The organism is Nonomuraea mesophila, assembly GCF_004352805.1.
GTDB lineage: Bacteria > Actinomycetota > Actinomycetes > Streptosporangiales > Streptosporangiaceae > Nonomuraea > Nonomuraea longispora.
In genome coordinates this window covers 1-42,138 of the sequence record NZ_SMLD01000075.1, presented here as the reverse complement: position 1 = coordinate 42,138, position 42,138 = coordinate 1, and the positions used below count along the sequence as shown (strand labels likewise).

28 protein-coding genes are annotated in these 42,138 nt (G+C 71.7%); 20 read left to right on the top strand and 8 right to left on the bottom strand.

Annotated elements, in window-relative coordinates:
- The first annotated feature begins 325 nt into the window (after window positions 1-325).
- The 8 genes from E1295_RS25985 to narI all read left to right on the top strand — a co-directional run bounded on the left by E1295_RS25985 (window position 326) and on the right by narI (window position 11,787).
- Entirely contained in the window at window positions 326-958 is a 633-nt protein-coding gene (locus E1295_RS25985; protein ID WP_161714418.1) for a TetR/AcrR family transcriptional regulator, read from the top strand.
- A 97-nt stretch (window positions 959-1,055) separates the two neighbouring features.
- Complete coding sequence (locus tag E1295_RS25980) at window positions 1,056-1,541, top strand: DUF3224 domain-containing protein (protein WP_220448891.1); 486 nt, start codon at window positions 1,056-1,058, stop codon at window positions 1,539-1,541.
- A 336-nt stretch (window positions 1,542-1,877) separates the two neighbouring features.
- Window positions 1,878-3,119, top strand: a complete 1,242-nt coding sequence (locus tag E1295_RS25975; RefSeq protein WP_246080355.1) for a cytochrome P450 family protein — start codon at window positions 1,878-1,880, stop codon at window positions 3,117-3,119.
- A gap of 424 nt (window positions 3,120-3,543) precedes the next feature.
- Window positions 3,544-5,004, top strand: a complete 1,461-nt coding sequence (locus E1295_RS25970) for an aldehyde dehydrogenase family protein (RefSeq protein WP_132633565.1) — start codon at window positions 3,544-3,546, stop codon at window positions 5,002-5,004.
- 138 nt (window positions 5,005-5,142) lie between these two features.
- Window positions 5,143-8,817, top strand: coding sequence for a nitrate reductase subunit alpha (locus E1295_RS25965; protein WP_132633563.1), 3,675 nt, complete (start codon window positions 5,143-5,145; stop codon window positions 8,815-8,817).
- Complete coding sequence (gene narH, locus E1295_RS25960) at window positions 8,817-10,463, top strand: nitrate reductase subunit beta (RefSeq protein ID WP_132633561.1); 1,647 nt, start codon at window positions 8,817-8,819, stop codon at window positions 10,461-10,463. The genes E1295_RS25965 and narH overlap by 1 nt, the downstream gene beginning before the upstream one ends.
- Window positions 10,460-11,077 carry a nitrate reductase molybdenum cofactor assembly chaperone gene (narJ, locus tag E1295_RS25955; protein ID WP_132633559.1) on the top strand — a complete coding sequence of 206 codons (618 nt, stop codon included), beginning with the start codon at window positions 10,460-10,462 and terminating at the stop codon, window positions 11,075-11,077. Before narH ends, narJ begins: the two co-directional genes overlap by 4 nt.
- Window positions 11,074-11,787, top strand: a complete 714-nt coding sequence (gene narI, locus E1295_RS25950; protein ID WP_132633557.1) for a respiratory nitrate reductase subunit gamma — start codon at window positions 11,074-11,076, stop codon at window positions 11,785-11,787. Before narJ ends, narI begins: the two co-directional genes overlap by 4 nt.
- A gap of 22 nt (window positions 11,788-11,809) precedes the next feature.
- Here narI and E1295_RS25945 read toward each other — a convergent pair whose 3' ends face one another.
- From E1295_RS25945 to E1295_RS25925, 5 genes are read right to left on the bottom strand one after another with little or no spacing between them, the layout of a single operon-like run.
- Window positions 11,810-12,682 (bottom strand): polysaccharide deacetylase family protein, encoded by an 873-nt coding sequence (locus E1295_RS25945; RefSeq protein ID WP_132633555.1) that lies wholly within the window; start codon window positions 12,680-12,682, stop codon window positions 11,810-11,812.
- A complete protein-coding gene (locus E1295_RS25940) occupies window positions 12,660-13,361 on the bottom strand; it encodes a fumarylacetoacetate hydrolase family protein (protein WP_132633553.1) in 702 nt (233 codons plus the stop codon). The genes E1295_RS25945 and E1295_RS25940 overlap by 23 nt, the downstream gene beginning before the upstream one ends.
- The gene (locus tag E1295_RS25935; protein ID WP_132633551.1) at window positions 13,361-14,599 is read right to left on the bottom strand and encodes an MFS transporter; all 1,239 of its coding nucleotides are present in this window, start codon (window positions 14,597-14,599) and stop codon (window positions 13,361-13,363) included. The genes E1295_RS25940 and E1295_RS25935 overlap by 1 nt, the downstream gene beginning before the upstream one ends.
- Complete coding sequence (locus E1295_RS25930) at window positions 14,596-15,972, bottom strand: amidohydrolase family protein (protein ID WP_132633549.1); 1,377 nt, start codon at window positions 15,970-15,972, stop codon at window positions 14,596-14,598. The genes E1295_RS25935 and E1295_RS25930 overlap by 4 nt, the downstream gene beginning before the upstream one ends.
- Window positions 15,973-15,974: 2 nt before the next feature.
- Complete coding sequence (locus E1295_RS25925; protein ID WP_166427415.1) at window positions 15,975-16,724, bottom strand: sulfite exporter TauE/SafE family protein; 750 nt, start codon at window positions 16,722-16,724, stop codon at window positions 15,975-15,977.
- A gap of 108 nt (window positions 16,725-16,832) precedes the next feature.
- Here E1295_RS25925 and E1295_RS25920 point away from each other — a divergent pair, with 108 nt between their 5' ends.
- The 12 genes from E1295_RS25920 (at window position 16,833) to E1295_RS25865 (ending at window position 38,072) form a co-directional block, all read left to right on the top strand.
- A complete protein-coding gene (locus E1295_RS25920; RefSeq protein ID WP_166427414.1) occupies window positions 16,833-17,537 on the top strand; it encodes a GntR family transcriptional regulator in 705 nt (234 codons plus the stop codon).
- Window positions 17,538-17,613: 76 nt separating this feature from the next.
- The gene (argG, locus tag E1295_RS25915) at window positions 17,614-19,059 is read left to right on the top strand and encodes an argininosuccinate synthase (protein WP_132633544.1); all 1,446 of its coding nucleotides are present in this window, start codon (window positions 17,614-17,616) and stop codon (window positions 19,057-19,059) included.
- A gap of 152 nt (window positions 19,060-19,211) precedes the next feature.
- Window positions 19,212-19,814, top strand: coding sequence for an SDR family oxidoreductase (locus E1295_RS25910; protein ID WP_132633542.1), 603 nt, complete (start codon window positions 19,212-19,214; stop codon window positions 19,812-19,814).
- A gap of 688 nt (window positions 19,815-20,502) precedes the next feature.
- A complete protein-coding gene (locus tag E1295_RS25905; RefSeq protein ID WP_132633540.1) occupies window positions 20,503-21,216 on the top strand; it encodes a thioesterase II family protein in 714 nt (237 codons plus the stop codon).
- On the top strand, window positions 21,213-22,043 hold the full coding sequence (locus E1295_RS25900) for an SDR family oxidoreductase (RefSeq protein WP_220448890.1): 831 nt from the start codon (window positions 21,213-21,215) through the stop codon (window positions 22,041-22,043). Before E1295_RS25905 ends, E1295_RS25900 begins: the two co-directional genes overlap by 4 nt.
- Window positions 22,044-22,096: 53 nt before the next feature.
- A complete protein-coding gene (locus E1295_RS25895; RefSeq protein ID WP_220448889.1) occupies window positions 22,097-24,997 on the top strand; it encodes an amino acid adenylation domain-containing protein in 2,901 nt (966 codons plus the stop codon).
- Window positions 24,990-28,637: a non-ribosomal peptide synthetase gene (locus E1295_RS25890; protein ID WP_132633538.1), complete on the top strand. Its 3,648-nt coding sequence runs from the start codon at window positions 24,990-24,992 to the stop codon at window positions 28,635-28,637. Before E1295_RS25895 ends, E1295_RS25890 begins: the two co-directional genes overlap by 8 nt.
- Window positions 28,638-28,655: 18 nt before the next feature.
- Window positions 28,656-34,073, top strand: coding sequence for a non-ribosomal peptide synthetase (locus E1295_RS25885; RefSeq protein ID WP_132633536.1), 5,418 nt, complete (start codon window positions 28,656-28,658; stop codon window positions 34,071-34,073).
- 3 nt (window positions 34,074-34,076) lie between these two features.
- Window positions 34,077-34,856 carry an AzlC family ABC transporter permease gene (locus tag E1295_RS25880; protein ID WP_132633534.1) on the top strand — a complete coding sequence of 260 codons (780 nt, stop codon included), beginning with the start codon at window positions 34,077-34,079 and terminating at the stop codon, window positions 34,854-34,856.
- Entirely contained in the window at window positions 34,853-35,173 is a 321-nt protein-coding gene (locus E1295_RS25875; protein WP_132633532.1) for an AzlD domain-containing protein, read from the top strand. The genes E1295_RS25880 and E1295_RS25875 overlap by 4 nt, the downstream gene beginning before the upstream one ends.
- Window positions 35,174-35,398: 225 nt before the next feature.
- Window positions 35,399-36,907: an AbgT family transporter gene (locus E1295_RS25870; protein ID WP_132633575.1), complete on the top strand. Its 1,509-nt coding sequence runs from the start codon at window positions 35,399-35,401 to the stop codon at window positions 36,905-36,907.
- 25 nt (window positions 36,908-36,932) lie between these two features.
- The gene (locus E1295_RS25865; protein ID WP_342775909.1) at window positions 36,933-38,072 is read left to right on the top strand and encodes a M20 family metallopeptidase; all 1,140 of its coding nucleotides are present in this window, start codon (window positions 36,933-36,935) and stop codon (window positions 38,070-38,072) included.
- Window positions 38,073-38,092: 20 nt separating this feature from the next.
- Here E1295_RS25865 and E1295_RS25860 read toward each other — a convergent pair whose 3' ends face one another.
- From E1295_RS25860 to E1295_RS48975, 3 genes are all read right to left on the bottom strand, one after another.
- A complete protein-coding gene (locus E1295_RS25860) occupies window positions 38,093-38,935 on the bottom strand; it encodes an FHA domain-containing protein (protein WP_220448888.1) in 843 nt (280 codons plus the stop codon).
- A gap of 41 nt (window positions 38,936-38,976) precedes the next feature.
- Window positions 38,977-40,944 carry a serine/threonine-protein kinase gene (locus E1295_RS25855; protein ID WP_132633530.1) on the bottom strand — a complete coding sequence of 656 codons (1,968 nt, stop codon included), beginning with the start codon at window positions 40,942-40,944 and terminating at the stop codon, window positions 38,977-38,979.
- A 75-nt stretch (window positions 40,945-41,019) separates the two neighbouring features.
- A partial coding sequence (locus E1295_RS48975) for a hypothetical protein (protein WP_220448887.1) occupies window positions 41,020-42,138 on the bottom strand: 1,119 nt, incomplete at its 5' end.

The following is a 42,138-nucleotide window of genomic DNA, read 5'->3' as shown; positions in this document are numbered from 1 at the left end:
TTCCCGCGGGGCGCTCTGCTCCTTGAGCCGCTGGGCGACAGCCACCAACTCCAGCAGACCTTCGATGCCAATCATCGCAGCTCCAGGCCCTAACAGCTATATAGGTGCACTGTAGAAAGCTGCTTGAACGAGGCTGGCGCGACATGAAACAGATCATCGACCTGCGGCCGGTCCATCACCGGCTCGAATGTCGAACCCGGGACAGGGGGCGTCACCGACACGCCCGGCCGAGATCCACACCCAGTGCGGCCGCCGGGCACGGGAATCGTCTTCTTGCTTGACCACGAATCAAACTGAACAGTATGGTTTGTCGCGGGGAGGCGAGATGATGGCGAGTCAGGACTCGGCACGCAGCAACGCCAAGCGGGCACAGATCCAGCAGGGCGCCACGCGGGTCTTCCTGGCCGAAGGATTCGCCGGCGCCACCACGGACGCCATCGCCAAGGCGGCGGGGGTGTCCAAGCAGACGCTGTACGTCTACTACCGCAGCAAAGAGCAGCTCATGGTGGACGTGCTCGACTCCCTGCTGTCGAAACTGAACCGCGACCACGCGGTGCTGGACAGTGACCGGCCGGCGAGCACGCTGCCCGAGTTGCGCCAGACCCTGACGGACCTGGCGTACGAGGTGCTGGAAGCCGTCTCCGGCAGCGACTACCTGGCGCTGGCGCGGGTCATCATCGCCGATTCACCCAGGGTGCCGGAGATCGGGCGGCTGTGGGCGCAGACGATCACCACCAGCGTCCGCCCGCTGGTGACGGAACTCCTGGAGCGGGCCCGCGACTACGAACTGATCGAGGTCGCAGACCTGGACGCGGCCACCAGGCTGTACGTGGGCGGTGTGCTGACCTACTTCCTGCCGGACGGCATCGTAGCGGCCAACGGGCCGGCGGCCGCCCCGGACCGCGAACGGATCGAGCAGATCGTGGACCTGTTCCTGCGGGCACTCACCATCACCTGATCGCCCCGACGGGCGAGTTTCCCTTGTTCACGCCTCGTTATCAAACTGAACAGTACAGTTCTATAGCGCCGAGGAATCGGCGGAAAGGACGGACGACATGACCTTCGCCTGGGGCGGGCTGACCGAAGGGCCCACCACGTACGCCGAAGAGCACCCGCCGGCGGAGGCGGTGACACACACCAGCTCCGTGCAGGTGCTCACCATGGACAGGCTGGACATCGGCCCGCAGGTCGTGGGAGGCCCGGCGGTCTTCGCAACGCTGATGACCGAGAAGTTCAGCGGCGGCATCGACGGCCTCGGGCACGCCGACCATGTCCGGGTCGTCCAGCCTGACGGCTCGCAGATCGTCGCCGGCGTCGAGCGCATCGTCGGCTCGGTCGATGGCCGGTCGGGAACGTTCGTGCTGACCTGCTACGGCTACGGCGACCGGCCGGGATCGGCCCGAGGCTACTGGACCGTGGTGCCCGGATCCGGCACCGGCGAGCTGGCCGGGCTGCGCGGACGCGGCACATTCACCGTACGGCAGGAGCCAGACGGTACTTGGCACGCCGAGGACGCCTTCACGCACTGGTACGAGAAATGAGCACCCGCATGATGCCCGGCAACGTCCGCGTGGGATATCTCCAGACAGACGGCGTGCGCATCTATCACGAGGCCCGCGGCAGCGGTCCCGTGCTGATCTTCGTGCCCGGCGGCAGGGGGGCCGCCGCCGCTCCCCCGCGACTTGTCCGATCCTCGCGCGGCGATGGAGGAGCACGCCCGGCAGCGCGCTGGCGGCAGGGCTGCCCGACGGCGTGGAGATGATCTCTGCCTGCTTGGGTCCGCCACGCAGCGCTACATGACCGGGACATGAACGTGACCTCACGGCACTGCCAGGCTCCCATCGACAATTTCGTACCCAAGGATGAGAGAACCCACGATGACCAACATCTGGCATGAAAGCTTCCGCGCCGAGCCGTACCCGACGTATGCGCGGCTACGTGGCCAGGCACCCGTCCACCAGGCGACCGGTCCCATGGGCAGCGAGTTCTGGCTGATCAGCCGCTACACCGAAGCCCGTGCCGCACTCAACGACCCACGGTTGGCCAAACACCCTTCCCACGCCCCAGCCTGGCTGCACAACTTCGGCGTCGGAGCAGCGGACAGCCCGACACCTGTGGGCCTCAACATGCTCTCCAGTGACCCGCCCGATCACACCCGGCTGCGCAGGCTCACGATGAAGGCCTTCACCCCCAAGCGCGTCGAGCGGCTCAGGCCCCGCATCCAGCAAATCACCGACGAACTGATCGCCAACCTGGCCGGACTCACGCGCTTCGACCTGATCGAGGACCTCGCCTTCCCGCTCCCCATCATCGTCATCTGCGAGCTGCTCGGCATCCCTGGCGAGGACCGCGACGACTTCCGCACGTGGACCCGCGCCCTCATCCCACCGTCCACCCCCGAGGGCCTGGCCAGCCTGCGCACAGCCCAGACGGAGATGACCGAATACCTCACCAGGCTGGTCGCACGCAAGCGGGACGAGATCGACCACACGAGCGATCTCGACAACCTGCCCGATCTGGTCAGCGCCCTCATCGTGGCCCGAGACGAGTACGACCGGCTCTCGGAGGACGAGCTTCTCGGCACGATCCGCATCCTCCTCACCGCTGGGCACCACACCACCGTCAACCTCATCGGCAACGCCATGCTCGCGCTGCTTCGCCACCCCGACCAGCTGGAGCTCCTGCGCGCCCGCCCCGACCTGCTCCCCGGCGCAATCGAGGAACTGCTCCGCTATGACGGCCCCTTCGAACACGCCACCCCGAGATTCGCCACCGAGGACATCGAAATCGCCGGCGTGACCATCCCGGCCGGCAGCGTGGTGGCCGTGGTCCTCTCGGCCGCGAACCGGGACCCGGCGTACCTGCCGGGCCCCGACCGCCTCGACGTCACCCGCACCAACCATTCCCACCTCGCCTTCGGCCACGGCATCCACTTCTGCCTCGGAGCGCCGCTAGCCCGCCTGGAGGGCCAGATCGCCATCGGCACACTGCTGCGCGCCCTACCCGAAATGACCCTCGCCTGCCCACCGGAGGATCTGCGCTGGTGGGCCGGGGGGATCACGCCCGTGTTCCGCGGCCTGGAAGCCCTCCCCATCCGAGTCGGGCCGTTCAAGAGATAGCCGGACTGAAACAGACGAGACCCCGTCCGATCCACGCAATCGGACGGGGTTCGCCCTCCCCGGCTCTTCAAGCCACTGGACGAGCCAGTACCACTTGCGTGGCGGTCGTGGCGGAGAAGCAGCGAATCACTCGACGATGCCCCATCCCGCCGGCTGGTCCGGCGGGATGGGGCTTGGTGATGTCGACGACGGGTGGAAACTGGATCAGGCACACATTCCGTGATTGGGCCCGTTGGATAGATCACGGTTCGGGTGTTCCGGCCGGTAGCCGTCTACGTCGTCTGTCTCGGTCGGCCCTGCCGGATCGCCCCGGACGGAACGGGTCGGATGACCACGAGAGACCCCGGCGAACCCGCTGTAGCATGACGCCAAACAGGACGGGTCCGGTGACACGGGTCCTGGGACGACGCTGAGGTGACAGTCGATGACGCCGCTGGACCAGCTACCCGAGATCCGCACCGACCTCTTCATCGACGGAGAACGCCACGGCGCGGGCGACTCGCTGCAGGTGGTCGACCCGGCCGACGGCCGGTCCGTCGTCGGCTACGCCGCGGCCGCCGACGCCAAGCAGGCCACGTCGGCGGTCGCCGCCGCGCACCGGGCGTTCCCCGCCTGGTCGGCCCGCACCCCGGAGGAGCGCGCGGCGGCGCTGATCGCCGCGCTGGCTCCGCTGGAGGCCGAGCGGGCGGCCACGGCCGAGATCCTCACCCGTGAGAACGGCAAGATCCGGCTGGAGTCCCACATCGACTCGGTCGTCTTCGAGCACCGTTTCCGGCTGGCCGCCGGGCTGGCCGGCGAGGTCGGGCAGGTGACCACCCTGCCGGCGCCGCCGTACCGGACGGAGATCTCCTACGTGCCGCTGGGCGTGGTGACGATCATCGTGCCGTTCAACTGGCCGCTGGCGATCCTGGCCGCCTCCTTGCCGCAGGCGCTGATCGCCGGCAACACCGTCGTGGTGAAGCCGCCGCCCACGACCCCGCTCGCGACCGTGCGCACCGCGGAGGTGGTGGCGCGCGCGTTGCCGCCTGGCGTGCTCAACATCGTCACGGGCGCGGACGCGCAGATCGGCGGGGCGCTGATCCAGGACGACCGGGTCAGGAAGGTCTGCTTCACCGGCAGCCCGGCGGGCGGCAAGCGCATCATGTCCATGGCCGCCGAGTCGCTGACGCGGGTGGCGCTGGAGCTGGGCGGCAACGACCCGGCGATCGTGCTGGACGACGCCGACCTCGGCCCTGACGCGATGCACCGCCTGTTCTCGGGCACGTTCGACTCGACCGGGCAGATCTGCATGGCGATCAAGCGCCTCTACGTGCACCGGTCGCGCTACGACGAGGTGGTGGAGGGGCTGTCCGGGATGCTCGGGGCCACCCGGCTGGGCCACGGCCTGGACGAGCGGGTGACCATGGGTCCCCTGCACAGCAGGCGGCAGCTGGCGTACGTGCGGGAGCTGCTCGGCCAGGCCCGCTCGTCGGGGGCGGAGGTGCGGGAGTTCGGCGCCGCCGAGGGCTCCGACCTGTCCACGGGCAACTTCCTGCGGCCGTCGCTGGTGCTCGACCCCGCCGACGACACGCGGGTGGTGACGGAGGAGCAGTTCGGCCCGACGCTGCCGATCCTGCCGTTCGACGACGTGGACGACGCCGTGGCCCGCGCGAACGACACCTGGTCGGGGCTGTGCTCCTCGGTGTGGACGGAGGATCCCGGCCGGGCCGCGGCGCTGGCGGCGCGGCTGCGTACGGGCTACACGTTCGTCAACGCGCACGGGGCCGGGCACCTGGACGAGCGGGCGCCGTTCGGCGGCTTCAACCACAGCGGCATGGGCCGGGAGATGGGCATCGAGGGCATCCGCGAGTTCATGGACACCCATTCGGTGGGGTTCCCCTCCTGACGATCACGTACGGACTTCAATGAAGTTTTAAGCGGAAAGCCGCGGTCGCCGGCCGTCGCGCGTTTCCTCACTCTTTCCTGGGCTACGACATCCAGTGCCGGGCATGTCGGGCTTCGTGACGGCAGGAAGACGAGTGATATGACGGCGATGGACGGGCCTGTCAGCGACGCGTTGCTGAGGATGGGGCGGCATCTGCGGTCCGGGACGGTATCGCCGGATCTGCGCACCCTGCACCAGGTCGGCGGGCGGCGGGCGGACGCCTTCTACCGCGACCGCTGGAGCCACGACAAGGTGGTGCGCTCGACCCACGGCGTGAACTGCACGGGCTCGTGCTCGTGGAAGGTGTACGTCAAGGACGGCATCATCACGTGGGAGGCGCAGGAGACCGACTACCCGAGCGTCGGCGGCGACCGCCCCGAGTACGAGCCGCGCGGCTGCCCCCGCGGCGCCGCCTTCTCCTGGTACACCTACTCCCCCACCCGCGTGCGTTACCCGTACGCGCGCGGCGTCCTGGTGGAGATGTACCGCGAGGCGAAGGCGCGGCTCGGCGACCCGGTCGAGGCGTGGGCGGAGCTCACCACCGACCCGGCCAGGCGGGAGCGTTACCAGTCCGCGCGGGGCAAGGGCGGGCTGGTCAGGATCGGCTGGGACGAGGCCGTCGAGATCGTCGCGGCCGCCCACGTGCACACGATCAAGGAGTACGGCCCCGACCGCGTGGCCGGCTTCTCCCCGATCCCCGCCATGTCGATGGCCTCGCACGCGGCAGGCGCCCGGTTCGTCTCGCTGATCGGCGGCGCGATGTTGTCGTTCTACGACTGGTACGCCGACCTGCCGGTGGCCTCGCCCCAGGTGTTCGGCGACCAGACCGACGTGCCCGAGTCGGCCGACTGGTGGGACGCCTCCTACCTGCTGGTGTGGGGCTCGAACGTGCCGGTCACGCGCACGCCCGACGCCCATTACATGACCGAGGCGCGCTACCGGGGCCAGAAGGTCGTCGTCGTGAGCCCCGACTTCAGCGACGCCGCGAAGTTCGGTGACGAGTGGCTGGCCCCGCATCCCGGCACCGACGGGGCGCTGGCCATGGCGATGGGCCACGTGATCCTCAAGGAGTTCTTCGCCGACCGCGTCACCCCCGCCTTCACCGGCTACGCCCAACGCTTCACCGACCTGCCGTTCCTGGTGCGGCTGCGCGAGCACGACAGCGGCGGGTACGTGCCCGACAAGTTCCTCACCGACGCCGACCTGAGCGAAGGCGGGGGCGAGGGCGGGGGCGGCGACCCGTTCAAGACGGTGCTCATCGACGCGCGCACGGGCGAGCCGGTGGTGCCGAACGGCTCGCTCGGCTTCCGTTACCGCGCGGGCGGCGAAGGCCGGTGGAACCTGGAGCTGGGCGCGGTCGACCCGGTGCTCACGCTGCTCGGGCACGTCGGGGCGGGGCAGGCGGTGAAGGTGGCGCTGCCCCGCTTCGACGTGCCGGGCGGCGTGCTGCACAGGGGCGTGCCGGTCACGGAGGTGCGCGGCCACCTGGTCACCACGGTGTTCGACCTGCTCATGGCACAGTACGGGGTGCCGCGCGACCTGCCCGGCGAGTGGCCGAGGGGGTACGACGACCCGGCGCAGCCGTACACGCCTGCCTGGCAGGAGGGCATCACCGGGGTGCCGGCGGCGCGGGCGGCGCGGATCGCCCGCGAGTTCGCCACGAACGCGGAGCAGTCGGGCGGCCGGTCGATGATCATCATGGGGGCGGGGGCGAACCACTGGTTCCACGCGGACCAGATCTACCGCTCGTTCCTGGCGCTGACCACACTGACCGGCTGCCAGGGCGTCAACGGCGGCGGCTGGGCCCACTACGTCGGCCAGGAGAAGTGCCGGCCAGTCACCGGGTGGGCGCAGCTCGCGTCGGCCCTGGACTGGTCGCGCCCGCCCCGGCACATGATCGGCACGGCGTACTGGTATCTCCACACCGACCAGTGGCGTTACGACACCTACAGCGCCGACACGGTCGCGTCGCCGCTCGGGCGGGGCACGTTCGCCGGGAGATCCACGGCCGACCTGCTGTCGGCCTCGGCCCGCATGGGGTGGATGCCGTCGTACCCGACGTTCGACCGCAACCCGCTCGACCTGGCCGACGAGGCGGCGGCGTCGGGGCAGGAGCCGGGCGCGTGGATCGCGGAGCGGGCCGCCTCCGGCGAGCTGGGCTTCGCCTGCGAGGACCCGGACGCGCCGGCGAACTGGCCCCGGGTGCTGACCGTGTGGCGGGCCAACCTGCTGGGCTCCTCCGCCAAGGGCGACGAGTATTTCCTGCGGCACCTGCTGGGCGCCGACGCGTCGCTGCGGGCCGGCGAGGCCGCTCCCGAGCAGCGGCCCGTGGATGTGACCTGGCGGCCGCGGGCGCCGCGCGGCAAGCTCGACCTGCTGCTGTCGCTGGACTTCCGGATGACGTCCACGACGCTCTTCTCCGACATCGTGCTGCCCGCCGCCACCTGGTACGAGAAACACGATCTGTCCTCGACCGACATGCACCCGTTCGTGCACGCCTTCAGCCCGGCCATCGACCCGCCCTGGCAGACACGTACGGACTTCGCCGCCTTCCACGCCATCGCGGAGGCGTTCAGCACCCTGGCCGCCACCCATCTGGGGACGCGCCGCGACCTGGTGGCGGCCCCGCTGATGCACGACAGCCCCGACGAGTACGCCACCCCGCACGGCCGGGTGGACGACTGGCGGCGCGGCGGCGCCGTCCCCGAGCCGGGCAGGAACTTCCCCAAGATCACGATCGTGGAGCGCGACTACGGCGCGACCGCCGCCAGGATGGCCGCGCTCGGCCCGCTGCTCGACACCCTCGGCGCCACCACCAAGGGGCTGACGTTCCAGGTGGCCGAGGAGGTGGAGCGGCTGCGCCGCAGGAACGGGACCGTACGCGGCGGCGCGGCGGACGGGCGGCCGTCGCTGGCCCGCGACGTGGACCTGTGCGAGGCGATCCTGGCGCTGTCGGGCACGACGAACGGCCGCCTGGCCGCGCAGGGGTTCGCCACGCTCGCCCGGCGCACGGGCACGGCCTTCGACGGCCTGGCCGACGAGCACAAGCAGATCACGTTCGCCGACACGCAGGCCAGGCCGGTGGCGGTGACGACGTCGCCGGAGTGGTCGGGCATCGAGACGGGAGGCCGGCGCTACTCGGCCTTCACCATCAACGTCGAGCATCGCAAACCGTGGCACACGCTCACCGGACGCCAGCACTTCTACCTCGACCACGACTGGATCCACGAGGCCGGTGAGGCGCTGCCCGCCTACCGGCCGCCGCTCGACATGACCGCGTTGTTCGGCGAGCCGGGTCTGGGAGAGTCCGGCGAGCACGGCCTCACCGTGCGCTATCTCACGCCGCACTCGAAGTGGTCGATCCACTCGGAGTACCAGGACAACCTGCTCATGCTGACCCTGTCGCGGGGCGGGCCGACCATCTGGATGAGCCCGGCGGACGCGGCGAAGGCGGGCGTCGCGGACAACGACTGGGTGGAGGCGGTCAACCGCAACGGCGTCGTCGTGGCCCGCGCGGTCGTCTCGCACCGCATGCCGGAGGGCACGGTGTTCATGTACCACGCCCAGGAGCGCGTGGTGGACGTGCCGAAGAGCGAGACGTCCGGCCGGCGCGGCGGCATCCACAACTCGCTCACCCGCCTGCTCGTCAAACCCACCCACCTGATCGGCGGCTACGCCCAGCTGAGCTTCGCCTTCAACTACCTGGGGCCGACCGGCAACCAGCGCGACGAGGTCACCATGATCCGCCGTCGCGGCCAGGAGGTCGATTACTGATGCACGTGATGGCGCAGCTGGCCATGGTGATGAACCTGGACAAGTGCATCGGCTGCCACACCTGCTCGGTCACCTGCAAGCAGGCCTGGACGAACCGCGCGGGCACGGAGTACGTCTGGTTCAACAACGTCGAGACCCGCCCCGGCCAGGGGTATCCCCGCGCCTACCAGGACCAGGACAGGTGGAAGGGCGGCTGGGAGCTCAACGGGCGCGGCCGGCTGCGGCTGAGGGCGGGCGGGCGGCTCAGGAAGCTCTTCTCGATCTTCGCCAACCCGCTGATGCCCTCGATCCAGGACTACTACGAACCCTGGACCTACGACTACGACCGGCTGTTCTCCGCGCCGATGCAGGCCGACACCCCGGTGGCGCGGCCCCGCTCGCTCATCACCGGGCAGCCCACCAAGATCAGCTGGAGCGCGAACTGGGACGACGACCTCGGCGGCGGCCCCGAGCTGGCGTCCGGCGACCCGGTGCTGCGCAAGGTGTCGGACCAGGTGAAGCTGGAGTTCGAGCGGGCGTTCATGTTCTACCTGCCGCGCATCTGCGAGCACTGCCTCAACCCGTCGTGCGTGGCGTCCTGCCCGTCCGGCGCCATGTACAAGCGTTCCGAGGACGGGATCGTCCTGGTCGACCAGGACCGCTGCCGGGGCTGGCGGATGTGCGTGACGGGCTGCCCGTACAAGAAGGTGTACTTCAACCACCGCACCGGCAAGGCCGAGAAGTGCACGTTCTGCTTCCCGCGCGTCGAGGTGGGCATCCCGACGGTCTGCTCGGAGACGTGCGTCGGGCGGCTGCGCTACATCGGCCTCGTCCTGTACGACGTCGACCGGGTGGCAGCGGCGGCGGCCACGCCGGACGAGAAGGACCTGTTCGAGGCGCAGAAGGGCGTCCTGCTCGACCCGCACGACCCCGAGGTGGCCGAGGCGGCCCGCAGGTCCGGCATCCCCGACGACTGGCTGGAGGCGGCCCGGCGCTCCCCGGTCCACCGGCTCATCTTCGACTACGGGGTGGCGCTGCCGCTGCATCCCGAGTACCGGACGATGCCGATGGTCTGGTACATCCCGCCGCTGTCGCCCGTCGTGGACGCCCTCTCCGAAACGGGGCACGACGGCGAGGACGCGGGCAACCTGTTCGGCGCCATCGAGGCGCTGCGCATCCCGCTGGGTTACCTGGCCGAGCTGTTCACCGCCGGCGACCCGGAGCCGGTGCGGGCGGTGCTGCGCCGGCTGGCCGCGATGCGCTCGTACATGCGCCGGCTCAACCTGGGGCAGGACCCCGACGAGTCGATCGCCACGGCCGTCGGCATGGACGGCGCCCGCATCGAGGACATGCACCGGCTGCTCGCCCTCGCCCCCTACGACGAGCGGTACGTCATCCCGACGGCGCACGCCGAGCAGGGCGCCTGGCTGGAGGAGCCGGACACCGGCTGCAGCCTCGACTACGAGGGCGGTCCCGGCATGGCCGGCCCGTTCGGCGAGGCGTCGGGGCGGCCGTCGCCGATCGCGGTGGAGAACTTCCACGCCCTGCGCGAGCGGCAGTCGGGCGAGGACCTGGACGACGCCGACGAGCTGCGCGGCCGGGTCAACCTGCTCAACTGGGACGGCAAGGGCACGCCGGAAGGGTTGTTCCCGAGGAGGAAGAAGTGAACGAGGGCGACCTGCGCAGCGCCCACATGGTGGCCTCGGTGCTGCTCGGCTATCCCGACGAGCGCCTTCACGACGGGCTCGACGTGCTGGCGGAGGCCGTGGCGGGGCTGCCGGCGGGCGAGGCGCGCGAACGGCTCTCGGCCTTCCTCTCCCACGTGGCGGGCACGCCCCCGCCGGAGCTGGCGGCCCACTACGTGGCGGTCTTCGACCTGAAACGGCGCTGCTGCCCGTACCTCACGTACTACGCCTACGGCGACACCCGCAAGCGCGGGGCGGCGCTGCTGCGGTTCAAGCACGCGCTCGCCACGGCGGGCTTCGAGCCGTCCGACGGCGAGCTGCCCGACCACCTGGCCGTGGTGTGCGAGCTGTCGGCGCGCGGCGCGGTCGGCCCGGCCCGGCGGCTGATGCTGGAGAGCCGGCCGGGCATCGAGGTGCTGCGCGCGGCGCTGGAGGAGGAACGCTCGCCGTACGCGGACGTGGTCGCCGCCGTGCTGGCCACGCTGCGCCCGAGCAGCGCGCGCGAGAGGCAGGCCGCGCTGCGGCTGGCCGCCCAGGGGCCGCCCGCGGAGGCCGTCGGCCTGGAGCCCTACACGTTCACGGAGGCCGGTCGATGAGCATCCTGCTCTGGGTCGTCCTGCCGTACGTGGCGATCACGGTGTTCGTGCTCGGCCACGTGTGGCGTTACCGCTACGACAAGTTCGGCTGGACCACCCGCTCGTCGCAGATGTACGAGTCGCGCCTGCTGCGCGTCGGCAGCCCGCTGTTCCACTTCGGCATCCTCGTGGTCGCGCTGGGCCACGTCGGCGGGCTCGTCATCCCCAAGAGCTGGACCGAGGCGGCCGGGATCGGCGAAGGGCTCTACCACCTGATCGCCGTCGTCCTCGGCACGATCGCGGGCGTGGCGACGGTGGGCGGCATGGCCATCCTGATCTACCGGCGGCGGACCGTGGGCCCGGTGTTCATGGCGACCACCCGCAACGACAAGCTGATGTACGCCGTGCTGGCCCTCACGATCGCCCTCGGCCTGGCCGCGACGGTCGTGGCCAACGTCATCGGCGGCGGCTACGACTACCGCACCACCGTCTCGCCGTGGTTCCGGTCGATCTTCCTCTTCCGGCCGGAGCCGGAGCTGATGGCCGGCGCTCCCGTGCTGTTCCGGCTGCACGCGCTCAGCGCGCTGGTGTTGTTCGCGATCTGGCCGTTCACGCGGCTGGTGCACATGCTGACCGCTCCGCTCGGCTACCTCACGCGCCCGTACATCGTCTACCGCAGCAGGGACGAGACGCGGCGGCCCGCCCGGCGCGGCTGGGAGCCCACCCGTTAGGTCGCGGGCCGCGGGGGCGCCGTCAGGGACGGCGTACGTCCCGGTACCAGTCGAGGATCTGCTCACCGGTCATGAACGCGACGTCCTTGTGCGCCCGGATGTGCTGCAGCGCCTGCTCGAAATACCGCAGCCGGTGCGGGACGCCCATGATGTACGGGTGCACGACCAGCGCCATCACCCGGGCCGAGTCCGCGGAGTCCTTGTAGAGCTGGTCGAACTGGTCGACGGCGCGCTGGAAGTACTCCCGGGCCGGATGGTGCTGGATCAGCATCATCGCGACGTCGTTGCACTCCTGCGTGTAGGGGATGTTCACGATGGGCGACGTCCGGGTGGCCAGTTCCACGGGCTGGTCGTCGAGCACCCAGTCGCAGACGTACTCGTAGCCCTCCTCGACCAGGAGGTCGGGCGTCTCCCAGGTCTCGGTCAGCCCGGGGCCGAGCCAGCCGCGCGGGCGGCGGCCCGTCGCCGTCTCGATCGCCTTGGTGGTGGCCCGGATGTCGGCCCGCTCGTCCTCCACCTTCTGCATGTTCTTCTGGGTGAAGCCGTGGCCGACGAACTCCCATCCGCGGTCGAGGGCGGCCTTCGAGATCTGCGGGTAGTGAGTGACGGCCTGGCCGTTGATGGCCAGCGTGCCGGTCACCTCCTGCCGGTCCATGGCCTCGATCATGCGCCACACGCCGACGCGGTTGCCGTACTCGTGCCAGGCCCAGTTGGGCACGTCGGGGGCGGGGATGCCGCCGGCCGGCGGCGTGAGCACCGTCCTCGGCATCGGGTCGGTGTCGGACCAGGTCTCCACGTTGACGATGACCCAGACCGCCATGCGCTTGCCGGCGGGCAGTCGGAGCGCGGGGCGGCCCTCGATGGGGTCGTACTCAAGCCGTTCGCTGGGACGCATGGGTCTCTCCTTCGACGATGGTGACGGTCAGGGAGGGCAGGCCGGTGATCTCGACGCGGACGCGGTCGCCGGGCAGCACGGGCCCGACGCCCGCCGGGGTGCCGGTGTAGATCAGGTCGCCCGGCATCAGCCGGTACGAGCGCGAGAGGTGGCTGATGATCTCGGGCACGTTCCAGATCATCAGCTCGAGCCCGGTGTGCTGGCGCCGCTCGCCGTTGACGGTGAGCGTCAGCTCTCCGTCCAGCGGGTCGGAGCCGGGCAGGATCGGGCCGCAGGGCGCCGAGTGGTCGAAGGACTTGCCGGCCTCCCACGGGTGGGCCCGCTCGCGGCACTCCCGCTGCCGGTCGCGCCGCGTCAGGTCGATGCCGGCCGCGTGGCCGAAGACCAGCCCGTACGCGTCCCGCACGCCGACGTCCGTGCCCTCGGCGCCGATGGCGACGACCAGCTCGCCCTCGTAGTGCAGGTCCCCTGTCTGCGGCGGGTAGGGCACCTCGGCCTCGTCGGGGACGACCGCGTCGGCCGGCTTCTGGAAGAAGAAGGGGTCGTCGCGCTCGTCACCCTCCTTCATCTCCTTGATGTGGTCGAGATAGTTGCGGCCGACGCAGTAGACGCGGCGTACGGGGAACCGGTCGGCCGTGCCGCTCACGGGCAGGGTGACCGGGGTGGGTTGCCAGAGCATCAGTGCACCTCGGGTGGAAGGGTCTTGCTGAACAGGTCGGGACGCAGCGCGAGCGCCAGTGCCGCGCCCAGCACGGAGAAGCCGACGATCTGCACCATGCCCGCGCCGACCCAGCCGGTGGCCTCGACGAGGGTGCTGAAGAGCAGGCCCGCGACGCCGGCCGCGACGTAGATGCAGGTGACGAAGAGCCCGGCGGCCCGGCTGACGATCTCGCTGCCGGCGGACTTGACGAGGTAGCTGGCGGCGGCGACGTACATGCCGGCGCTGGCGAACAGCCCGAACAGGAACGAGAAGGTCGCCTGCCACGGGGTGGACGGTGAGCCGAGGAAGAGGGCGAGGCCGCTGGCGGCCACGCCGAGGTTGAGCACCGTCAGCACCACCCTCGGGCTGAACCGGTCGGCGAGGTAGCCGCCGGCCGGTGAGGCGAAGGCCGCCAGGCCGGACAGGCCGATGACGAACCCGGCGCCGCCAGGGCTGTAGTCGAGCTGGCCGCGCAGGTAGCTGGCGTACATGCCGATGAAGGCGAAGTCGGCCAGCCCGAACAGCGCCGTGATGACGGCCAGCACGAGCGGGTTGCGCGACAGGATGCTGCGGGCGCCGCCGACGTGCCTGGTCGCGTTCTCCGCGGGGTCGATCTCGGTCAGCCGCGGCGAGACCAGGAACACGATGGCCAGCGCCAGCGCGACGCCGATGAGGGCGTAGGCGATCATCGGGGCCCGCCAGGTGCCGTACCCCTCCAGCAGGACGCTGCCGAGCGAGGGGCCGATGATCGAGCCGGCGGCGAAGGCCATGTTGACGCTGCCGATCGCGACCCCGCGGCGGGCGGGGAAGGCGCTCGACGCGACCGCGATGATCATCGCGAGCTGGAGTGCCTCGCCGACGCCGGACAGCACGCGCCAGACCAGCATGTCGAAGAACCCGATGGAGACCGTGGTGAGCGCGGTCGCGATCGAGAACACCAGCGTGCCGAGGACGATCGTGCGCTTGCGTCCGAGTCTGCGCTGAAGGTATCCGGCGGGCAGACCGGCCAGGCCCATGCCGATGGCGAACACGGTGGCCTGCAGCCCCGCCGCCTCCAGGCTGAAGCCGTACTCGGCGCGGACCTCGACGAGCAGGATGGGGAAGACCATCCGGTCCATGGCGTTGATGGTGTAGGCCAGCAGCAGCAGGCCGAACATGGTCACGGCGACTTTGGGCGCGAGTGCGCCCCGCGCGGCCGTGGGGTGGGGGGCGGTCATTGCAGACTCCTTTCGCCTGCGGTGGTTGACGGCGTGGGAGGGGGCCAGTCGCCTGCCGCCGCGGCCCTGGCGAGCAGGGCGTCCCGGCGGGCCTCGGCCATCGCGACGGGGTCCGGCTCGCCGTCGTCCAGCACGAGCGCGCCCCGCCGCTTCAGTACGCGGCCGTCGGCGATGACGGTGTCGATGTTGTCGATCTGGCCCGTGTAGACGAGCGCCTCGACCGGGTCGCCCGAGGGGACCAGGTTGATGTCGGACGCCCGCAGGATCACGAGGTCGGCGCGCTTGCCCGGGGTGACGGAGCCGACGGTGTCGTCCAGGCGGAGATCCCTGGCCCCGCCGATGGTGGCGAGCTGGAGCAGCCGGCGCGGGGTGACCGTGGCCGAGCCCGTACGCGCCGCCTCCACGGAGACGATCATGCGCAGGTGGCCGAGGATGTCGGCGCTGGTCGGCATGGCGAGCGTGTCGAGCGAGAGCGACACCGGCACGCCGGCCTCCAGCAGCTCGGTCACCAGCGGGAAGCCCATGGTGCGCAGCTCGGTCATCGGGCTCAGCGACACCCGGGTGCCCGTGCGGGCCAGCGCCTCGATGTCGCGCCCGTCGGCGTGCACGGCATGGACGACCTGCACGTCCTCGCCCAGCAGGCCCAGCTCCTCCAGCCGGGCGAGACCGCAGACACGGCAGCCCTCCTCACGCATGCACCGGTCGCAGTGCATGGTGATGGGCATCCCGAGCGCGCGGGCCTCGGCCCACTCGCGCTCGTACACCTCGGGCGGCGTCCGGTACGGCCCGCGCAGCGCGACGCCGAAGTCCAGCCTGCCGTCGAGCTGGTAACCGGGCCAGCGGGCCCGCAGCTTGCGCAGGTCGTCGAGGTCGTTGGTGGCGTCGGGCGACGCCGAGTCCGGCGGTCCGTACGAGAAGCGCCCGCGCAGTCCGGAGTCCAGGTGCGCCTGGATGTTGGCGTCGGCGTCCTGGGGGCTGCGCACGTTGTGGTCGAAGTTGTGCACCGTGGTGATGCCGCCGCTCGCCGCCTCGGCCAGCCCGAACCGGGCCGCCCAGTAGAAGTCGCCGAGCTCGAAGTGGGGTGCGAGGGCGCGCTTGACGGCGAAGTAGTCGCTGCCGGGACGGTCGCCGACGGTGCCGCGCAGCAGCGAGTTCCACAGGTGCCAGTGGGTGTCGACGAAGCCGGGCAGCATGATCGTGCCCGTCGCGTCGATCACCTCCGCGTCCGTGACGTCGTGCGCGCCGGTGTGCGGGACGATCTCCGCGATCTGCCCGTCACGGACCAGGACGTCGGCGTTCGCGACGTCACCGACGGCGGGATCCATGGAGATCAGATGAGTGCCGGTGATGAGAAGGTCGGGTCGTTCGCGCATGGTCACCTCACGAAGAGCGCGCCGGACAGGATGAGACCGAAACCGACGATCAGCCACCGTAAGACGTGGGGCGGCACGCGCCGGGCGAGCACCACTCCGCTCCGGCCGCCGGCCAGCCCGGTGAGCGACATGACCGCGACCGGGATCCACTCGACGGGGCCGAACACGGAGAAGCACAGGGCTGAGATCAGGCCGACGACCAGGGACAGCGCGCTCTTGAGCGCGTTGAGCCTGTGCAGGTCGTCCGCCAGGAACGTGCCCAGGACGGCGAGCATCATGACCCCGAGCCCGGCGGCGAAGTAGCCGCCGTACATCGCGACCACGAACTGGCCGGCCAGCAGCGCGTGACCGCCGCCCGCCGCCCTGTCCCCGCCGACGCGCCGGGCCAGGCTTTCCTGAAGGGCCAGCGCGACGACGGAGACGAGGACGAGGAACGGGACGATCGACTCGAACTGTTCCGGCGGCGCGGCGAGCAGGATCGCGGACCCGCACGCGGCGCCGCAGGCGCTGACCACGGAGAGCCGCGGCACCTGCGGGCGCACGGCGGGCAGTTCGTCCCGGTAGCCGACCAGCCCGCCCACGTAGCCGGGCAGGGTGGCGAGGGCGCTGGTGACGTTGGCGGCGATCGGCGAGTAGCCCATCGCCATGAGCGCGGGGAACGAGATCAGCGATCCGCCGCCCGCGACACCGTTCACGGCGCCGGCCAGGAAGCCCGCGCCGGCGAGAACGAGCAGCTGAAGCGGGTCCAGCATGGTCGCCCTCCTTCCGGCTCCTGCCTCGATGAGTGGCAACGTATTCATTGCATGCAATGCATGTCAATAGAGTGCAGGCAAGGTTTGCATGCAATGTATACTCGCCTCATGGCGGTCTCTTCCGAATCCCAGCCGGGCAGCGCCCATGCGGTCTACGTGGCGCTGCGCCACCGGTTCGCGGAGGGGCGATACGCTCCCGGCCAGCGGCTGACGGAGGCGGCGCTGGCCGCCGACCTGGGCGTCAGCCGCACTCCCGTACGCGAGGCCATCGGCAGGTTACTGGCCGAAGGGCTGGTCATCCCGGCCGCCCGCGGCGTCGCCGTCGCCGCGCTGACCGCCGTCGAGGCGGAGCACCTGTTCGTGCTGCGCGCCACCCTCGAAGGGCTGGCCGCCGAACTGGCCGCCACGCGGCAGGGCCGCGGGCAACTGGCCCCCGCCGACATCGACGCGCTCGACCGGGCCGTCGACGCGGTCGAGGCGGCGGTGCAGACCCACGACGCCCACGCCTCCGCCCAGGCCAACCTCGCCCTGCACCGCGCCATCGGAGCGGCGGCCGGCAACCCTTTCCTGGAGGACACCCTGCACCGGGTGTGGGATCGCATCGCGGTCACGACCGTGGCCAACCTCGACGACCCCCACTGGGCCGGCGCGATCACCGAGCAGCACCGGGCCATCGTCGCCGGCATCCGCGCCGGGGATCCAGAGGCGGCGGGGAAGGCGGCCAAGGCGCACATCGAGGCGGCCGGGCGCGCGTACAAACCGGCTCCGGAGAACGAACCACGAGGCGCCGCGGCCGCGCAGCCCGCCCGCTGAGCACGACCGGCGCGGCGGAGAGTCGTGACGCGTGTACGTTGCATGATCATGCATAAGTGTGTATATACTTCTACGCGTGTCAAAGGTTCTCACCTCTCTGCCTGTCGGCGAACGTGTCGGCATCGCCTTCTCCGGCGGCCTCGACACCTCGGTAGCGGTCGCGTGGATGCGCGAGAAGGGCGCGGTGCCATGCGCGTACACCGCGGACATCGGCCAATACGACGAGCCCGACATCGCCTCGGTGCCCGGTCGCGCGACGGCCTACGGCGCTGAGGTCGCCCGGCTGGTCGACTGCCGGGCCGCGCTCGTGGAGGAAGGGCTCGCCGCCCTGGCCTGCGGGGCCTTCCACATCCGCTCAGGCGGGCGCGGCTACTTCAACACGACCCCGCTCGGGCGGGCCGTCACGGGCACCCTGCTGGTGCGCGCGATGCTCGAGGACGGCGTGCAGATCTGGGGTGACGGCTCCACCTTCAAGGGCAACGACATCGAACGCTTCTATCGCTACGGCCTGCTGGCCAACCCGTCGCTGCGCATCTACAAGCCGTGGCTCGACGCCGGGTTCGTCAGCGAGCTCGGCGGCCGCACCGAGATGTCGGAGTGGCTGCTCGAACGCGGCCTGCCCTACCGCGACAGCGCGGAGAAGGCCTACTCCACCGACGCCAACATCTGGGGCGCCACCCACGAGGCCAAGGCGCTCGAGCACCTCGACGCCGGCATCGAGACGGTCGAGCCGATCATGGGCGTGCCGTTCTGGGACGCGAACGTGGAGATCGCCCCCGAAGACGTCACCATCAGCTTCGAGCGCGGCCGCCCGGTGACGATCAACGGCAAGGAGTTCGCCTCGGCCGTCGACCTGGTTCTGGAGGCCAACGCCATCGGCGGGCGGCACGGCATCGGCATGTCCGACCAGATCGAGAACCGCGTCATCGAGGCCAAGAGCCGGGGCATCTACGAGGCGCCGGGCATGGCGCTGCTGCACGCGGCCTACGAGCGGCTGGTCAACGCGGTCCACAACGAGGACACCCTCGCCGTCTACCACAGCGAAGGGCGCCGGCTGGGCCGCCTGCTCTACGAAGGCCGCTGGCTCGATCCCCAGGCGCTGATGTTGCGCGAGTCGTTGCAGCGCTGGGTCGGCATGGCGATCACCGGCGAGGTGACGCTGCGGCTGCGGCGCGGCGAGGACTACTCGATCCTCGACACGTCGGGGCCCGCGTTCAGCTACCACCCCGACAAACTGTCCATGGAGCGCACGGAAGACTCCGCCTTCGGTCCTGTCGACCGCATCGGCCAGCTCACCATGCGCAACCTCGACATCGCCGACACCCGCGCCAAGCTTGAGCAGTACGCCGGGCTCGGCATGGTCGGCGCCGACCACGGGTCGTTGATCGCCGCGGCGGAGACGCCCTCGACCAAGCTGATCGGCGCCATGCCGGAGGGCGGGGCCGAAGCGATCGCCTCCCGTGGCGAGGCGCCCGAGGACGAACTGCTCGACCACGCCGCGATGGAGTCCGGCACCGACTGACCACCCGCCCCGGGTCGCCCCTCCACATGGGCGGCCCGGTCGCGCAGGTGAGCCGCACGGGGCTCATGTGCCCGCCACGTGGCGACAGGTGTCGAACGCGGCGTGCGATCAGCGCCAGAACCGGCCTGCCGTTGTCGGCCAGGCTTGGCGTCATGAGCAACGCACTTGAGAGCAAGGCGGCCCTGGTCACTGGCGGTAGTCGTGGCATCGGCGCCGCCGTGGCCCTGCGCCTGGCCCAGGATGGCGCCGATGTGGCGCTGACGTACCAGCACAACAAGCAGCGCGCCGATGACGTGGTCGCTCAGATCAAGCTGACGGGACGGCGGGCGATCGCCGTGCAGGCGGACAGCAGCGACCCGGCGGCGGTGACCACCGCGGTGGACCGGGTCACGGGTGAGCTGGTCCGGCTGGACATCCTGGTCATCACCATCGGCAGCAACGTGGGCGAGCGGGTGGTGTTCCCCGGCTTCACGCTGTATCCGATCAGCAAGACCGCGCTGATCGGCCTGACCAGGGCGCTGGGACGCGAGCTGGGCCCCAGGGCGATCACGGTGAACGTGGTGAATCCAGGCCCCACCGACACTGACATGAACCCGGCCGACGGCCCCAACGCCGACGCCATCAACGGGTTCTCCGCGCTCGGCCACTACGCGGAGCCCGCCGACGTGGCCGCGACGGTGGCGTTCCTCGCCGGCCCCGGCGGCCGGTACATCACCGGGGCGACGGTCAGCGTCGACGGCGGTTTCAACATATGACCGCCGAGCGGGCGGCACGGCTCAAGTACGCCGCGAGCGGACGGCGGCCGGGCGGGGTCGACGAACGTGCGGATGAGATACGTCAACTGCCTGGCGGACCCTTCCTTCTCCGGCGACCACGCGGTAGCCGTGAAACCGACGCCGTCTCACATACTGACACAGACGATTTACATACGGCTACCCCAAACTTTAGATTCAGGACATACGCTCGCGGCGGTCTCTGTGCTGGCATCGAAACCGGGGCGATCACCGAGCGGCGATGGAACGATGCAAGACCCGCCGGAACCCACTCCGGAGCCGGCCACATAATCGCAGGTCAGAACGGCGATCAGAGGGGCCCGGACAAGGGTCCGACCTGTGACGCGGGACGGTGCCAGATCGGCACCATGCGTCACAGGTTCTTCATGTTCGGCTTGACCTAAAGGACCGAAACTCCGTAGTTTTGGCCGTCGTTCGGCATGCTTGGGGCCGCAACGAGCGACGCGCGACGCCCACCCCGGGCCCTGCCCGGCTTGTCGGTCGCGAATGGACGGGGGAGGCGATAGAGGCCAGCGGTCCGACCAGGAGCGTCACCCAAAGTATCCGGCACGGACCACTACGTAATCGGCTCACGAGATGTTCGCCCGAACGGTGACATCACCGCGGCCCGGATTCCGCCTCTGGACGATCGATCGGAGAAATCCGCATCATGGAACCCACGTACCTTGTCTGCCTGCCCTTCGCCGGCGCCGGAGCGTCGTTCTTCCGCGGATGGCAGCGGCAGGCCCCCGAGGACCTGACCATCCTGCCGGTGCAGCTGCCCGGCCGCGAAGAACGTTTCAACGAAGCCCCCTACACCGAGGTCGCCCGCGCGGCCGAGGCGGCGTGCACCCAGGTCCTGGCCAGGATCGATGGCGCCACCCCGCCCGTCGCGATCTTCGGGCACAGCCTCGGCGCCGTGCTGGCGTACGAGCTGGCCGGCCACCTCGCCAACGGCAGAGGGGTGACGCCCGAGCGGCTGTTCGTGAGCGGATCACCCGGCCCGCACGACGGGCGCGAGGCCAAGGCCGGCGGCCTCAGCGACGACGAGTTCCTGGCCAGGGTCAGAGAGTTCTCCGGCTACACGCATCCGGCGCTCGATGACCCGGAGATGCGTTCGCTGCTGCTGCCCACGATCCGGGCGGACGTCGAGATGCACGAGACGTACGAGCCGGCCACGGACAAGCCGCTGCCCGTTCCGGTCACCGCCCTGCGGGGCCGCGACGACGAGCTGGTCGACGGCACGCAGCTCGCACAGTGGGAGCAGGTCACCAGCGCCGGGTTCAGGACCGCCGAGCTCGACGGCGGCCACATGTACCTGGCGGACGACCCCACCCCCCTGCTCGGGCTGATCACGGACGAGCTGTCCAGGGAACGGACGTGACGCTGCGCCTGGCCGGGAAGACGGCCGTCATCACCGGTGCGGCCCGCGGTCTCGGACGCGCCACCGCCCAGGCCTTCGCCCGTGAGGGAGCCGACCTGGTGCTGATCGACATCGCGCGCGACCTGCCCGGCGTTCCCTACCCGCTCGGCTCCCCCGGCCAGCTCTGGCACACGGAGGAGCTCTGCCGGAAGGCCGGCGTCGCCGTGCTGGTCAAGGAGGCCGACGTACGGGACCTCCGCGAGGTCGAGGACGCGGTGGCCATGGCGGTCGACCGGTTCGGCGCCGTGGACGTGCTCGTCAACAACGCGGGCATCGCCGCGCCGTCCGGCAAGGTGACGCACGAGATCGACGAGGACGAGTGGCGGCTGATGCTCGACGTCGACCTCTCGGGCGCCTGGCGGGCCATCCGCGCCGTGGGCGGGCTGATGTGCGAGCGCGGCTCGGGCAGCATCGTCAACGTCGCGTCCACCGCCGGGCTGGTGGGCTACCGGCATTTCGCCGGCTACGTAGCCGCCAAGCACGGTCTCATCGGCCTGACCAAGGCGGCGGCGCTCGACTACGCCCCGCGCCAGGTGCGGGTCAACGCGCTGTGCCCCGGCTCGGTCAGGGACGATCCGCAGGTGGAGGGCCGGATGCTGGCGGAGATCGCCCGCTCGCTCGACGTGCCCGTGGGCACGCACGAGGAGGCGTTCCTGCAAGCCCAGCCGTCCAACGCGCTCATCGAGCCCGACGCCGTCGCCTCCGCCGCCGTGTGGCTGGCCTCCGACGAGTCCCGCCAGGTCACCGGCAGCGTGCTCACCGTCGACGGAGGCTTCACCACCCGCTGACGCCTTCGCCGACCCGGCCGTGCCGGCCACCCGAACCCACTGGAGATCACCCTGTGTACCGCACCGTTGACGCGCTGATCCCCGCCGCCGTCACGCCGTCCGGGCACTGTCACGCCCGGCGGACCCGGCTGTCCGGCGGTGCCGACGCCGCCCGGATGGCGCGGATCCTCGACCACGCCGCCCGCCACTGGTGGGGCGAGCCCGCCCGCCTGTGGACGGAACGGGTGCCCGCCGCCGCCGGTTCCGCGCAGGCCGCGCGGGCGCTCGACGCCGAGCTGTTCAGGCCGGTGCGCGGGCTGCGGGTCGTGCTGCTCGACTACGCGGACGGGGCCGCCGACCTGGTGCTCGTCGCGCACCGGGCATGGCTGGACGCGACGTCGCTGCGGATGGTGGCCGAGGTGCTCACGGAGCGGGTTCCGTACGAACGTTTCCACGCCGGACGGGCGCAGGTGGCCGCGCCGGACGACGAGCTGGTCAAGCGGTGGCGGGAGGCCGACTACTCCGGGGCCGCCGTCGAATGGGCCTCGGGGGACGTCGCGGCGGGTGAGCGTACCGGGGTGGTGAGCGTGCCGGTGCGCGACTCGGCGCACCTGGCCGCCCGGGTGGCGGTGGCGGCCGCGCTGGTCCTGGGACGGTACGAGGGCCGGCACTGCCCCGTGATCGGCGCGGTGACCGGGCTGCCCGCGCGGCCGGAGGAGGCTCTGGGGGCGTTCGACGCCGGGACGCTGCTGGCGGTGGACCTGTCGGGCGCCGCCACGACCGGCGAGCTGGTGGCCGGGAGCGCCCGCGTCCTCGAAGGCGGCGGCTGGTGCGACGCCCGCCGGTACGCCCGGCTCTGCGCGGAAACGGGCGGCCGGGTCCTCGCGGGGCTGCTGGCCACCGCCACGGACGAGGACGTCCCCTGCCAGACGGCGCCCTTCCCGCTCACCCTCGTACCCCGCCGCGACCAGGACGGCTCCCTCCTGCTCGACGTGCGGCACCGGCTGGGAGACGTGGACGGCGAGTCGGCGCGGCGGTTCGCCGTCCACGTCGCCCGCGCGTACGAGCGGCTGGCCGGCGACGACGACCTGGCCCCCGCCGACGTCGACCTGCTGGACGAGCCCGAGCGCCGCCACGTGACCGGCCTCGGCCGTCCGGACACGCCCCTCGGACGGCGGCCCGAGCGCATCGAGGAGATCTTCGCCGCCCGCGCCGCGGAACGGCCTGAAGCCGTCGCCCTCACCGGCGAGGACCGCTCGCTCACCTACGCCGAGCTCGACGCGCTCGCCGGCCGCCGCGCCGCCGCCCTGCGCGGGAGGGGTGTACGGGCGGGCGACCGGGTGGGACTCTGCCTGGACCGCACGCCCGAGCTGGTGGTCACCATGCTGGCCGTGCTCAAGGCCGGGGCCGTCTACGTGCCGATGGACCCCGCCTATCCGGCGGAGCGGCTGGCGTACACGGCCGGGGACGCCGCGTTGCGCGTGGTCGTCGCCGACCGCGACTTCCCCGCCGGCGACGGGCTGAGCGTCGTCTCCCCCGAACGGCTCGCCGATCCGGACGACGGCGGCGTTCCGCGGAGCGGCGGTGCCGACGACGCCGCGTACGTCATCTACACCTCCGGCTCGACCGGCCGCCCCAAGGGGGTCGTGGTGTCGCACAGGAACGTCGTCGCCCTCCTGACGGCCACCGGGGACGACTTAGGGCTCGGACCCGGCGACACCTGGTCGAACTTCCACTCCAGCGCCTTCGACTTCTCCGTCTGGGAGATCTGGGGCGCGCTGCTCACCGGCGGCCGGCTGGTCATGGTGCCGTACTGGGTGTCCAGGTCGCCCGAGGAGTTTCACGAGCTGCTGACGCGCGAGCGGGTCACCGTGCTCAGCCAGACGCCGTCGGCGTTCGCCCAGCTCATGGAGGCCGACCGGCACCGGGACGAACGGCTCGCCGTCCGGCTGACGGTGTTCGGCGGCGAACCGCTCGACGTGCGCCCGCTGCTGGGCTGGTTCGACCGGTATCCGGGCTGCCGCCTGGTCAACATGTACGGCATCACCGAGACCACGGTCCACGTGACCGCTCAGACCGTGACCCGCGGCGACGCCATCGCGGGATCCCGGTCGGTGGGACGCCCGCTGCCCGGCTGGCACGTGTACGTCCTCGACGAGCGGGGCCGCCCCGTTCCCGTCGGCGCGCCCGGCGAGATCCACGTCGGCGGGGCGGGGGTGGCCACGGAATACCTGGGCCGCCCGGAACTGACGGCCGAGCGTTTCGTGCCGGACCCGTTCGCCGGGGGCCGCATGTACCGCAGCGGCGACCGCGGCCGCCTGCGGGCCGACGGGCGGCTCGAACACCTGGGCCGGCTGGACACCCAGGTCAAGGTACGCGGCTTCCGCATCGAGCTGGACGAGATCCGCAACGTCCTCCTCGACGACCCCGCGGTCACCTCGGCCGCCGTCGTCCTGCGCGACGGCCGCCCGGCCGCACCCGGCCCCGCGGTCGGGGGTGCGCAGGCGGACGGAGAGGTGCAGGCGGTCGGGGATGCGCAGGCGGTCGATCATGCGCTGGCGCGGCTGGACGCGTACGTCACGCCGGCGGACCTCGACCCCGCCGAGGTGCGCCGGCGCGCGGCCAAGGTGCTGCCCGACCACATGATGCCCGCCACCGTCACGGCGCTGCCCGCGCTGCCGCTCACCGCGAACGGCAAGCTGGACGCCCGCGCCCTGCCCGAGCCGGCCTCCGCCCCGCCTGCCCCGGCCGCCCCTGCGGAGGACTTCACCCGGACGCTCGCCGCCGTCTGGGAGTCGGTGCTCGACGTGCCGGTGGGCGACGACGACAACTTCTTCGAGCTCGGCGGCAACTCGCTCCTGGCGATCCGGCTGGCGGCGGCCATGCGCGAACGGGACCTGCCCGCGCTGCCGCTGCGCGAGCTGTATCTCCATCCGACGGTACGCGACCTCGCGCAGGTGCTCGGCCATGAGTGACGGCACCGGGCTGCTGGACTGGCTCACCACCGCGGAACCCGCCGGCGCCGAACCCGGCCTCGGCGAGCAGGGGTTTCCCGTCGTGTGCCCCGCCGGGGTCGGGGTGGCGGACGCGCTCGTGGCGTGGGCGACCCTGCTGCACCACCACACGGGCCGCAGGGAGCAGGTTTTCCGCGTCGTCGATGGCGGGGCGGACGAGGTGGTCCGCTTCACGATCGACCCCGCGGGCAGGCTCGCCGCGCTCGCGGAGCAGGTGACGCACGCGCTGACCGCCGCCGAACCGTACACACCGGGTGCAGAACCGCACGGGCCGGGTGCAGAACCGCTGCCTGTCCTGGTGCGTGGGGACGGGCAGGTGACGGGTCCGCTGGTGCTCGTGCTGGACGGGGACGGCGCCCGGTTGCGGTACGCCCCCGGCGGGGACGCGGGCATGGCCGCCCGCCACGCGGCCCACCTGGCCGCCGTGCTGGCCATGCCGGCGGACCGCACGGTACGCGAGGTGGATCCGCTGTCCTCCGCCGAGCAGGCCCGGCTCGCCCGCTGGAACGACACCGCCACCGGCTACCCGTCGGAGCGGCGGATCGAGGAGCTGTTCGCCGAGCAGGCCGGGCGGGCGCCCGCCCATCCGGCCGTGGTGCACGGGAGCACCACCCTGACCTACGCCGAGCTGGACCGCCGCAGCACGTCGCTCGCGGTCTCGCTGCTCCGGGCGGGACTGCGTCCCGGCGAGCCGGTCGCGCTGCTGCTGCCGCGTACCCCCGAGCTGGTCGTCTCGGCGCTGGCCGTGCTGAAGGCGGGCGGCTGCTACCTGCCCGTCGACCCCGCCACCGGTCAGGAGCGGGTCGCGTTCACGATCGAGGACAGCGGCGCGAGGCTGCTCATCACCTCGGGACGGCCGCCCGCGACGCCCGCCGGGGCGCGGGTCGTCGACCTCGATGACCACGACTGGGCGGACGAGCCGGAGCCGGTGCGGCCGGTGCCCGGGGACACGGCCGCGCCCGCGTACCTGATGTACACCTCCGGCACGACCGGACGGCCCAAGGGCGTCATGATCCCGCACCGGGGTGTCGTGCGCCTGGTGCGCGGTGTCGCGTACGCCCGCCTGGACGCCACCACCAGGATGGCGCAGGTGGGGGCGACCGGGTTCGACGCCTCCGTCTGGGAGATCTGGGGTGCGCTGCTCAACGGCGGCACCCTGCACGTCCTCGACCGCGAGACGTTCCTCGACGCCGAGGAACTGTGCCGGGCGCTGGCCGGCGCCGGCATCACCACGGCGTTGTTCACGTCGGCGTTGTTCTCCCGGCTGGCGAGCGAGGACCCGGCCGTGTTCCGGCCGCTGCGTGACCTGCTCGTCGGGGGCGACGTGCTCCCCCCCGAGCACGCGGAGGCCGTGCTGCGCGCCAGTCCCGGGCTGCGGCTGGTGAACGCGTACGGGCCGACGGAGAACGCGGTCATCTCCACCGTGCACACCGTCGCCGGGCCGTCGGGCGCGCGCGTGCCCATCGGCCGCCCGGTCCCCAACACCACCGCGTACGTGCTCAACCAGGACCGCCTCCCGCTGCCCGCCGGCGTCCCCGGAGACCTGTACGTCGGCGGCGACGGCATGGCGACCGGCTACCACGGACGTCCGGAACTCACCGAGCGGGCCTTCGTCCGCCATGACGGGCGGCTGCTGTACCGGACGGGCGACCGGGCCCGCCGGCGGCCCGACGGTTCGATCGACTTCCTCGGCCGGGAGGATCGCCAGGTCAAGGTGCGCGGTTTCCGCGTCGAGCCGGGCGAGGTCGAAACGGCCCTGCTGGGCGTGGCGGGGGTCAGCGTCGCGGTGGTGGTGCCGCGCCGGACGCCCGAGCCGCACCTGTGCGCGTACGTCGAAGGCGGCGTCGAAGCCGGGCACGTGCGGGCGGAGATGGAGCGGCGGCTGCCCGCGCACCTCGTGCCCGCTCACGTCGTGGTGCTGCCCGCGCTGCCGCTGACCGCCAACGGCAAGGTCGACCTGGCCGGACTGCCCGCCCCCGAGGTCGCGACCGGCGGCCGGGCGGCGCGCGACGAGGTGGAGCGCATCCTGGCCGGGCTCTGGGAGGACGTGCTCGGCGTGCGCGGCATCGGCGCCGACGACCCGCTCGACCGGCTCGGCGGCAGCTCGCTGACCGCCACCCGGGTGTCCGCGCTCGTACGCCGCCGCTTCGGGGTGGCCTGCCCGGTGTCGGCCGTGTTGTCCGCCCGCACGGTCGCGGAGCTGGCCGACACCGTACGGGCTGCGGACCGTACGCAGGTCACCGGGCCGCGTCCGGGAACGGCCACCGAGCGCACCCCCCTCTCGCCCCAGCAGCACGGCGTCCACGTCGAGCAGGTCAAGGACCCGGCCGACACCCAGTACAACCTGCCCGTCGTCGTCGACCTGCCCGGCCCGGTGGATCACGAGCGCCTGACGGCCGCGCTGGCCACGCTCGTGGAGCGGCACGAGATCCTGCGCGCCGGGTTCGCCATGGACGGCGACGGCCGCCCGTACCAGTGGGTCCGCGAACCGTGGGACGTCACGATCGACGCGGTGGCCCTGCCGTGGGACGAGGACCCCGACGTGTGGGCGCGGCGCTGGGTCCGCCCGTTCGACCTGGCCAGGCCGCCGCTGTGGCGGGCGGCGCTGGTCCGGCACGCCGCCGGGACCCGGTTGGTGCTCGACATCCACCACCTGCTCACCGACGGCCACGCCCTGACCCTGCTCATGGGCGAATGGGCGGCCCTGGTCAGGGGCGAGCGGCCACCGGAGGCGGAGCTGCGCTACCGGGACTACGCCCAGTGGGCGGCCGGACCCGAACGGCGGGCGTTGTCGGACGGCCAGCGGGCCTTCTGGGAGGAGACGTTCGACCGGCCGGTCCCCCCGCTGGACCTGCCCACCAGCCTGCCCGCCGACAGGGCGCGGCCCTCGGTGCGTACGACCGAGGGCGGGCACCTGGCGTTCCGGTTCGGCCGGCGGCGGGCCCGGGCGGTCAGGGAGCTGGCCCGCGCCGAATCCGTGACGCCCTTCCATGTGCTGCTGGCCGCGTACACGGCCTTTCTCGGGCGGGTGAGCGGCAGCGCGGACGTGACGGTCGGCACGGCGGCGTCGGGGCGGCACCTGCCGGGCGTGGACCGGGTGCAGGGCATGTTCGTCAACACGCTCTGCCTGCGAGTGCGGCCCTCGGCCGAGCTGCCGTTCCTCCAGCACCTGCGGGCCGTGGCCGCGCACGCCGTGGCCGCCGTCGACCACCAGGACCACACCCTCGACGTCGCCCGCCATGGGCGGCCGTCCCACGGCAGGCATCCCCTTTTTGACACGTTCTTCGCGGTCCAGGACACCGGGCTGCAGCGGGTGGACTTCCTCGGCGGCCACCCGAGCTGGAGGCCCGGCCTCACCGGGCGCACGATCTTCGACCTCGACCTGCAGATCGAGGTCGAGCCCGACGACTACGCCGCCCGCTGGGCGTACGCCACCGCGCTGTTCCTGCGTCCGACCGTGGAGCTGTTCCGCGACGAGCTGCTGGCGCTGCTCGACGCCGCGCTCGCCGACCCGGGCACGCCGCTCGGCTCGCTCGGCGAGCCGCTCAGGGCCGCCGCCTCCCATGACCTGTCCGAGCTCGCGTTCGACTTCGACTTCTGATCAGGGGTGAGGGAGCACATGCAATCCATCGAGAGCCTGGGCAGGCTCAAGGTCGCGGCCGCCCAGCGGCCCCGGGAGGGCGCGTTCTGGCGTGCGGAGCTGGCGGCCCTGCCCGAACGCGCCGGCTTCCCCGCCGACCACGTGCCGGCGGGCACCGGCTCCCCCGGCCTGCGCGCGCCGGCCGCCCATGACGACGCCTCGCCCGCCACCGACGGCCGTGGCCCGGCCGGCGTCGCCGTCGTCGCGCGCGAGATCGATCCCTCGCTGGCGGGCCGGCTGCTCAAACTGGCCAGGGGCCGGGACGCCGCCCTGCACGCCCTGCTCGTCGCGGCGGCCGGCGCGCTGCTCCAGCGGTACACGGGCGAGGACGAGGTCGTCCTGGCTGTGCCCGCGCTGCCGGTCGCGGGCGGGCCCGCGCCGCTGGCCGCCACGCTGCCGCTGCGGCTGCCCATCGGAGACGACCGTACGCTGCGCAGCCTGCTCGGCGAGGTCGCCACCCGGTTGCGGGCGGTGGCCGCGCACCAGGACTACCCGGTCGAACTGCTCGCCCGCGAGTCCGGCGGCACGCCGCACGACGGCGACGACCCCTTCGCGGCGGTGCTCGTCGACACAGTGCACGACCTCGAGCACGACACCGAGCACGACACCGAGCACGACACCGGGCGCGGCCCAGTGAATGACACCGGGCGCGACACAGCGCACGGCACCGGGCGCGAACCCGGGCACGACACACCGGTCGGCCCGGCGAAGGGCGAGGGGCGTCCGGGGTTTCCTGTCGTGTTCTCCTTCGCGCGGCGGGCCGACCGGCTGACGTTGCGGTTGCGCTACCGGCCCGCCGTCCACACCCCCGGCACCGCGCGGCGCCTGCTGGTCCACTGCATGTTGCTGCTCGACCAGGCCAGCGCCCATCCCGACACCGCGCTGTGCGCGCTGGATCTGCGCTCCGTCGCCGACCGCGCGCTGAGCGCCGGGGCGAACGCCACGGACGTCACCTTCGACGGGCCGCAGCGGCTGGACGAGTTGTTCGACCGCAGGGTGGCGGCGACTCCTGACGCCGTCGCCCTGGTGGGGGACGGGTTCCGGCTCACCTACGCCGAGCTGGGCGCCCGGGTCAACCGGCTGGCGCACACGCTGCGGGCCCGGGGCGTCGGCCGGGACGACCTGGTGGCGGTGCTGGCCGACCGGTCGCCGGAGATGTTCACGGCCATCCACGCCGTGGTGCGGGCGGGTGGCGCGTACCTGCCGATCGATCCGGGCAACCCGCGGGAGCGCGTCGAGTATCTGCTGCGGGACAGCGGCGCGCGTCTGGTGCTGACCCAGCCGCACCTCGCGGGCATGGTGGCGGGCATGGTGGCGGGGGCGGCGACGCTGGACCTCACGGACGAGGCCGCGTACGCGCCCGACTCCGGCCCGCCGCCCGTGCTCGGGGACGGCGGCGACCTGGCGTACGTCATCTACACGTCCGGGTCGACCGGCGAGCCGAAGGGCGTGCAGATCGAGCACCGGGCGGCCGTCAACCGGATCGCCTGGATGCAGCGGACGTACCCGATCGACGCCGCCGACGTGATCATGCAGAAGACGCCCACGTCGTTCGACGTCTCGGTGTGGGAGCTGTTCTGGGGCGTGCAGGCGGGCGCCGCGGTGTGCCTGCCCGCGCCCGGCGCGGAGCGCGACCCGGAGGAGCTGCTCGCGGCCGTGCGGCGCCACGGCGTCACGACGATGCACTTCGTGCCGCCGATGCTGGGCGCCTTCCTCGACTTCGTGTCGGGCGCGCAGGAGAGCCCCGGCCCGCTGCGCCAGGTGTTCGCCAGCGGCGAGGCGCTGGCCCCGCACCACGTACGGCGTTTCCACGAGGTGATGCCGTCGGTGCGGCTGGTGAACCTGTACGGCCCCACCGAGGCCACCGTGGACGTCACCCACTACGTCTGCCGGGGCGACGAGACCCGGGTGCCGATCGGCTGGCCGGTCGCCAACACCCGCGTCCACGTGCTCGACGCCGGGTTGCGCCCGCAGCCGGTCGGCGTGCCGGGCGAGTTGTGCGTCGCCGGGGTGCAGCTGGCCCGCGGCTATCTGGGCAGGCCGGAGCTGACCGCCGAGCGGTTCACGGCCGCGCCGCACGCGGGTGAGGAGCGCGTCTACCGTACGGGGGACCGGGCGGTACGGCTGCCCGACGGCTCCGTCGAGTTCCTGGGCCGGATGGACCACCAGCTCAAGGTGCGCGGGCACCGCGTCGAGCCGGGCGAGATCGAGGAACGGCTGCGGCGGCACCCGTCGGTGCGGGACGCCGTGGTCGTGGCCCGCGAGCCTGACGGGCTGCGGGGGTACGTGGTGTCGGCGGCGCCGGTGCCCGAGGACGAGCTGAAGGAGCACCTGCGCCGGACGCTGCCGGCGTACATGGTGCCCGCCCGGCTGGTGACGCTGGAACGCTGGCCGCTCACCCCGAACGGCAAGCTGGACCGCCGCGCGCTGCCCGAGCCGGCGGACAACAGCGCGTACGAGGCGCCGCGCACGCCGGTGGAGACCGGCCTGGCCCGGGTCTGGGCCGAGGTGCTGGATGTCGAGCGGGTCGGCGTGCACGACAACTTCTTCGCGCTCGGCGGCGACTCGATCCGTTTCGTCACCGTGCTGGCCAGGGCCCGCGCGCTCGGCCTGGACTTCACGTTCCGGCAGCTGTTCGAGAACCCGACGGTGGCCCGCCTCGCGGAGGTCGCCGGCGAGACCGCGCGGAGCGGCGAGGACCGGGAGCCGCGGCCGTTCGAGCTGCTCGAACCCGAGGACCGGGCCAAGATTCCCGACGGGGTCGTGGACGCGTACCCGATGACGCAGCTCCAGGCGGGGCTCGTCTTCCAGAGCGAGCTGTCGCACAGCACCGTCGAATACCACGACATCATCAGCTACACGATCCAGAGCACGTTCGACGCCGAGCGGTTCGAGCAGGCGGCGCGAATCCTCGCCGCCCGCCACCCGATCTTCCGCACCGGCTACCACCTCACCGGCTACACCGAGTACCTGCAGCTCGTGCACGCGGACGCGCCGAGCCCGCTGACGGTCGCCGACCTGCGCGGCATGACCGAGTCCGAGCAGGACGCCTGGTACCGCGACTGGCTGGAGCGGGAGAAGGCGCACCGCTTCGCGTGGGCCGAGCCCGGCCTGGTGCGGCTGCATGTGCACGTGCTGGCCGACGACCTGTTCAGGTACACGCTGAGCCAGCACAACTCGGCGCTGGACGGCTGGAGCATCACGCTGGTGCACACCACGCTGTTCGACCTGTACCACCGGCTCCTGGAGGGCCGGCCGCTGCCCGACGCCCCGGCGGGCAACCACGTGCGCGACTACGTGGCGCTGGAGCGGCGCTCGCTCGCGGACCCCGGGCACCGCGCGCACTGGGCAGAGGTGCTGTCGGACGGCGCCTTCACCGAACTGCCGAGGACGAGGAGCGCGGCGGCGCCGGACGTCTTCCCCGTGGTCTTCCACGAGGTGGAGCTGCCGCCGGGGCTGTCGGACCGGATCGTGGCCCTGGCCGGCAGGTTGTCCGTGCCGGTCAAGAACGTCGCGCTGGCCGCGCACGTGAAGGTGCTCTCGCTGATCAGCGGCGAGCCCGACGTCATCACGGGGTACGAGCACAGCGGCCGCCCGGAGAACGAGGGCGCCACCGAGGCCATCGGGTTGTTCCTCAACACCGTGCCGTTCCGCGCCCGCGTGGAGCCCGGTTCCTGGGCCGGGCTCGTACGCCAGGTCTACAGGTCGGAGGTGGAGCTGCTGCCGGCCCGGCGCTACCCGATGGCGCAGATGAAGCGCGACCTGGAGACCCAGGACCCGCTGTTCGAGACGGCCTTCAACTTCACCCACTTCTACCTGTTGCGGCAGTTGGAGGAGCGTGAGGGGTTCGCGCTGCTCGACGTGCGGGCCAACTCGGAGACCGAGTTCGTGTTGCGCGCCGAGTTCTCCCGGCACTTCGCCACCGACGAGGTACGCCTGAGCCTGCACTACCACGCCCACCTCTTCGAGCCCTGGCAGGTGGCCAGGATGGGCGCGTACTACCGGGCGGCGTTCGAGGCGATGACCTCCGGCCCCGACGCCCCGCACCATCTCGCGGACCTGCTGCCGGGCGAGGAGAGCGCGGCGCTGGACGCGGCCGAGGCGTCGGAGGACCTGCCCGCCGAGGTGGCGGGGCTCCTGCCCGGCCCCGCCCGCCTGCGGTTCGTGGACGGGCACGGCCTGCGGGTGCCGTTCGCCACCCCCGGCAGGGCCGTCGTCGTCGCGGCCGGGGACGAGAGCGTCACGGCCGCCACGGAACTGTACGGCCGACGCCTGCCCGGCCGCGTCGAGCTGCTACCCGAGCCGGAGCGCAGGCTTTTCCGCCGCTCCACCGGCCGGAGCGTCCCCCGCTCGGGCGGCCGTCCCGAGGGCCCGCTGCAGCAGCGCATCGCGAAGGCGTGGGCGGGCGTGCTCGACGTGCCGGCGGAATCCATCACGCTCGACGACAACTTCTTCGAGCTGGGCGGCGGCTCGCTGTCGGCGATGCGGGTGGTCATGGAGATGGGCGGCCTGGTGACGCTCACCGACCTGATGCGCAACTCGACGTTCGGGCCGCTGTGCGCGGTGGCCGAGGCCAACCTCGAAGCGCAGGCCGAGCGGGACGCGCAGCCCAGGCCCCGCCGCCTGCTCAGGCCGCTGACGGATGACCCCGGCCGGGCCGCGTACGCGCTGGTCTGCTTCCCGTACGCCGGCGGCGACGCCGCCAACTTCGAGCCGCTGGCCACCGCGCTCGCCAAGGCCGGCGACCCCGGCGAGGGCCGCGTCGCCGTCTACGGCGTCGACCTGCCGGGCCACGACGCCGGGCGGCCGGACGAGCCGTTCCTGTCCGTACGCGAGGCGGCCCGGCTGGTGGCGGACGAGATCCGCGCCACCGTCGGACTGCCCGTGCTGCTGTGGGGCCACTGCGTCGGCTCGGCGCTCGCGGTCGAGACGGCCCGCCTGATGGAGGCGGCCGGCGACCCGCCGCGGCACGTCGTCGTGGCCGGCAAGCTGCTGCACGACGCCGAGACCACCCGCGAGTCCGTCCGGCAGGCGGAGGCGATGACCGATGACGAGGTCGTGGCCTGGCTGGCCGGCGTCACGGGGCTGACCGGGCTCGACGCGCTCGGCCCCGGTCAGGCGGCGTTCGTGGCGGCCGTGTTCCGGCACGACTCCCGCGCCGCCAACACGTACCTGCTCGACGAGCAGGGTGCGGCCCCGCTCGGCGTGCCGCTCACCACCGTGTACGCCGCCGACGACCCCCTCACCCCCGGGTACGCCCGGCGGCATACGGAGTGGTCGCGCTTCGCCGCCGCGATCCGGCTCGCCGAGATCGGCCCGGCCGGCCACTACTTCTGCCGTACGGCGCCCGACGCCGTGGCCGCCCTGGTGCGCACGCTATGGAAGGAAGGGCTCTAGAGCATGTCCGCCACCGACCCGCCACCCGAGGCGTCACCCGAGACCTCACTGCCCACGCCGCGCCAGGTGTTCCTGGCCGGGGTCAGGAGCACGACGCCGTTCCTCGCCTCCGCGATCCCGATGGGCATCGCGGGGGGCGTGCTGGGCTTGTCGAGCGGGTTGTCGGAGTTCGCCACCCTGGGGCTGGCGATGGCGGTGAACTCCGGCACCGCGCAGTTCGTCGGTTTCGCCCTGATCGCTGACGGCGCGAGCTGGCCCGCGATCATCCTGACCACGCTCATCCTGGGCCTGCGGATGTTGCTGTACAGCACGATCCTCATCCCGTACGTCAAGGAGGTCCCTCAGCGCTGGCGGGTGGTGCTCGGGTTCGGGCTGATCGACGAGGTGTTCTTCGTGGCGATCGACCGCCTGCGCAACGGCAGGCTGACCCACCACAAGCACTTGTTCTTCCTGGGGGCGTCGGGGCTGCTGTACGTCACCTGGATGACGTGCACGGTGATCGGCATGTCGCTCGGGTCGGCCGTGCCCGACGTGGAGAAGCTCGGCCTGGACTTCCCGGTGACCGCCATGTTCATCGCCATGCTCGCGATCGGGCTGACGAACTGGCGGGTCGCGGCGGCCATCGGCTCGGCCGGCGTGACGGTGATGCTGGCGCACGGCCTGCCGTACAACCTCGGGGTCGTGCTGGCCGCGATCGTCGGGGCCGCGGTCGGCGCGGGGTGCGAGCTGGCGACGCGGAAGAAGACGCCGAAGGCGAGCGAGGAGAAGGAGAACGTGGCATGAGCATGCTGCTGCTGATCATCGGCATGGGGTTGTGCAGTTTCCTGCCCCGCTATCTGCCGCTGGCGGTGCTCGCCGGCCGGGAGATGCCGGCGGTGGTGGAGACGCTGCTGAAGTACACGCCGCCGGCGGTGCTGGCCGCGCTGGTCTTCCCGGCCGTTCTCACGCCGTCGGGAAAGGGCATCGAGCTGACGCTGGCCAATCCCTATCTCATCGGCGGCGCGGTCACTTTCGTGGCGGGCCTGGTCTCGAAAAGATTTCTGCTCTCCACGTCGGTCGGGATCGCCGCTTTCTATGTGAGTAGGTGGCTGATCGGTTGAAAGATGAATCGTATTTCCCACGCCTTTCTTCGTGCTTATTTTTTGGAACGATGCAACCTCCTATGACATGGGGCGATGTGACTGACATTCACCAAGACCATTTGTCTCTGATACAGTCAGGCGGCACTTCGGTACGACTGCTTACCGCTTGCGCATCCGTTACGTGTGCGATTAATATATGGCTCCATGTCCACCCCCCTGACCGTGGAAAAAGAGTCGCGCATGATGAGCGCGACCCTGCGCGCTCTGAATGGAATTGAGCGCGCCGGAAACAAGCTCCCCCATCCGTTCTGGCTCTTTGTCTTCCTGAGCGCCTTCCTCATGGCGCTCAGCTGGCTCCTGGCCACCTTGAACGTCTCGGCGGTCAACCCCGCCGACAACAAGACCGTCGTCGCCCAGAACCTGCTGTCGGCCGAAGGCCTCGGGGTCATGCTCGGCGACGCCATCGACAACTTCGCCACCTTCCCGGCGCTGGGCACGGTGCTCGCCGTCATGCTCGGCGTCGCGGTGGCCGACAAGTCGGGGCTGCTGGCCGCGGTGCTGCGACGGGGCATCTCCCGCGTGCCCGCGCGCTGGGTGACCTTCGCCCTCGCCTTCACCGGCATGATCTCCCACGCGGCCGCCGACTCGGCGTACATCGTGCTGATCCCGCTGGGCGGCCTGGCCTTCTACGCGGTGGGCCGCAACCCGATCATCGGCGTGATCGTGGCATACGTCTCGGTGGCGGCCGGCTTCGACGCCAGCCCCGTCGTCACCCCGACCGACGTCATCCTGGGCGGCATCACCACCGAGGCCGCGCACACCATCGACCAGAGCGTCAACGTCACGCCGCTCGCCAACTACTTCTTCTCGCTCGGCTCGTCGTTCGTGCTCGCCGCCATCATCACGCTGGTGACGGAGACCCTGCTCACCAAGCGGGCCAAGAGCATGCCGATCGACGAGGACGCCGAGATCGGCGACCTGGGCGACCTCAAGCTGTCCGACACGGAGCGGCGCGGCCTGCGCTGGTCCGGCATCACGCTGCTGGTGATCATCGCGCTGGTCGCGCTGGCCATCGTCCCGTCGGGCTCGCCGCTGCGCGACGAGAACGGCGACCTCGACTTCGGCCCGCTGCTGGGCGCGATCGCCCTGCTGATCGGCGTCGCCTTCTGCCTCGTCGGCATCGTCTACGGGCGCATCGTCGGCACCATCAAGAAGAGCAGCGACGTGCCCGACTTCATGGCGCACGGCATGCGGGAGATGGCCCCGGTCATCGTGCTGTTCTTCGCGATCTCGCAGTTCCTGGCCTACTTCAAGTGGACCAACATCGGCACGATCATCGCGATCAAGGGCGCCGAGGTGCTCAAGGCGGCCGGCATCACCGGCCCCGTGGTGTTCATCGGCATCCTGCTCATCGTCACGATCATCAACCTGCTGATCACCAGCGGCTCCGCCCAGTGGGCGCTGGTCGGCCCGGTGTTCGTGCCGATGCTGATGCTGCTCGACATCCCCGCGGAGACCACCCAGGCGGTCTACCGCATCGCCGACTCCTGCACCAACGCGCTGTCGCCGATGAGCCCCTACTTCGTGCTGGTGCTCGGGTTCGTCCAGCGCTACCGCAAGTCGGCCGGCATCGGCACCCTGATGGCCCTCGTGCTGCCTCTGTGCCTGGTCATGCTCGTCACCTGGACGCTGCTGTTCCTGCTGTGGTGGGCCCTCGGCATCCCCCTCGGACCGGGCGTACCCGTCCGGTAATTCCCTCTAGATTAAGGAACCCTCAGTGACACCGGCTCCCGTGTGGACCCACCAGGCCCTTCCCACCATGCTCGGCGACCTGCGCAGGCTCGTCGAGCTGGAGAGCCCGAGCGACGACAAGGCACTGCTCGACCGGGCTCTCGACGAGATCGGCGACTGGGCCGCCGACCGCATCGGGAAGCCGGACCGGCTCCAGCGTCACGACGGCGGGCGCCACGGCGACGTGCTGGAGCTGACCTACCACGGCACGGCCCCCGGCTACGTCCTGCTGGTCGGCCACTACGACACCGTGTGGCCGGCCGGCACCCTCGCCGGCTGGCCCTGGCGGGTCAGCGACGGCGTCATCAGCGCGCCCGGCGTCTTCGACATGAAAACCGGCCTGGTCCAGGCGGTGTGGGCGGTGCGCGGGCTGCGCGAGCTCGGCCTGCCGCACCCCTCGGTCCGCCTGCTGTTCAACGGCGACGAGGAGATCGGCAGCCCGGCCTCCCGCGAGCGGATCGAGGCGGCGAGCGAGGGCGCGCTGGCCACCCTGGTCTTCGAGGGCGCGATCGACGGCGCGGTGAAGACCTCCCGCAAGGGGGTGGGCATCTTCCAGGTGAGCGCCACCGGCATCGAAGCGCACGCCGGGCTCGACCCCACGGCCGGCGCCAGCGCCGTGCACGCGCTGGCCGCGCTGATCCTCGACATCGCCGCGATGGGCGCCCCCGAGCGCGGCACCACGGTCAACGTCGGCGTCGTCAAGGGCGGCACCGGCACCAACGTCACCGCCGGGCGCGCCACGTGCGGCATCGACGTACGCGTCTCCCGTCCCGACGAGATGGACCGCGTGGACGCGGCGCTCGCCGCGCTGCGCTCCCCCGACCCGCGCGTGTCCATCGAGCTGAGCGGCGGCTGGAACCGGCCTCCCATGACGCCCAACCCGGCCTCGGAGGACCTGTTCGCGAGGGCCTGCAAGGCCGCCATCGAGCAGGGCCTCGACCTGCGCGAGGCGGGGGTCGGCGGCGCCAGCGACGCCAACTTCGTCTCCGCGCTCGGCCGGCCCGTGCTCGACGGGCTCGGCCCCGTCGGCGCCGGCTCGCACTCCCGCTCCGAGCACGCCATCGTCGACCACATCCCGGAGCGCACCGCCCTCACCATGGGCATCATCACCGGCTACACCGGCTGAGCAGGCGGCCGGACGGGCGGTCAGGAAGACCGGCCGCCCGTCGGGTCAGGCCCGTCGAGGAGGGCGAGGTCGGCCGGCCGGATCGTGGACTTCGCCAGCAACGCCGTGATGAGGTTGTGGTTGAGCGCGTTGCCCAGCGGCGGCGGGATCTCCTCCTCCCGCAGCCCCGCCACCTCGGAGCTGAGCCGCTTGCGCGTCTGGTTGACGATGTGGGCGGCACGTTTGCCCGTCCAGCCCTCGCCGGGACGGAGGCGGTGGAGCTCGTCGGCGACCTGAGCCCAGGTCAGCGGCTGCGGCCACGGCTCGGGCCGCAGATAACGCTGGGCGAGACAGACCAGCACCAGGCGCTCCGCCTCGCTCAGCTCCCACCCGGGCGGGTTGCACGTGTCGGCGTCGTGGCGGCTGTCCTGGTCCGGGTCGCTCCTCCCCATCACGATCCGCACCTCGAGCAGGTGGTCCTGCTCGGGGCCGACGATGAACAGCGGCGTGTGCCCCGTCGGCAACCTCGTCCGGTGGCCGGTGAGCACCAGCCGCGAGCCCGGCAGCCGAATGGGCAGCCTGCCGAGGTTGTACAACATCCAGGCGGAGTCCTCGCGGGTGATGTATCCGTGCCGGCGGCTGACGTGCGGGTCGTTCGGGCCGACGCAGACGTGCACGTCCGGCTCGCACCTCCCGAACACCACGTCGAACCGGGCGTCCGGCGCGACGCGCATCCCTCCGTTGCTCCCCCGTACGAACAGCGTGCCCGGCTGCGCCGGAGGAAGCTCGTCGGCGAAGTTCCCGAGTTCTTTCGGCAGGATGTCCACCTTGCTCTGCGGTCTGCGCATCGTCCCCGCCATGCCGTCGGTCCTTTCTCCATGCACCCTGTCACGGTAACCGCCGCCCTCCGGGAGGGGTCCCGGGCTCAGGAGGTCGTGGCCGGGTTGACCGTGTAGTGCACGATCACGCCCGCCCCCTCGGGCACCTCGACGAGCTTGTCCACGAGCTTGCCGCCGAAGTCCACCACCCTGAGCTGGATCAGGCTCGCGTTGTCCCGCTCCCAGCAGTACAGATGCGTCTCGTCGTACCAGCCGAGCACCGTGTCGCAGTCGGAGGAGAACGCGCGGACCTGCTTGCCGGTGGCGGACGCCCAGAGGCAGTGGTCGTCGTCGTGGCCACTCGGGCAGTCGGTCACGAACATCGACCCCGAGGGTGAGAAGATCTGTGCGCCGTCGAACGGTGGCTCACCGACGTCCCGCACGTCGCGCACGAGCTTGCCGGAACCGTCGAAGAAGCGTAACCCGTCGTCGTCGCCGTAGGCGCTGACGACGCTCTGCCCGCCGGGGCCCCAGACGAACTCGTGGTCCTGGATCGCGTCGTCGGCCACCTCGACCACCCTGACCGCGCTTCTGGCGAGGTCGGTCCGGTCCACCGTGAGGATGGCGAAGCCCACGGTGGACCGCTCCTTGCCGGCCCTCCTGGTGACGTTGAGCAGGATCTCCGTGCCGTCCTTCGACCAGGCCTGGATGGAGCCGCTCATCGGCTTGCGCACGGTCTTGACCCGGAAACTGAACCCCGTATCCCTGTTGGTGAGGAGGACCGAGCTGTAGTCGTCGTCGGTGTAGAGCTTGGGCCTCTCCGCGAGATACCGGCCGTCGGGGGAGACCAGGGACTTGTCGTTGGCGGGATATTTCTCGAACGTGCCCTCCAGCGACTCCCTGGCGTAGTCGACGTGGGTGTCGGTCTTCTTGTCCTTCAGCTCGTACGCCGTCAGCCTGATGGGGTCTGCCGGGCTCTCATAGAGGGTGATCCGGCCGCCCGGCGGCTTGGTCTCGACGGGTTCCGGCGTGCTCGTGTCCAGTGGCGTCGCCGAGGTGACGGCCGCGGTCCGGGCGGCGAGCGGGTCCGGCTCGTAGACGGCCTTGCCCACGGCCGCCCCGGCCGCCCCCGACACCAGGACGAGCGCGGTGACGGCGGCGGCCACGCCGGCGACGGGCCGGCGCGTGCGTTCCTGATCCTGCGCGGGCAGGCCGGCCTCCCCCGGCGGTTCCCAGGTCACCTCCCTGAGCGGATCGCCGGCGGCCGACGGCTTCCGCAGCAGTTGCATGATCACCTGCTGGGCCATCGGCCGCTCCTCCGGGTCCTTGGCCAGGCACCGCTCGACCACCTCGCGCAGCGGCCCCTCGAGAACGCCCAGGTCGGGCGGCTCGTTGAGCACCCGGTCCATCACCGCGTGCGGCCCCTCATGGCCGAACGGCGCCCGCCCGCAGGACGCGAAGACCATCGTGGCGGCCCAGGAGAACATGTCGGCCGCCGGCCCCACCGGCCGGCCCAGGATCTGCTCGGGGCTCATGTACGCCGGCGTGCCGATCTGCGTGCTGCTCGTCATCTGCACCGGGTCCAGCGTGCGCGCGATGCCGAAGTCGATCACGCGCGGCCCGTCACCGGCCATGATGACGTTGCCCGGCGTGAAGTCGCGGTGCACGACCATGCCTTCGTGGATGGCGACCAGCGCGGCGGCGGTGCCGATGGCCAGCCGGTCCAGCGCGGCGCCGGTGCGCGGGCCCTCGTCCCGCACGATCTCCCTGAGGGAGGGGCCTTCGACGTACTGGCTGACGATGTAAGGCCGGCCGTGCTCGACGCCCGTGGAGAGCACGACCGCGGTGCAGAAGGGCGCCACCTGCTGGGCGACCTGCGCTTCTCGCAGGAAACGCTGGACGCTCTCCTCGTTGTCCGCCTGGTCGCCGTGCAGCCATTTGACGGCCACGTGCGCGCCCATGGGTGTTCTGGCCAGGTAGACGACGCCCTGTCCGCCCGATCCCAGCCTGCCGAGGAGTTCCAGGCCTGCCACTTCCGGAGGATCACCGGGCACGAGCGGTGTGAAGGATGGCATGGCGTCATTGTGTGTTCATGCCGTGGATCTACGACAACCCCGGCGGCGGTTGTGTTAGTGCTCCGTGACGATGGTTCACGAGGAAAGGTTGACCTCGTACCCGGGAGAGAGGTCGACGTCCTCCGGGATGTCCATCAGCTTCCGCACCAGTTTGCCGTCCAGGGTCACGACCCGGATCTCGTCCTCGGCGCCGTTGTCCTGCTCCCAGCAGAACAGATGGTCCTCGTCGAACCAGCCGAGCACCTTGTTGCAGTCGGAGGAGAACGAGCGGACCCGCTTGCCTGTCGCGGTGTCCCAGAGGCAGTGGTCGTCGTCACCGTCGGGGCAGTCGGTCACGAAGGTCCTGCCCGAGGGTGAGAACTGGTGGTCGGGGCCGCTGTCCAGCGCCCCCACGCCCGGCACGTCGCGCGTGGGCCGCCCGGCGGCGTCGTAGAAGCGCAGCCCCTTGATCTTCTCGTGGAGTAAGACCACGCCCTCTCCCGCGGCGTCCCAGCCGAAGTCGCCTTCGCCGAGCGTGGCGTCGCCCACGTCGGCCACGGTCGCCTTGCTCCTCGCCAGGTCGGCGCGGTCCACGTGGATGATGGCGAAGCCGGTGGTGGTCCAGTCTTTCTTGCCGTTGACCGGCTTGCTCACGGTGAGCAGGATCTTCGTGCTGTCCTTGGAGAACGCCTCGATGGTGCTGTCCAGAGGTTTGCGCACGGTCTTGACCCGGAAGCTGACCCCGGACTCGCTGTTGGTGATGAGCACGGAGTCGTAGCCGTCGGAGGTGTAGTCCTTCTGCCTGATCGCGTGATAGCGGCCGTCGGGAGAGACCAGCCACTCGAGGATGCCGGTGCGCTTGCCGAACGTGCCCTGCCGCAGGTTCCTGGCGTAGAAGGTGTCCTCGTGGGTCTTGTTGTCCTCGATGCTGTACGACATCAGCCTGATCGGGTCGGAGGGGCGTTCGTGCAGCGTGACCCCTTCGGCGAGCTCGGCGTCGACGGGCTCGGCCGTGACACCCGGCGCGAAGGTCTCCGCCTTCGACGGCGCGGACGGCTGGGCCGCGGTGCCGGTCGGCGCCAGCAGACCCGCGGCGGCGAACCCGCCGACCGTCAGGAGCAGCGCCGTCGCCAGCGCCGCGCCGACGACGACGGCCCTGCGCCGCCGCTCCCGCGCGCGGACCGGCGGGGACGGCAGCGCAGGGCCGTCGTCGTC

Bases quoted from the DNA above. Each gene is read 5' to 3' on its own strand.
- E1295_RS25985 (WP_161714418.1), top strand. From the start codon at position 326: ATGATGGCGAGTCAGGACTCGGCACGCAGCAACGCCAAGCGGGCACAG.
- E1295_RS25980 (WP_220448891.1), top strand. From the start codon at position 1,056: ATGACCTTCGCCTGGGGCGGGCTGACCGAAGGGCCCACCACGTACGCC.
- E1295_RS25975 (WP_246080355.1), top strand. From the start codon at position 1,878: ATGACCAACATCTGGCATGAAAGCTTCCGCGCCGAGCCGTACCCGACG.
- E1295_RS25970 (WP_132633565.1), top strand. From the start codon at position 3,544: ATGACGCCGCTGGACCAGCTACCCGAGATCCGCACCGACCTCTTCATC.
- E1295_RS25965 (WP_132633563.1), top strand. From the start codon at position 5,143: ATGACGGCGATGGACGGGCCTGTCAGCGACGCGTTGCTGAGGATGGGG.
- narH (WP_132633561.1), top strand. From the start codon at position 8,817: ATGCACGTGATGGCGCAGCTGGCCATGGTGATGAACCTGGACAAGTGC.
- narI (WP_132633557.1), top strand. From the start codon at position 11,074: ATGAGCATCCTGCTCTGGGTCGTCCTGCCGTACGTGGCGATCACGGTG.
- E1295_RS25945 (WP_132633555.1), bottom strand. From the start codon at position 12,682: ATGCGTCCCAGCGAACGGCTTGAGTACGACCCCATCGAGGGCCGCCCC.
- E1295_RS25940 (WP_132633553.1), bottom strand. From the start codon at position 13,361: ATGCTCTGGCAACCCACCCCGGTCACCCTGCCCGTGAGCGGCACGGCC.
- E1295_RS25935 (WP_132633551.1), bottom strand. From the start codon at position 14,599: ATGACCGCCCCCCACCCCACGGCCGCGCGGGGCGCACTCGCGCCCAAA.
- E1295_RS25930 (WP_132633549.1), bottom strand. From the start codon at position 15,972: ATGCGCGAACGACCCGACCTTCTCATCACCGGCACTCATCTGATCTCC.
- E1295_RS25925 (WP_166427415.1), bottom strand. From the start codon at position 16,724: ATGCTGGACCCGCTTCAGCTGCTCGTTCTCGCCGGCGCGGGCTTCCTG.
- E1295_RS25920 (WP_166427414.1), top strand. From the start codon at position 16,833: ATGGCGGTCTCTTCCGAATCCCAGCCGGGCAGCGCCCATGCGGTCTAC.
- E1295_RS25910 (WP_132633542.1), top strand. From the start codon at position 19,212: ATGAGCAACGCACTTGAGAGCAAGGCGGCCCTGGTCACTGGCGGTAGT.
- E1295_RS25905 (WP_132633540.1), top strand. From the start codon at position 20,503: ATGGAACCCACGTACCTTGTCTGCCTGCCCTTCGCCGGCGCCGGAGCG.
- E1295_RS25890 (WP_132633538.1), top strand. From the start codon at position 24,990: ATGAGTGACGGCACCGGGCTGCTGGACTGGCTCACCACCGCGGAACCC.
- E1295_RS25885 (WP_132633536.1), top strand. From the start codon at position 28,656: ATGCAATCCATCGAGAGCCTGGGCAGGCTCAAGGTCGCGGCCGCCCAG.
- E1295_RS25880 (WP_132633534.1), top strand. From the start codon at position 34,077: ATGTCCGCCACCGACCCGCCACCCGAGGCGTCACCCGAGACCTCACTG.
- E1295_RS25875 (WP_132633532.1), top strand. From the start codon at position 34,853: ATGAGCATGCTGCTGCTGATCATCGGCATGGGGTTGTGCAGTTTCCTG.
- E1295_RS25870 (WP_132633575.1), top strand. From the start codon at position 35,399: ATGAGCGCGACCCTGCGCGCTCTGAATGGAATTGAGCGCGCCGGAAAC.
- E1295_RS25855 (WP_132633530.1), bottom strand. From the start codon at position 40,944: ATGCCATCCTTCACACCGCTCGTGCCCGGTGATCCTCCGGAAGTGGCA.